The organism is Microbacterium deferens (genome assembly GCF_045517775.1).
In the GTDB taxonomy this organism is placed as follows: domain Bacteria; phylum Actinomycetota; class Actinomycetes; order Actinomycetales; family Microbacteriaceae; genus Microbacterium.
This window is the reverse complement of the sequence record NZ_JBEUWT010000001.1, coordinates 791,332-848,138: the sequence shown is the minus strand read 5'-3', so window position 1 is coordinate 848,138 and position 56,807 is coordinate 791,332. Positions and strand designations below refer to the sequence as shown.

General features: G+C 70.3%; 49 protein-coding genes and 2 riboswitches (2 of these 51 only partly in view). Of the genes, 18 read left to right on the top strand and 31 right to left on the bottom strand.

Going from position 1 to position 56,807, the window contains the following annotated elements; all coding sequences use genetic code 11:
• Positions 1–266, bottom strand: partial view of a YrdB family protein gene (locus ABTU82_RS04115; RefSeq protein ID WP_116645977.1) — the 5' portion only. The gene continues 121 nt to the left of window position 1, outside the view; 266 of the gene's 387 nt are visible here — the first part of the coding sequence; it begins with the start codon at positions 264–266; the stop codon falls past the left edge of the window.
• 129 nt (positions 267–395) lie between these two features.
• A riboswitch (ZMP/ZTP riboswitch) is annotated at positions 396–497 on the top strand.
• Between the two features lie 70 nt (positions 498–567).
• Here ABTU82_RS04115 and glyA point away from each other — a divergent pair.
• The gene (glyA, locus tag ABTU82_RS04110; protein WP_116645978.1) at positions 568–1,842 is read left to right on the top strand and encodes a serine hydroxymethyltransferase; all 1,275 of its coding nucleotides are present in this window, start codon (positions 568–570) and stop codon (positions 1,840–1,842) included.
• Between the two features lie 105 nt (positions 1,843–1,947).
• A complete protein-coding gene (locus tag ABTU82_RS04105; protein ID WP_116645979.1) occupies positions 1,948–2,829 on the top strand; it encodes a bifunctional methylenetetrahydrofolate dehydrogenase/methenyltetrahydrofolate cyclohydrolase in 882 nt (293 codons plus the stop codon).
• Positions 2,830–2,913: 84 nt separating this feature from the next.
• Here ABTU82_RS04105 and ABTU82_RS04100 read toward each other — a convergent pair whose 3' ends face one another.
• The 3 genes from ABTU82_RS04100 to ABTU82_RS04090 all read right to left on the bottom strand — a co-directional run bounded on the left by ABTU82_RS04100 (position 2,914) and on the right by ABTU82_RS04090 (position 5,875).
• Positions 2,914–3,708: a transglutaminase-like domain-containing protein gene (locus tag ABTU82_RS04100; protein ID WP_407171906.1), complete on the bottom strand. Its 795-nt coding sequence runs from the start codon at positions 3,706–3,708 to the stop codon at positions 2,914–2,916.
• Positions 3,709–3,795: 87 nt separating this feature from the next.
• Positions 3,796–4,404, bottom strand: coding sequence for a DUF1684 domain-containing protein (locus ABTU82_RS04095; RefSeq protein ID WP_407171904.1), 609 nt, complete (start codon positions 4,402–4,404; stop codon positions 3,796–3,798).
• A 34-nt stretch (positions 4,405–4,438) separates the two neighbouring features.
• Positions 4,439–5,875, bottom strand: a complete 1,437-nt coding sequence (locus tag ABTU82_RS04090; protein ID WP_116645981.1) for an XRE family transcriptional regulator — start codon at positions 5,873–5,875, stop codon at positions 4,439–4,441.
• A gap of 109 nt (positions 5,876–5,984) precedes the next feature.
• On the opposite strand from ABTU82_RS04090, the gene ABTU82_RS04085 reads away from it, so the two are divergent.
• On the top strand, positions 5,985–7,862 hold the full coding sequence (locus ABTU82_RS04085) for a phosphoenolpyruvate carboxykinase (GTP) (protein ID WP_407171902.1): 1,878 nt from the start codon (positions 5,985–5,987) through the stop codon (positions 7,860–7,862).
• A gap of 1,105 nt (positions 7,863–8,967) precedes the next feature.
• On the opposite strand, the gene ABTU82_RS04080 is transcribed toward ABTU82_RS04085, so the two are convergent.
• From ABTU82_RS04080 to ABTU82_RS04050, 7 genes are all read right to left on the bottom strand, one after another.
• A complete protein-coding gene (locus ABTU82_RS04080; RefSeq protein ID WP_407171900.1) occupies positions 8,968–10,881 on the bottom strand; it encodes an ABC transporter ATP-binding protein in 1,914 nt (637 codons plus the stop codon).
• Positions 10,882–11,029: 148 nt separating this feature from the next.
• A complete protein-coding gene (locus ABTU82_RS04075; protein WP_407171898.1) occupies positions 11,030–12,520 on the bottom strand; it encodes an MFS transporter in 1,491 nt (496 codons plus the stop codon).
• 171 nt (positions 12,521–12,691) lie between these two features.
• Positions 12,692–13,168: a 6,7-dimethyl-8-ribityllumazine synthase gene (ribH, locus tag ABTU82_RS04070; RefSeq protein ID WP_116645985.1), complete on the bottom strand. Its 477-nt coding sequence runs from the start codon at positions 13,166–13,168 to the stop codon at positions 12,692–12,694.
• Entirely contained in the window at positions 13,165–14,442 is a 1,278-nt protein-coding gene (gene ribA, locus ABTU82_RS04065; protein WP_116645986.1) for a GTP cyclohydrolase II, read from the bottom strand. Before ribA ends, ribH begins: the two co-directional genes overlap by 4 nt.
• Positions 14,439–15,122 carry a riboflavin synthase gene (locus tag ABTU82_RS04060; RefSeq protein ID WP_116645987.1) on the bottom strand — a complete coding sequence of 228 codons (684 nt, stop codon included), beginning with the start codon at positions 15,120–15,122 and terminating at the stop codon, positions 14,439–14,441. Before ABTU82_RS04060 ends, ribA begins: the two co-directional genes overlap by 4 nt.
• Positions 15,122–16,147 (bottom strand): bifunctional diaminohydroxyphosphoribosylaminopyrimidine deaminase/5-amino-6-(5-phosphoribosylamino)uracil reductase RibD, encoded by a 1,026-nt coding sequence (gene ribD / locus ABTU82_RS04055; protein WP_116645988.1) that lies wholly within the window; start codon positions 16,145–16,147, stop codon positions 15,122–15,124. Before ribD ends, ABTU82_RS04060 begins: the two co-directional genes overlap by 1 nt.
• 58 nt (positions 16,148–16,205) lie before the next feature.
• Positions 16,206–16,360, bottom strand: a riboswitch (FMN riboswitch).
• A gap of 61 nt (positions 16,361–16,421) precedes the next feature.
• A complete protein-coding gene (locus ABTU82_RS04050) occupies positions 16,422–17,285 on the bottom strand; it encodes an Fpg/Nei family DNA glycosylase (protein WP_407171895.1) in 864 nt (287 codons plus the stop codon).
• Positions 17,286–17,542: 257 nt separating this feature from the next.
• Between ABTU82_RS04050 and ABTU82_RS04045 the strand changes: the two genes are divergently transcribed.
• On the top strand, positions 17,543–18,385 hold the full coding sequence (locus tag ABTU82_RS04045; RefSeq protein ID WP_116645990.1) for an endonuclease domain-containing protein: 843 nt from the start codon (positions 17,543–17,545) through the stop codon (positions 18,383–18,385).
• Between the two features lie 202 nt (positions 18,386–18,587).
• Here the strand turns inward: ABTU82_RS04045 and trpS are convergent, their stop codons facing one another.
• The 8 genes from trpS to sdhC form a co-directional block, all read right to left on the bottom strand.
• Positions 18,588–19,592 carry a tryptophan--tRNA ligase gene (gene trpS / locus ABTU82_RS04040; RefSeq protein WP_116645991.1) on the bottom strand — a complete coding sequence of 335 codons (1,005 nt, stop codon included), beginning with the start codon at positions 19,590–19,592 and terminating at the stop codon, positions 18,588–18,590.
• A 66-nt stretch (positions 19,593–19,658) separates the two neighbouring features.
• Positions 19,659–20,507, bottom strand: a complete 849-nt coding sequence (locus ABTU82_RS04035) for an exodeoxyribonuclease III (RefSeq protein WP_407171894.1) — start codon at positions 20,505–20,507, stop codon at positions 19,659–19,661.
• A gap of 142 nt (positions 20,508–20,649) precedes the next feature.
• A complete protein-coding gene (locus ABTU82_RS04030) occupies positions 20,650–21,804 on the bottom strand; it encodes a YihY/virulence factor BrkB family protein (protein ID WP_407171892.1) in 1,155 nt (384 codons plus the stop codon).
• A gap of 9 nt (positions 21,805–21,813) precedes the next feature.
• Positions 21,814–22,953: an MFS transporter gene (locus ABTU82_RS04025; protein WP_407171891.1), complete on the bottom strand. Its 1,140-nt coding sequence runs from the start codon at positions 22,951–22,953 to the stop codon at positions 21,814–21,816.
• Between the two features lie 42 nt (positions 22,954–22,995).
• Complete coding sequence (locus ABTU82_RS04020) at positions 22,996–23,781, bottom strand: succinate dehydrogenase iron-sulfur subunit (RefSeq protein ID WP_187266873.1); 786 nt, start codon at positions 23,779–23,781, stop codon at positions 22,996–22,998.
• Between the two features lie 2 nt (positions 23,782–23,783).
• Positions 23,784–25,613, bottom strand: a complete 1,830-nt coding sequence (gene sdhA, locus ABTU82_RS04015; RefSeq protein WP_116645995.1) for a succinate dehydrogenase flavoprotein subunit — start codon at positions 25,611–25,613, stop codon at positions 23,784–23,786.
• Between the two features lie 49 nt (positions 25,614–25,662).
• On the bottom strand, positions 25,663–26,109 hold the full coding sequence (locus ABTU82_RS04010; protein WP_116645996.1) for a succinate dehydrogenase hydrophobic membrane anchor subunit: 447 nt from the start codon (positions 26,107–26,109) through the stop codon (positions 25,663–25,665).
• Positions 26,109–26,543: a succinate dehydrogenase, cytochrome b556 subunit gene (gene sdhC, locus ABTU82_RS04005; protein ID WP_116645997.1), complete on the bottom strand. Its 435-nt coding sequence runs from the start codon at positions 26,541–26,543 to the stop codon at positions 26,109–26,111. The genes ABTU82_RS04010 and sdhC overlap by 1 nt, the downstream gene beginning before the upstream one ends.
• 213 nt (positions 26,544–26,756) lie before the next feature.
• Between sdhC and ABTU82_RS04000 the strand changes: the two genes are divergently transcribed.
• The 9 genes from ABTU82_RS04000 (at position 26,757) to ABTU82_RS03960 (ending at position 37,326) form a co-directional block, all read left to right on the top strand.
• A complete protein-coding gene (locus ABTU82_RS04000; protein WP_116645998.1) occupies positions 26,757–27,875 on the top strand; it encodes a mannose-1-phosphate guanylyltransferase in 1,119 nt (372 codons plus the stop codon).
• Between the two features lie 225 nt (positions 27,876–28,100).
• Positions 28,101–29,180 (top strand): BMP family lipoprotein, encoded by a 1,080-nt coding sequence (locus tag ABTU82_RS03995; RefSeq protein ID WP_116646749.1) that lies wholly within the window; start codon positions 28,101–28,103, stop codon positions 29,178–29,180.
• 92 nt (positions 29,181–29,272) lie between these two features.
• Entirely contained in the window at positions 29,273–30,787 is a 1,515-nt protein-coding gene (locus tag ABTU82_RS03990; protein ID WP_407171889.1) for an ABC transporter ATP-binding protein, read from the top strand.
• On the top strand, positions 30,784–32,064 hold the full coding sequence (locus tag ABTU82_RS03985) for an ABC transporter permease (RefSeq protein WP_116646000.1): 1,281 nt from the start codon (positions 30,784–30,786) through the stop codon (positions 32,062–32,064). The genes ABTU82_RS03990 and ABTU82_RS03985 overlap by 4 nt, the downstream gene beginning before the upstream one ends.
• Positions 32,061–33,347: an ABC transporter permease gene (locus ABTU82_RS03980; RefSeq protein ID WP_407171886.1), complete on the top strand. Its 1,287-nt coding sequence runs from the start codon at positions 32,061–32,063 to the stop codon at positions 33,345–33,347. Before ABTU82_RS03985 ends, ABTU82_RS03980 begins: the two co-directional genes overlap by 4 nt.
• A 61-nt stretch (positions 33,348–33,408) precedes the next feature.
• Positions 33,409–33,810, top strand: a complete 402-nt coding sequence (locus tag ABTU82_RS03975) for a cytidine deaminase (protein ID WP_116646002.1) — start codon at positions 33,409–33,411, stop codon at positions 33,808–33,810.
• Positions 33,807–35,108: a thymidine phosphorylase gene (locus ABTU82_RS03970; protein WP_407171884.1), complete on the top strand. Its 1,302-nt coding sequence runs from the start codon at positions 33,807–33,809 to the stop codon at positions 35,106–35,108. The genes ABTU82_RS03975 and ABTU82_RS03970 overlap by 4 nt, the downstream gene beginning before the upstream one ends.
• Positions 35,109–35,133: 25 nt before the next feature.
• Positions 35,134–36,249: an adenosine deaminase gene (locus ABTU82_RS03965; protein WP_116646004.1), complete on the top strand. Its 1,116-nt coding sequence runs from the start codon at positions 35,134–35,136 to the stop codon at positions 36,247–36,249.
• Between the two features lie 192 nt (positions 36,250–36,441).
• Complete coding sequence (locus ABTU82_RS03960) at positions 36,442–37,326, top strand: hypothetical protein (RefSeq protein WP_407171882.1); 885 nt, start codon at positions 36,442–36,444, stop codon at positions 37,324–37,326.
• Between the two features lie 71 nt (positions 37,327–37,397).
• Here the strand turns inward: ABTU82_RS03960 and ABTU82_RS03955 are convergent, their stop codons facing one another.
• From ABTU82_RS03955 to ABTU82_RS03925, 7 genes are all read right to left on the bottom strand, one after another.
• On the bottom strand, positions 37,398–38,186 hold the full coding sequence (locus tag ABTU82_RS03955) for an alpha/beta hydrolase (protein WP_407171880.1): 789 nt from the start codon (positions 38,184–38,186) through the stop codon (positions 37,398–37,400).
• 4 nt (positions 38,187–38,190) lie between these two features.
• Positions 38,191–39,345 (bottom strand): mannitol-1-phosphate 5-dehydrogenase, encoded by a 1,155-nt coding sequence (locus tag ABTU82_RS03950; protein WP_116646006.1) that lies wholly within the window; start codon positions 39,343–39,345, stop codon positions 38,191–38,193.
• A complete protein-coding gene (locus ABTU82_RS03945; protein ID WP_116646007.1) occupies positions 39,342–39,782 on the bottom strand; it encodes a PTS mannitol transporter subunit IIA in 441 nt (146 codons plus the stop codon). Before ABTU82_RS03945 ends, ABTU82_RS03950 begins: the two co-directional genes overlap by 4 nt.
• A 103-nt stretch (positions 39,783–39,885) precedes the next feature.
• Complete coding sequence (locus ABTU82_RS03940) at positions 39,886–41,496, bottom strand: PTS mannitol transporter subunit IIBC (protein WP_116646008.1); 1,611 nt, start codon at positions 41,494–41,496, stop codon at positions 39,886–39,888.
• A complete protein-coding gene (gene ptsP / locus ABTU82_RS03935) occupies positions 41,493–43,184 on the bottom strand; it encodes a phosphoenolpyruvate--protein phosphotransferase (RefSeq protein ID WP_407171878.1) in 1,692 nt (563 codons plus the stop codon). Before ptsP ends, ABTU82_RS03940 begins: the two co-directional genes overlap by 4 nt.
• A gap of 14 nt (positions 43,185–43,198) precedes the next feature.
• Complete coding sequence (locus tag ABTU82_RS03930) at positions 43,199–43,474, bottom strand: HPr family phosphocarrier protein (RefSeq protein ID WP_116646009.1); 276 nt, start codon at positions 43,472–43,474, stop codon at positions 43,199–43,201.
• A gap of 13 nt (positions 43,475–43,487) precedes the next feature.
• On the bottom strand, positions 43,488–43,826 hold the full coding sequence (locus ABTU82_RS03925) for a PTS sugar transporter subunit IIB (protein ID WP_116646010.1): 339 nt from the start codon (positions 43,824–43,826) through the stop codon (positions 43,488–43,490).
• Between the two features lie 163 nt (positions 43,827–43,989).
• Here ABTU82_RS03925 and ABTU82_RS03920 point away from each other — a divergent pair, with 163 nt between their 5' ends.
• Positions 43,990–45,915 (top strand): BglG family transcription antiterminator, encoded by a 1,926-nt coding sequence (locus ABTU82_RS03920; protein ID WP_407173287.1) that lies wholly within the window; start codon positions 43,990–43,992, stop codon positions 45,913–45,915.
• A 131-nt stretch (positions 45,916–46,046) separates the two neighbouring features.
• Here the strand turns inward: ABTU82_RS03920 and ABTU82_RS03915 are convergent, their stop codons facing one another.
• The 3 genes from ABTU82_RS03915 to ABTU82_RS03905 all read right to left on the bottom strand — a co-directional run bounded on the left by ABTU82_RS03915 (position 46,047) and on the right by ABTU82_RS03905 (position 49,765).
• On the bottom strand, positions 46,047–47,009 hold the full coding sequence (locus tag ABTU82_RS03915) for a type IV toxin-antitoxin system AbiEi family antitoxin domain-containing protein (RefSeq protein ID WP_407171876.1): 963 nt from the start codon (positions 47,007–47,009) through the stop codon (positions 46,047–46,049).
• Between the two features lie 213 nt (positions 47,010–47,222).
• Positions 47,223–48,935, bottom strand: a complete 1,713-nt coding sequence (locus ABTU82_RS03910; RefSeq protein ID WP_407171874.1) for a phospho-sugar mutase — start codon at positions 48,933–48,935, stop codon at positions 47,223–47,225.
• Complete coding sequence (locus tag ABTU82_RS03905; protein ID WP_407171872.1) at positions 48,932–49,765, bottom strand: purine-nucleoside phosphorylase; 834 nt, start codon at positions 49,763–49,765, stop codon at positions 48,932–48,934. Before ABTU82_RS03905 ends, ABTU82_RS03910 begins: the two co-directional genes overlap by 4 nt.
• A 53-nt stretch (positions 49,766–49,818) precedes the next feature.
• Here ABTU82_RS03905 and ABTU82_RS03900 point away from each other — a divergent pair, with 53 nt between their 5' ends.
• The gene (locus ABTU82_RS03900; protein WP_116646014.1) at positions 49,819–51,279 is read left to right on the top strand and encodes an NAD(P)H-quinone dehydrogenase; all 1,461 of its coding nucleotides are present in this window, start codon (positions 49,819–49,821) and stop codon (positions 51,277–51,279) included.
• 635 nt (positions 51,280–51,914) lie between these two features.
• Here ABTU82_RS03900 and ABTU82_RS03895 read toward each other — a convergent pair.
• On the bottom strand, positions 51,915–53,675 hold the full coding sequence (locus ABTU82_RS03895) for an acetyl/propionyl/methylcrotonyl-CoA carboxylase subunit alpha (protein ID WP_407171869.1): 1,761 nt from the start codon (positions 53,673–53,675) through the stop codon (positions 51,915–51,917).
• An 80-nt stretch (positions 53,676–53,755) separates the two neighbouring features.
• The gene (locus ABTU82_RS03890; RefSeq protein WP_407171867.1) at positions 53,756–54,391 is read right to left on the bottom strand and encodes a Maf family protein; all 636 of its coding nucleotides are present in this window, start codon (positions 54,389–54,391) and stop codon (positions 53,756–53,758) included.
• Positions 54,392–54,465: 74 nt separating this feature from the next.
• Here ABTU82_RS03890 and ABTU82_RS03885 point away from each other — a divergent pair, with 74 nt between their 5' ends.
• The 3 genes in view from ABTU82_RS03885 to ABTU82_RS03875 are tightly spaced (each overlapping or abutting the next) and all read left to right on the top strand, a layout consistent with a single transcriptional unit that may run on beyond the window.
• Positions 54,466–55,740, top strand: a complete 1,275-nt coding sequence (locus ABTU82_RS03885) for a class I SAM-dependent RNA methyltransferase (RefSeq protein WP_407171865.1) — start codon at positions 54,466–54,468, stop codon at positions 55,738–55,740.
• Entirely contained in the window at positions 55,737–56,399 is a 663-nt protein-coding gene (locus ABTU82_RS03880; RefSeq protein ID WP_116646018.1) for a response regulator transcription factor, read from the top strand. Before ABTU82_RS03885 ends, ABTU82_RS03880 begins: the two co-directional genes overlap by 4 nt.
• Positions 56,392–56,807, top strand: partial view of a sensor histidine kinase gene (locus ABTU82_RS03875; RefSeq protein WP_407171862.1) — the start only. Its footprint extends 838 nt past the window's final position; the window shows 416 of its 1,254 coding nt (coding positions 1–416); its start codon is at positions 56,392–56,394; its stop codon lies beyond the right edge, outside the window. Before ABTU82_RS03880 ends, ABTU82_RS03875 begins: the two co-directional genes overlap by 8 nt.

Sequence of the window (56,807 nt, the reverse complement as noted above, 5' to 3'; positions counted from 1 at the left end):
AGCTCGACGATCGCCCGCACGAACGGGTGCACGGCCAGCACGGCGCGCGGCGAGACGAACAGCGCCCACACGAGGATCGCCACGACCGGCGCGGCGATGCCGAACACGATGTTCCAGGGGAGCGGCCATGCCAGGAAGCCCCACAGAGCAAGGGTCGCGAAGGCGAACAGGCCGCAGAGGAAGGCGCCGATCTCGGCGACCGAGGGCCGCGGTCGCATCCCCGGCTGGAGGGGCGCTTCGGCGCGGACGTTCGGGGTTTCGGGCATACCGCCAGTCTACGATCCGTCGCGCCGCGGGGCGGAGGGCGCGGTCGGCGACGGATCGGGAAGCGGGCTCGACGAGCCCGTGCGGGGCGCTCATCCGCGCGGGGCGCGGGCAGCAGCATCCGGTATGATCTGACCTGTCGCGACTGGCGTTCAAGGTGGAGGACCACCGGGGAGCGACACTGTTTTCGCCTTCTGCACGATGGCATTCGACCGCTCGCCTGGGCCGATGTGGATGTTCGTCGGCGCGCTCCGCGGGCCGACTGCAACCGCAGTATCCACCCGACGATCGAGGAGTCCGCCCGTGTCCGACCCGTCATTCAACGCCCCCCTCTCCGAGGTCGATCCCGAGATCGCCCAGGTGCTCGAGCGCGAGCTCGAGCGTCAGCGCGGCTACCTCGAGATGATCGCGTCCGAGAACTTCGTGCCCGTCTCGGTGCTGCAGTCGCAGGGATCGGTGCTCACCAACAAGTACGCCGAGGGCTACCCCGGCCGCCGCTACTACGGCGGCTGCGAGGAGGTCGACGTCGCCGAGGAGCTCGCGATCGAGCGGGCGAAGAGCCTGTTCGGCGCGCAGTTCGCCAACGTGCAACCGCACTCGGGCGCGACCGCCAACGCCGCCGTGCTGCACGCGATCGCCCGCCCCGGCGACACTCTGCTCGGTCTCTCGCTCGACCAGGGCGGCCACCTGACGCACGGCATGAAGATCAACTTCTCGGGTCGGCTCTACAACATCGTCGCGTACGGCGTGGATGCCGAGACCTCGCTCATCGACATGGACGAGGTGCGCCGACTGGCGATCGAGCACAAGCCCAAGGTCATCATCGCCGGCTGGTCGGCCTACCCCCGTCAGTTGGACTTCGCCCGGTTCCGCGAGATCGCCGACGAGGTCGGTGCCCTCCTGTGGGTCGACATGGCGCACTTCGCCGGTCTCGTGGCGGCGGGCCTGCACCCCAGCCCCGTGCCGCACGCCCACGTCGTGTCGTCGACCGTGCACAAGACGATCGGTGGACCCCGTTCGGGCTTCATCCTCACGAACGACGCCGCGCTGGCGAAGAAGATCGACACCGCGGTGTTCCCCGGCCAGCAGGGCGGCCCGCTCATGCACGTGATCGCGGCCAAGGCCACGGCGTTCAAGCTCGCCGCCTCGCCGGCGTTCCGTGAGCGCCAGGAGCGAACGGTGCGCGGCGCGGCGATCGTCGCCGAGCGCCTCACCCGCGACGACGTCTCCGCCGCCGGCATCGCCGTGCGGTCGGGCGGCACCGACGTGCACCTGGTGCTGGTCGACCTGCGCGAGGCCGCGATCGACGGCAAGCAGGCCGAAGACCTGCTGCACGAGATCCACATCACGGTCAACCGCAACGCGGTGCCGAACGACCCGCGTCCGCCGATGGTGACCTCGGGTCTGCGCATCGGCACCCCGGCGCTCGCCACGCGCGGCTTCGGCGACGCGGAGTTCACCGAGGTCGCCGACATCATCGCCCTCGCGCTGCTGCCGAACGCCGATGTCGAGACGCTGCGCACCCGCGTTGCCGCGCTCACCGCGGCCTTCCCGCTGTACCCGGGTCTGACTCAGTAAAGACCGAGAGGTTCGGAAGCCCGGTTGCCGTGGACCTATACCTACGGGCATAGTGATCTGCGGGAGCCGGGCTCTCGACCGTCGACGATGACACGAGGAGAACACATGACCGCGCAGAAGCTCGATGGCAAGGCGGCGGCAGCCGAGATCAAGGCGGAGCTGCGCGAGCGCGTCGACGCCCTCCGCGCGAAGGGCGTCACTCCGGGCATCGCCACGGTGCTGGTCGGTGCCGATCCGGCCTCGCAGCTGTACGTCGGCATGAAGCACCGCGAGTCCGAGGCGATCGGCATGAACTCGATCCAGGTCGAACTGCCCGCCGAGGCGACCCAGGCCGAGGTCGAGGCGACGATCGACGAGCTCAACGCCGACCCGACGTGCCACGGCTACATCGTGCAGCTGCCGCTTCCGAAGCACATCGACACCGATGCGATCCTCGAGCGGATCGACCCCGCGAAAGACGCCGACGGCCTGCACCCGACCAACCTCGGACGCCTCGTGCTCAACGTCAACGCGCCGATCACCACGCCCCTGCCCTGCACGCCCCGCGGCGTCATCGAGCTGCTGGTGCGCAACGGCTACGACCTCACGGGCAAGGAGGTCGTCGTCGTGGGTCGCGGTGTCACGATCGGCCGCTCGATCGGGCTGCTGCTGACCCGCCGCGAATACAACGCGACCGTGACGCTCACCCACACGGGCACGACCGACCTCGGTCACCACCTGCGACAGGCCGACGTCATCGTCGCCGCCGCGGGGGTCAAACACATCGTGCTCCCCGAGCACGTGAAGCCGGGGGCGGCCGTGCTCGACGTCGGTGTCACCCGCGAGACCGATCCCGAGACGGGCAAGAACCGCGTGTACGGCGACGTGCACCCCGGCGTCGCCGACGTGGCCGGTTACCTCTCACCCAACCCCGGCGGGGTCGGCCCCATGACCGTGGCGCTGCTCATGACCAACGTCGTCGAGGCGGCGGAGCGCGCGACGGCCTGAAGGTCGGCCGCTCGAAAATCGGCGGGCCGCTCGACAATCGGTGCGGCGCGCGGAGCCTCACGCGCCCGAACGATTCTCGCGATCTCAGGCCAGCTGCACCAGCCGGGTGATGTCGTCGAGGGGGAGCGACTCCGCCGTCGCGGTGACCTCCATCTCGACGAGGTTCGCGAAGCCCGACACGATCGTGAGGAACGCCGTGTCGGCGGCGTCTCGTCCGGTCGCGATGCGCACGAGCGTCTGGCGCGGCGCGAGCGTCGTGGCGTCCACGACCCGCCACGCGCCGTCGACCCACGCCTCGGCCACCGCGTGGAAGTCCATCGGGTGCAGCCCGGGGGCGTACACGGCCGCGAGACGAGCGGGCACGTTCAGCGCGCGCAGCAGCGCGACGCACAGGTGGGCGTAGTCGCGACAGACACCCCGGCGGTCGAGCAGGGTGCGTACCGCCCCGTCGGTCGGCAGGCTCGACCCGGGTACGTAGGCGAGCTCGGTGCCCACCCACGACGACACGGACGCGAGAAGGTCGACGGGGTCGGTGATGCCCGCGAACTCGGCCACGGCCGTCGGCAGCAGCCGGTCGGACTCGGCGTAGCGACTCGGGCGGGTATAGACGAGCAGGTCGGTCTCGGTCGCGGTGGCGACCTCCCCCTCGTCGACGGTCGCGCGATACCGCACCTCCAGGCGGCCGGGAGAGGCGCTCAGCCGGTGCAGGCGCGTTCCGTGGGCGTCGTCGACGACCGAGGGGTCGATCCGGCGTCCGTCGATCGAGGCGGTGAACTCCTCCGTCGAGGGGGCGTAGTGCGACGAGACCGCCACGGCGAACACCAGGTCGGCCTGTCCGGTCACGTCGAGCACGATCTTGCTGGTCACGTCACGTCTCATGCGCACAGCGTGCCACACCCGCGCCGGCTCGGGTCGCAGCATCCGGCCCGAGACGTGCGGGTGGCGTGCGTCAGGGGCCGAGCGAGCTCAGCGTGCGCTTCCGTAGCGCTCGCCGACGGGGATCTCGACGTCGACCGTGTTGCCGACCTGGGCCAGCGGGCAGGCCCACATCGGGTCGTAGGCGCACGACGGGTTGTAGGCGAAGTTGAAGTCGAGCACGAGCGAGTCGGGCGAACCGCCGAGGTCGGCGCCCTTGATCGTGTCGAGGAGGTACCGCCCGCCGCCGTAGGTGCCGCCGGGCACGCGGCTGAGGGCGTCCTTGACGGGAACGAACACCCCGCCCCCGTACGTGGCGAGTCGCCAGACGTCGAGCCCGCCCACGCCGGGAACGTCGACGCGGCCGATGCGCTCGAACGGCACGATGCCGTCGGTGCCGGTCTCGACCTCCATGCGATGCGGGTCGGTGGGCTCGATCCGACAGGTGAAACGCCACTCGGGGTCGTACGGCGGCACGCGCAGGCCGGTGAAGGCGTCGCGATCGTCGTCGAGGAGAGGCGAAGCCGGATGCTGCGCGAACAGCTCGTCTCGACCGCGCCGCCACAGGTCGTGCGCGGCGGAGAGGTCGGGGTGCTCGCGCACCTCGGCGTAGAGGGCGAAGACGCGGCGGCGCCAATCGACGATCTCGAGGGCTTGCATGCTTCGACCCTAGGCCGCGCGGCGGCGGGGCGGCTCAGGCGTGGCGATCGAGGAAGGCGAAGACCTCGGTGTCGTCGACGCCGGGGAAGTCGCCCCGGGGGAGCGGAGAGAACATGTGGCGGTGAACGCGGGCGCTCGGCCAGGCCTTGCCGGTCCAGCGGCTCGCCGACTCGGCCGGGGGCCTGCGGCAGCACGACTCGTCGGGGCACCGAGACACCGCGCGCGTCTGCGTCTCGCGGCCGCGGAACCACCGCGCATCGTCGAAGGGAACCCCCACCGTGATCGAGAAGTCGCCGTCGGAGGTCGTGCCCGTCTGCGTGGAGCACCAGAACGTGCCGGCGGGGGTGTCGGTGTACTGGTAGTGCTCGGTCGTGCGGTTCTTTTCGGCGAACGCCGTGCGCGCCGACCAGCGTCGGCACACGCGCTGGCCTTCGACGGCACCGGTGACGTCTGCGGGGAGGGGGAGGCCGTCGTTCTCGTAGACGCGCGAGATCGCCCCCGAGCCGTCGGCCCGCAGGAAGTGCAGTTTGATCCCGAGGTGTTGCGTCAACAGGTTCGTCATCCGCATGCCGGCGGCCTCGTGGGTGACCCCGAAGGCGTCGCGGAAGTCTTCCACCGCGAGGTCGCGATCCTTCTTCGCCTGGTGCAGGAAGGCCACCGAGTTGCCCTCGGGCATGAGGCAGCACGCCGCGTAGTAGTTGATCTCCAACCGCTGTTGCAGGAAGTCGGCGTAGTCGGTGGGCGGGCGGTGGCCGAGCAGCCGGTGCGCCATCGCCTGCAGCGCCATCGACCGCAGGCCGTGGCCGCCGGGGATCGACGCCGGCGGGAGGTAGATGCGGCCGTTCTCGAGGTCGGTGACCGAACGCGCCGAGTGGGGCAGGTCGTCGACGTAGAGCAGCTCGAACCCGAGCTGTTCGGCCATGATGCTGACGGTGCGGTGGGTGAGGGCGCCGGAGACGTGTCCGGCGCTCTTGAGCTGCTTCTCGGCGAGCTTCTCGACGTCGGGTAAGTAGTTGTCGACGTCGCGCATCCGCAGGCGCAGCTCGGTGTTCGCGCGACGAGCCTCTTCGGGGGTGGCGATGGCCTCGCGCTCGCGGCGCTGCAGTTCGTGGTGAAGTCCGAGCACGGTCTCGATCGTGTCGTCCGACATGCTCTTCGTGACCTTGACCGGCGGCAGGCCGAGCTGCCGGAACACCGGACTCGCCTGTGCGCGATCGAGTTCGATCTCCAGCGCCGCCCGCCGGTTCGGAGGCTCGGCGGAGAGCAGCTCGGAGATGGGCGTCGAGGTCGCCCGGGCGATCTCCTGGAGCAGCGACAGCTTGGGCTCGCGTTTGCCGTTCTCGATGAGGCTGAGCTGGCTGCCCGCAACCCCGACCTGGGCGCCGAGCTCGTCCAGGGTGAGCCCGCGCGCGAGGCGGTGATGACGGATGCGATGCCCGAGGGTCGTCAGCTCGAAGGCGGGAGACGTCATTGTTTGATCCTAGCGAAAGAACCCTGATTCTTATCGAGACTTTTCTCCTAAAGACACCAGCCGACCGGTCAATCTAAGGAGGAACCCCGTTCTCTTCGAAGGAGCTCGCATGGCCATCGCCGACACTCTCACCTTCCGCCCGTCGACGTCGCCCGCGGCTGTGCCCGCCGGCGGGTCGCCGCCCCCGTCGACGTCGCCGGGTCTCATCGCGCTGCGCCTCTGGGTCGACGAGGTCGTCGCGCTCACGAAGCCCGATCGCGTGCACTGGGTCGACGGCAGTGCTGCCGAGCACGACGCCCTGATGCGCGAGCTCGTCGCCGAGGGCAAGCTCATCAAACTCAATCCGGAATGGCGGCCGGGGTCGTACCTCGCTCGCACGCACCCCGGCGATGTCGCCCGCGTCGAAGCGCGCACGTTCATCGCCTCCGAGAACGAGGACGACGCCGGCCCCACCAACAACTGGGTCGCGCCCGACGAGATCCGCGGCACGCTCACATCGTTGTTCGCCGGATCGATGCGCGGGCGCACGCTCTACGTCGTGCCGTTCTCGATGGGTGCCGTCGGAGGCCCGCTCTCGCACATCGGCGTGCAGCTGACCGACAGCGCCTACGCCGTGGCGTCGATCGGCATCATGACCCGCGTCGGAACGCCCGTGCTGCGCGAGATCGAGAACGGCGCGCCCTGGGTGCGCACCGTGCACTCGGTCGGTGCGCCGCTCGCCCCCGGGCAGGCGGATGCGGCGTGGCCGTGCAACGACGAGAAGTACATCGTGCACTTCCCCGACACCCTCGAGGTCTGGTCGTTCGGCTCGGGCTACGGCGGCAACGCGATCCTGGCGAAGAAGTGCTTCGCGCTGCGGATCGCCTCCGTCATCGGGCGCGACGAGGGCTGGCTCGCCGAGCACATGCTCCTGATCCGCGTGATCGACCCGTCGGGGCGGGCCTACCACCTCGCCGCGGCTTTCCCCTCGGCGTGCGGCAAGACGAACCTGGCGATGCTCCGCCCGACGATCCCCGGCTGGCGGGTCGAGACCCTCGGCGACGACATCGCGTGGATCCGCAAGGGCGCCGACGGTCGGATGTGGGCGATCAACCCCGAGGCCGGGTTCTTCGGGGTCGCCCCGGGCACGGGCGAATCGACGAACGTGACGGCCGTCGAGACTCTCTGGGGCAACACGATCTTCACGAACGTCGCGCTGCGCCCGGACGGCGACGTCTGGTGGGAGGGGCTGACAGACGAGGCTCCGCCGCACCTCACCGACTGGCGCGGCGAGCCGTGGACGCCCGAGTCGGGGCGCCCCGCCGCGCATCCGAACTCGCGCTTCACCGTGCCCGCAGCCCAGTGCCCGCAGATCGCCGACGATTGGGAGACCCCCGAGGGCGTCCCGCTCGATGCGATCATCTTCGGCGGACGCCGTGCGACCAACGTGCCGCTCGTGCTCGAGGCGACCGACTGGGCGCACGGCGTGTTCCTCGGCTCGACGGTGTCGTCCGAGAAGACCGCCGCCGCCGAGGGCACCGTCGGCGAGCTGCGCCGCGACCCGTTCGCCATGCTGCCGTTCTGCGGGTACAACATGGCCGACTACTTCGCGCACTGGCTGCGGGTCGGGCAGAGCCTGCGGTTCGACCACGCGCCGCGGATCTTCCAAGTCAACTGGTTCCGCAAGGGTGCCGACGGCCGCTTCCTGTGGCCCGGCTTCGGCGAGAACGCGCGCGTCATCGATTGGATCATCCGGAGGATCGACGGCAAGGTCCCCGCGGTGACCACCCCCATCGGTCGCATACCGCGGCTCGCCGACCTCAACCTCGACGGCATCGACGTGCCCGAGGCCGACCTCGAGCAGCTCTTCGAGATCGACCCGCAGTCGTGGCTCGACGAGGCCGACCTGACCGAGGAGTTCTTCGACACGTTCGGCGGACGCATCCCCGCGGCGCTCACATCGGAGCTGTCGGCGCTGCGCTACCGCCTCCGCGCCGCGCAGGCCTGACTCCCGCGCAGCATCCCCGGGCCCCGTGCTCGCGCACCGTGCCCGGTGCCCGGTGCCCGGTGCCCGGTGCCCGGTGCCGGAGTGCGGGGCCCCGTGCCTGGTGCCTGGTGCCTGGTGCCGGAGTGCTGGGCACCCGGTGCCCGGTGCCTGGTGCCTGGTGCCTGGTGCCTGGTGCCCGGTGCCGGAGTGCGGGGCACCCGGTGCCTGGTACCCGGTGCCCGGTGCCCTAACTCAGGCTCGTTCGCCGCGGGCCGGGGCCGAGGCCCGGGTTTGCGGCTGCCGCGCGCAGGGCTTCCGCATCCATCCTGAGTTACGGTCCGTCGCGCGTAAATCCGGGCTCGCGGGTGCGGGGGTGCCCCGGGGCCCGGAAGCCGATCGCGGGAGTCAGAGCCCGCACCGGGGGCCGGTCCGGGGTGCTCGGGTGCCGCGAGCCGATCGCGGGAGCGGGAGTCCGCACCGGGGGCCCGGTTCTCCGGCGCCGGGCGCCCCGTGCGCCGGCCCCGGTGCGCTAACTCAGGCTCGTTCGCCCCGGGCTGGGGCTGAGGCCCGGGTTTGCGGCTGCCGCGCGCAGGGCTTCCGCATCAATCCTGAGTTACGGTCCGCCGCGCGTAAATCCGGGCTCGCGGGTGCGGGATGCCCCGGGTGCCGCGAGCCGATCGCGGGAGCGGGAGTCCGCACCGGGGGCGGGTACCGGGGGCCCGGCTCTCCGGCGCCTGGCGCGCTGTGGGCCGGCCCGGTGCGCTAACTCAGGCTCGTTCGCCGCAGGGCGGGGCCGGGCCCCGGATTTGCGCGTGCGGCGCGCAGGGCGTCCGCACCCATCCTGAGTACGGTCCGTCGCGTGTGCATCCCGCGTTGTGTGGGGAGCGCTTCCAGGGCGGGCCGGCTGCGGTGCCCGATCCGCGGGTGCCGGCACCGCGTGCCGGGACGGGTGCCGGTGCTTCGTGCGCTAACTCAGGCTCGCTCTGCGTGGCGGAGGGCCCAGGCCCGGATTCCTGGGGTGCCCGGGGGAGGGATCTCTCATCCATCCTGAGTTACGGCAGGGCGCCGCTGACGCCAGCGCCGGTGACGCTGAGGGGCGCGGCGGGGGTTCGCGCGGGTGCGGTCGTCAGACGAGCAGCTGGTGGCGGGCGAGGTCGCGGTAGAGCGGCGTCGACTCCACCAGCTCGGAGTGCGTGCCCTGACCGATGACGCGCCCGTTCTCGAGCACGACGATCAGGTCGCTGTCGACGACCGTCGACAGGCGGTGGGCGATGACGATGAGGGTGCGCCCGGCGGCCACCGCGTCGATCGCGTCGCGCATGCGCTGCTCGTTGAGCCCGTCGAGCGACGACGTCGATTCGTCGAGCAGCAGGATCGGGGGAGCCGCCAGCAGCGCACGCGCGATAGCGAGGCGCTGGCGCTCGCCGCCCGAGAGCATGACGCCGGCCTCTCCGACGGGTGCGTCGACGCCGAGCGGGTTGCGATCGAGCACGTCGCCGAGGTTGACCGCGTGCAGCACGCGTTCGATGTCGACATCGGATGCTTCGGGGGAGGCCAGTCGCAGGTTCTCGGCGATGGTGCCGGCCAGGGTCGGGGCGTCCTGCTCGACGTAGCCGAGACGGCTCCGCAGCTCGGCGCGGTCGAGGGCGCGCACGTCGGTGCCGTCGAGGAGGATCGCACCCGCCGTCGGGTCGTAGAAGCGCTCGATGAGGGAGAGGGTCGTGCTCTTGCCCGCACCGGACGGACCGACGAGGGCAACGCGGGCGCCGCGCGGCACGGTGAACGACACTCCGCGCAGCACCTCCCCGTCGAGCGCGTGAGGCGCGTCGGGGTCTCCGGCGGGCAGGTCGATGGCGGCGGTGGCGAGGTGGGCGGTCTCGAGCGCGGCGAGAGCCTCGGTCTCGGCCTTCCGGCGGGCGGCGACGACGTTCTCCGGGTAGGCGAAGTGCACGTCGCGGAACTCGATCGCGGCGCCGGAGTCGGCCGGGGCGGCCGCAGCATCCGCCGTCACGCGTGCCGCGATCGCCGCGTCATCCTGCGACTCGACAGGCAGGTCGATGACTTCCTGGATGCGCCCGAGCGCGCCGAGCGCCTGGTTCACCGAGGTGATCGCGCCGAAGAAGCTGCCGAGCGGGCCGACGAGGAAGAACAGGAACATCACGAAGGTCACGAGCGAGGCGATCGTGATGGCCCCGTCGGCGACGCGGTAGCCGCCGACACCGAGCACGACGAGGAGCGAGACCTGCAGCGCGACCCCCGCGATCGGCACGACGAGGGCCGAGACCTTCGCGATGCGCACACCGATCCCGTAGGCCTCGCCCGCGGTGGTCGTGATCGAGGACTCTTCGCGCTCGGTGGCGCCGGAGGCGCGCACGGTGCGGATCGACCCGACCGCGCGCTCCACGCTCGAGGCGAGCTCGCCCACCTTCTCCTGCTGCGTGGTCGTGGCCTTGCGGATACGGCCCGACAGCACGGTGACACCGGCGATGGACACTCCGATCACGACCACGATGAGAACGAGCAGCACGGGGTCGATGATCGCCATCGCGATGATCGCTCCGACGAAGATGAGGGCGTTGCCGACGCTGTCGGCGAGACCCTGCGTGAGCACCGCGTAGAGAAGCGTCGTATCGGTTCCGACCCGCGAGACGAGGTCGCCGGTGCGACGCGCGTCGAACTCGCTGATCGGCAGGTGGAGGATGCGGGCGATGAGCTTGCGACGGCTGGAGTAGACCACGGCGGTGCCGGTGCGCTGCAGCAGGTAGTGCTGGTAGCCGGAGATGATCGACGACACGACCACGAGCGCGACGATCGCCCACACCAGCGCACCCAGCGTCTCGCCGTTCTGCACGAGCTCGATGACCTGGCCCACGAGCAGCGGCTGGGCGAGGGTCGTGCCCGCGCCGATGACGCTCAGAATCGCGACGATCACCAGCACCCTCTTGTGCTCGAAGAGGAACGGCAGCAGCTGGCGGAAGCTCGCGCGGGGGCCGTCGTCGGGGGAGCGGCGGCCGCGGCGTGCGCGTACGGGGGTGGACATGCCGGTACCTCGTTCGATCGTCGTCGGGTGTATCCCTTCGACCGTACTTCGTCTCGGGGTCCCCGCGCCGACGTCGCGTGCCGAGGCACGCAGAAGGCGGATGCTGCGGGGCGAGGCGCCCGCGCAGCATCCGCCTTCCGTGATGCTTCTACAGCGAGCCGGTGGCGCCGAGCCCGAGATTCTCGTCGTAGTCGATGTCTTTCGTCTCCTTCGACAGCAGCAGGGCGATGAAGGTCAGCACGCCCATCGCGGAGAGGTAGACGCCGACGAGCCACGGGTTGCCGTCGCCCAGCTGCCAGAGCCACAGCGCGACGATCGGCGCGAGCGCCGCTCCGAGGATCGACGACACGTTGTACGAGATCGCCGACCCCGAGTACCGCACGTTGGTCGGGAAGAGTTCGGGCAGGAGCGCGCCCATCGGACCGAACGTCGCGCCCATGAGCATGAACCCGAGAACGAGGAACGCCTGCGTGAGTGCGCCGGTGAACTTCGGGTCGGCCTGCGGCAGCAGGAAGATCGAGAACGTCAAGCCGAAGGCGATGATCGCGCCCGTGACCCACAGCAGCAGCCGTCGGCGCCCGATGGAATCGGCGATCGGGCCGGAGAGCAGCGTGAAGATGCCGAAGAAGACCACACCGATGATCTGCATGATGACGAAGTCGGTGTAGCCGAAGCCCAGGCCGGGGTAGAACTGCGCGGCGAACGCCGTGGCGTCGTAGGGCGCACCCCCGTTCGCGGCCGCGGTCTGCGCGGCGGCGGCCGCCGTCTCGAGGCTTGCCGCCTTCGTGCCGTACGACAGCGTGAAATTGGTCATCAGGTAGAAGAGCACATAGGTCGCCAGCATGATGAACGTGCCGAGGATGAGCGCCTTCCAGTGGTGGCGCACGACGACCGCGAGCGGGAACTTGCGGATCGTGCCCTTCTGCTCGGCCTTCGTGAACGACTCCGACTCGACGAGCTTGAGGCGCACCCACAGACCGATGATCACCATCACGGCGGAGAAGAGGAACGGTACGCGCCAGCCCCAGGCGAGGAAGTCGGCTGAGCGCTGGCCGGCGCCACCCGGGTGGGGGAGAGCGAAGTTGATCAGCAGGAACACGGTGTTCGCGATGATGAAGCCGATCGGCGCACCGAGCTGGGGGAACGTGCCGTACCAGGCGCGCTTGCCCTTGGGGGCGTTCTCGGTGGCGACGAGCGCCGCGCCCGACCACTCACCGCCGAGCGCGAAGCCCTGGGCGAGGCGCATGACCAGCAGCAGGAACGCCGCCCACGGCCCGATCTCGTTGTGCGTCGGCAGGCATCCGATGAGGAACGTCGCGACGCCCATCGTCAGCAGCGACGCGACGAGGGTCGCCTTGCGGCCGAACCGATCGCCGAAGTGCCCGAAGACGATGGCGCCGATCGGCCGCGCGATCATCGCGGCGCCGAACACGCTGAACGACAGCAGCAGAGCCGTGGTGTCGTTACCGGTGGGGAAGAAGAGGATCGGGAAGACGAGTACGGCGGCCGTCGCGTAGACGTAGAAGTCGTAGAACTCGATCGTCGTGCCGACGAGGCTCGCGGTGATGACGCGCGAGCGCGGGTTCGCGGGCTTGGCGGCCGCGCGGGTGGAGGAGGGGGAGGATGCGGGGGAGGTCAAGAGAGGGCCTGTCGATCAGCGCGGGGAGACGCACGTTCTGCGATGCGTCGCGGTGGGCGGCCGTGGGCGCGGGGTCTGCGCCGGGGCTCGACGCCGGGTCACCGAGTGCGGCGGCCTGGTCGCCGACACACGGTGAACGATCCTATGCCGCTCGCAGACCCCTCGGCGCCGTCAGCCCGCGCGCAGCTGGCGCAGGACGAGCGCGGTGCGCACCGCAGCATCCGCCGCTTCGGCTCCCTTGTCTTCTTTCGAGCCCGGCAGTCCCGCCCGATCGATGCCCTGCTGCTCGTCGTCGAGGGTCAGCACGCCGAAGCCGACCGGGCGCCCGGCGTCGATCGCGACCCGGGTGAGCCCGTCGGTCGCCGCCGACGACACGTACTCGAAGTGGGGGGTGCCGCCGCGGATGATCACGCCGAGGGCCACCACCGCGTCGGCGCCGGCTTCGAAGGCCGCCTTCGCCGCGACGGGCAGCTCGAACGAGCCGGGGACCCGCACGAGGCGCCAGTCTGCTCCCGCCGCGTCGAGCGTGCGCTCGGCCCCCGCGATCAGTCCATCGGTGATCGCGTCGTGCCAGGTGCCGGCGACCACGACGATCGACAGCCCCTCTCCACGCAGGTCTCCCGTGATCGGTGCTCCCTTGCCGCTCATGAACCGGCCCCTTCCTTCATCTGCTCGAGGGCATCGCTGAGGTCTTGCTCGGCGATGATGTGTCCCATCCGGTCGCGCTTGGTCGACAGGTACTGGTGGTTGTTGGGTCCGACGCCCACGAGGAGCGGCACCTGCTCGACGATCTCGAGCCCGAGGTGACGCAGCTGCGAGACCTTGTCGGTGTTGTTGGTCAGCAGGCGCACGCGCTCGACGCCCAGGTCTGCCAGGATGCCGGCGGCCGCCGCGTAGTCGCGAGCGTCGGCGGGGAGTCCGAGCGCCAGGTTCGCATCGACGGTATCGAGCCCGCGCTCTTGGAGGCTGTACGCCCGAAGCTTGTTGATGAGACCGATGCCGCGGCCCTCGTGCCCCCGCATGTAGACGACGACGCCGCCCTCCTTGTCGATCGCGTCGAGCGCGGCATCGAGCTGCGGGCCGCACTCGCACTTGAGCGACCCGAAGGCCTCGCCGGTGAGGCACTCCGAGTGCACGCGCACCAGCGGCGCCTCGCTGGAGAGGTCGCCGGAGACGACCGCGATGTGGTCGGTGCCGGTGACGCGGTCCTTGTACGCGAGGAAGCGGAACTCGCCGTGAGAGGTGGGAACCTGGGCCTCGGCGCGCAGGCTCACCCGACGCTTGTGGCGGTCGGCGGATGCTGCCGGAGCGGGCGCGATCTGGTCGAGGTGCGCGATGAGCTGCTCGATCGTGATGACGGGGATGCCGTCGCGCTCGCCGAGTTCCAGAAGGCCGGGGAGGCGCATCATGCTGCCGTCCTCGGCGACGATCTCGGCGATGGCGCCGACGGGCGAGAGGCCGGCGAGCTGCATGAGCTCCACGGCGGCCTCGGTGTGTCCGCTGCGCTCGCGCACGCCACCGTCGACCGCGCGCAGCGGCAGGATGTGGCCCGGGCGGTGCACGCTCGTCGGAACGGACTCGGGGTCGGCCAGCACGTTGAGCGTGTGGGCGCGGTCGGCCGCACTGATGCCGGTGGTGACGTTCGTGGCGGCGTCGACGCTCACCGTGTAGGCGGTGCCCCGGGCGTCCTGGTTGACTTCCACCATCGGGGGGAGGTCGAGGCGGTCGGCCCATTCGGCGGGCATCGGCGCGCAGATGAAGCCGCTCGACCAGCGCACGGTCCAGGCGATCCATTCGGCGGTCGCCCGTTCGGCGGAGAGGACGACGTCGCCCTCGTTCTCGCGGTTCTCGTCGTCCGAGACGATGATGGGGCGGCCGGCGCGGAGCGCGTCGAGAGCCTCGGGGATGCTGGCAAGGCTCATCGCGAGCCTCCTTCGGTCGTGGATGCGGAAAGCGCCCCGTCGGCGGCGGGCGAGGAACCGGCCCCGCTCGCTGCGGAAGAGAAGCTGAACAGGCGCTGCACGTGGCGCGCGAGGATGTCGGTCTCGAGGTTGACGGGGTCACCGACGTCGGCCGACCCGAGCGTCGTCGCCTCGAGGGTCTCGGGGATGAGGGAGACCTCGAGCCACGGGGCCGATTCTTCGGGGGCGCTGACGGCGCTCACCGTCAGCGAGATGCCGTCGATGGCGATGGAGCCCTTGTCGACGACGAGCGGTGCGAGGGCCGCCGGGATGCCGACCCGCACCACGCGCCACTGCTCGCCCGGTCGCACCTCGCGCACCTCGCCGGTGCCGTCGATGTGACCCTGCACGATGTGGCCGCCGAGGCGGCCGTGCGCGGCGGTGGCTCGCTCGAGGTTCACGGGCCGGCCGGGAGCGACACCGGCGAGGGTCGACATGTCGAGCGTCTGCTTCATGACGTCGGCGGTGAACCAGTCGGCCCCCTGCTCGACGACCGTGAGGCATACGCCGCTCACGGCGATCGAGTCGCCGTGGGTGGCGTCGGAGACCGCCACGGGCGCGTGCACCGTGAGCCGCACGCCGTCGCCCGAGGGTTCGACGGAGGTGACCGTGCCGATCTCTTCGACGATTCCGGTGAACATCAGAGGTCTCCTTCGACGGCGGGGTGCGCGACGACCAGGAGGTCGTCGCCGAGAGCGGTGACGGATGCCGCGCGCAGCCGGTGCGCTTCGGCGATGGTGGAGACACCGATGTCTCCCACGGCGAGCCGGTCGCCGCCGAGCAGGACGGGGGCGACGTACACGAGCATCTCGTCGGCGAGGCCGGCGCGGACGAACGCGCTCGCGAGCGTCGGGCCGCCCTCGACGAACACGCGCTGCACCCCGCGCTCGCGCAGGTCGGCGAGCACGGTGTCGAGGTCGCGCGTGGCGAAGAACAGGGGATCGATCGGATGACGGCGCACCGCAGCATCCGTCGGCACCTCGGCCGAGCCGATGACCACGGGCCGCGGCTGCGCGTCGTACAACGAGCCGTCGGATCTGCGCGCCGTCAACGCCGGGTCGTCGGCGAGGAGCGTGCCGGTGCCGACGACGATCGCGTCGGCCTCGGCGCGACGCCGGTGCACGTCGGCCCGTGCCTCCGGCCCGGTGATCCACTGGCTCGTGCCGTCGGCGGCCGCCGCACGGCCGTCGAGGCTCTGCGCCCACTTGACGGTCACACGTGGTCGGCGCAGGCGCTGCACGTCGAGCCAGCCTCGCAGGAGGTCCATCGCCTCGTCGACGAGGACTCCGCCTTCGACCTCGACGCCGGCGGCACGCAGACGCTCGGCGCCACCGGCGGCGGCGGCGTTGGGGTCGGCGATCGCGTAGACGACACGTTCGACGCCGGCCTCGATGAGCGCGACGGCGCAGGGCCCGGTGCGCCCGGTGTGGTTGCAGGGCTCGAGGGTCACCACGGCGGTCGCGCCGCGGGCGGCTCCCGGGTCGAGCTTCGAGAGCGCGTCGACCTCGGCGTGGGCAGTTCCCGCTCCGCGGTGCCAGCCTTCGGCGATGACGTCGCCGGCGGGGGAGAGGATCACCGATCCCACCTGGGGGTTCACGCCCCGCGGACCGCGCCGGGCGAGACGCAGCGCATGCCGCATGGCCTCGAGCTCGGCGGTGGTGGCCATCGGTCCTGTTCCTTCCGGTGAATCCCCGGGGGTCAAGACGCAACGGCACGGCGTACCGTGCGTGCCTCCTCCCATCCGGACTGACGACGATCGCTCGTCGCATCACCGTCGGTTCCGGAATTCCACCGGATCAACCCGCAGCATCCTGTCGGATACCGCGAGTTCGCGGACTGTCACCGCCGGTTCGGATTCTCACCGACCCCGGAGCACGTGTGTGTTGGGTGCGATTCTAGTCAACGCCCGTCTCGACGTTTCATTCCCCCGTCGTGCGCGGTCATTTCAGCAGGCGCGACAACCGGCGATCGGCGAGGATCTTCCCTCCGGTCTGGCAGACCGGGCAGTACTCCAGCGAGTTATCGGCGAAGAACACGCTCTTGACCTCGCCGCCGCAGACCGGGCAGGTCTCGCCGCGGCGGCCGTGCACCCGCATCCCGCGTCGTTTCGCGTCTTTCAGTTCGGCCGGGGGCTTGCCGCTCGCGGTGGTGACGGCCTCGGCCAGCGTGTCGCGCAGCGCGCCGTAGAGGCGGTCGACCTCCTCGGCGCTCAGGCCCGCGGCGAGAGCGTACGGCGACATCTTGGCGGCGTGCAGGATCTCGTCGGAGTAGGCGTTGCCGACCCCGGCGATGATCGACTGGTCGCGCAGCACGCCCTTGATCTGCGTTCGCCGATCGGCCAGCAGCCCGGCGAACGTGTCTCGATCGAAGCCCGGATCGAGCGGATCGGGTCCGAGTCGGGCGATGCCCGGCACATCGGCGGGTTCGCCCACGACATACACCGCGAGCGACTTCTTCGTGCCCGCCTCGGTCAGGTCGAAGCCCGACCCGTCGGCAAGACCGACGCGCAGCGCGATCTGCGTCTTGCCGGGGCGGATCACGGTCGACGGGAGCGTTTCGTACCACCGCAGCCAGCCGGCCTTCGCGAGGTGGAAGATGAGGTGAGCACCGGCGTCGGTGGCGATGTCGACGAACTTGCCGCGCCGCTCGACCCCGGTCACCCGGGCACCGACCAGCGCCGTGATGGGCGGATCGTAGGTCTTCAGCGCCGAGATCGCGCTGACGCTCGCCCGCGTCACTTCCACCCCGACCACGCGTCCGCGGAGGAAATCGACGAGGCCCTGCACTTCCGGCATCTCCGGCATGCGCCCATCCTCCCACGCACCGCCGACCCCCGGCCGTGCGCGCACCCTTTTCGCGCTCCCGGCTTCTGCCCGAACTCAGGATGAGAAACCGCGGGGGTCGATCGAGCACCGCGGTTTCGCGGACGCGGTGGTGGGCGCCCCGATTCAGCCTGAATTCGTGCGAGAAGCGTTCCTCCACAGCATCCGTCGGGCCCCCTGTCATCCACGGATGTGCACCGCGCGTCCACGGGCTTGCTCCTGCGGGCGATCGTCGCGTGATGAACATCGACTTCCTCCACCGCTCCGACCTCGTCCGTGACGGATTCCGTCGCGCCGACATCGACGCCGCCCTCGCTCTCGGGTACCTGGTCCGGGCGCGCCGTGATCACTACCTTCCCGGCGACACGGCCGAGTCGATCATCCGCGCCGTGCGTGTGGGCGGGCGCCTCACGTGCCTGTCGCTCTTGTCGATGCTGTCGGTCTTCGTTTTGCGCCACGGCTCATTGCACGTCCACCTTCCGCGCAACGCCTCGCGCCTGCGATCCCCGCATGATCGACGGCGCGCGCTGTCGTCGCGGACGAGGCGGGGCGTTCGACTGCACTGGCTTCCCTTGATGATCCCGCCCGGGCAGTCGGCGTGCGTATCGATCCTCGACGCGCTGGCTCACTCCGTGCTCTGCCAGGCGCCGCGTGCTGCCGTCGCCACGCTCGACAGCGCTCTGCACCAGGGATTGGTGCGCATGGACGAGGTCGCCGACATGTTCCACGCTCTCCCTGCCAAGTACCGCGTGATTCTCCCGCTGCTCGATCCGCGCTCCGAGTCGGGGCCGGAGACGATCATGCGGCTGATGCTGCGGGCCCTCGGCTGCGAGGTGAGGGTCCAGGTGGCGTTCGATGGCATCGGACGTGTCGATCTGGTGGTCGACGGCTGGCTCGTCATCGAGTGCGACAGCCAGGAGTTCCACTCCGGCTGGGAGAGCCAGGAGCGAGACCGTCGCCGTGACATCCTGCTCGCGGCTCGCGGATACACGACGCTGAGACCGACCGCGAAGATGATCATGGACGAACCCGAACTCGTCCTGGCTGCGGTCAAGCGCATGCTCGCGAGCGGTCCTCGGTGACCGCGCGCGGGAGCCGCGCTCGATGACGGCGTCCGCTCGATGACGGCGTCCGCGCGATGGTCGTCGACCGCGCGACCGTAACTCAGGCGCGTTGCGCCCGAGCGGCGCGCGCACCGCGACGAATCAGGGCTCGATCAAGTGTTGGTGAGAATCATCCTGAGTTGTGGCAGTGAGGCCGGCCCCACGAGGTGCCACCCGGGGGTCACACGCGGCGCAGCAGGCCCATCCGGTCGTAGACGTCGCTGAGGGTGCGGTTGGCGACGGATGCTGCGCGCCCGGCGTTCTCTGCGAGCACCCGGTCGAGCTCGGCCGTGTCGTCGAGCAGCGCGAGAGCGCGCTCGCGCACCGGCTCGAACTCCGAGACGACGACCTCGGCGAGGCCCTTCTTGAAGTCGCCGTAGCCGCGGCCGGCGTACTCGTCTTCGATCGCGGCGATCTGTCGTCCGCTGAGGGCCGCGTAGATCACGAGCAGATTCGACACCCCGGGCTTCGCCTCGCGGTCGAACCGCACGACGCCCTCGCTGTCGGTGACGGCGCGCATGATCTTCTTCGCGCTCTTGGACGGCTCGTCGAGAAGCCACAGCACACCGGCGTCGGATTCCGCCGACTTCGACATCTTCGCCGTGGGGTTCTGCAGGTCGTAGATGCGGGCCGTGTCGCGCTGGATCACCGGCGTCGGAACGGTGAAGGTCTGCCCGTAGCGGGAGTTGAAACGCTCGGCCAGGTCGCGCGTGAGCTCGATGTGCTGCTTCTGATCGTCGCCAACGGGCACGACGTCGGTCTGGTAGAGCAGAATGTCGGCGGCCATCAGCACGGGGTAGGTGAAGAGGCCGACGTTGGTGGCGTCTGCGCCGTAGCGAGCCGACTTGTCCTTGAACTGCGTCATGCGACCGGCTTCACCGAATCCGGTGATCGTCGACAGTGCCCAGGCGAGCTCGGAGTGCGCCGAGACGTGCGACTGCACGTACAGGGTCGATCGCGACGGCTCGATGCCCGCCGCGATGTACTGGGCGGCGGTGCGGCGGGTCTTCGCCCGCAGTTCGGCCGGGTCGTTCGGCTGGGTGAGCGCGTGCAGGTCGACGACGGAGAAATACGCGTCGTACGAGTCCTGCAGTTCCCGCCACTGCATGAGCGCCCCGATGTAGTTGCCGATCTGAAGCGAATCGGCCGAGGGCTGCATGCCGGAGTACAAACGCGGTTTGATCACCGCCCAATCCTAGGGCGGGTGATCGGATGCGGCGTCAGCCGCCGTGCGACGCGGGCGCGGGGAGCGTCAGAGGCCGAGGGTGTAGTCGGCCACCACGGGAGCGTGGTCGCTCCAGCGCGTGTCCCACGAGGGGGCCCGGCCGATGCGGTAGTCGGTGACGCGCTCGGCGAGGGCGGGGGTGGCGAGGTGGTAGTCGATGCGCCAGCCGGTGTCGGTGTCGAAGGCCTTGCCGCGGCTCGACCACCACGTGTACGGGCCGTCGACCTCTCCGGCGTGGCGGCGGCCGATGTCGATCCAGCCGAGTCCGGTGCCGACGCTGCCGTCGACGCCCGTCACGGTCGCTCCGGCCTCGCCGAGGAAGCGATCGAAGTAGCCGCGCTCACGCGGGAGGAAACCGGCCTTCTTGACGTTGCCCTTCCAGTTGCGGATGTCGAGCTCGCGGTGACCGACGTTGAGGTCGCCCATGATCACCGCCAGCGGACGCTCGGCGGTGAGCTGCGGCATCCGCTTCTCCATGGCATCGAGGAAGCCCCACTTCGCCTCCTGCTTGGGGGTGCCGACCTCGCCGCTGTGCACGTAGGCGCTCACGACCGTCACGGGCTCGCCGTCGATGTCGAAGTCTCCCTCGATCCAGCGGCCGGCGGAATCGACCGGATCGGAGCTGAGCGATGTGCGCACCTCGACGGGAGCCACCCGGCTCGCGATCGCGACGCCGGCGCGGCCCTTCGCGAGGGCCTCGTCGTTGACGATCTCCCACCCGGGGAGTGCGGTGCGCAGGTCGTCGGCGGTGGCGCGCACCTCTTGGATCGCGAGGATGTCGGCATCGGCTTCGGCGAGCCAATCGTTCATTCCGTTGCGGACGGCGGCACGGATGCCGTTGACATTGATGGAGACGATACGAACGCGGCGAGACACGACCGCAAGCCTAACCGCGGCCCCCGACACGGCCGGGGCGACTGCCACACCGTGCTGCTCACGACGGTACGAATCGATGCCGTCATTCGCAGGAAGGCGCCACATTCCGGCACACGAGCGAACGAGAGACGGGCGAGCGGGCTCAGTCGAGGAAGGTGCTCGAGGCTCGAGGAGGGGCGGATGCTTCGGCCTCGGCGAGCTCGTCGCGGAGTCGGTTCACCTCGCGCGTGGCCCACCACCGGGCGTACCAGGGCGCGTCGCCGAGCTCCTGCTCGGCGTCACGCAGGCGCACCTGCGCGGCGGTGACGAGCGCGGCGCGCTCGGCGGCCACCCGCTCGTCCTCCGACAACAGCGACATGCCGCGGTCCTCGGCGCCCACGGCGATCCACGCGGCGGCGACGAGAATCACGATCCCGTTCAGGCGGAACCAGAGGAGGAACCCGATGAAGATCGCGAACGTCGCCAGAAGGGGGTTGGTGGGGGAGTAGACGAAGAGGAAGCCCGCGGCGATCTGCAGAGCGACCATCGCGCCGCCGCCCAGGAGCGAGCCCGACCAGATGCGCCGCCACGAGAGCGAGGCGCCGGTGAGAAACCGGAACATGGCCGCCAGGGCGAGGGTGTTGACCCAGAACGCCACCACGAACGCCAGGACGCGACTGAGGACCCGTACCCAGATCGATTGGCTGTCCCAGCCGAGCAGCAGAAAGATCAGCTCGATTGCGCCGGTGGCGATGAGTCCGAGTCCGGCGCCGACGATGAGCGCCACCCCGAACAGCGCGGCGGCGAGGAAGTCGCGGGCTTTCAGCAGTACGTAACTGCGCCGGTCGAACGGCAGGCCGAAGGTGTCGCGCACGGCGCGGCGCGCGTAGGTGATGAATCCGATGGCGGTCCAGATGACCACGACCGCCGCGACGATACCGGTGACGGTGAGAAGGCCGGTACTGCCGGCCGCGACCGCTTCGACCTGCTCGGGCTTCACGAGCCCGTTCTCGCTGATGATCTGCGGGATGTAGCGGTTGATCAGGTCGATGAGCGCCTGCACCGACTCCTTGCTGCCGCCGAGCCACAGGCCGGCGAGGGCGAAGGAGAGATAGATGACGCCGAAGATCGCGAAGAGCGACTGATAGCTGATCCCGGCCGCGAGCAGGAACCCGTTGTGCTGCAGGAAGTGGCGCCAGACGCGGATCGGAAACCAGGCGAGGGTCTTCCTCGTCAGTTCGGTCGCTTTCTCGATCGGCTCGTCCAGTCGCTCGCGCAGCGCCTGCAGGCGCTCCCCGGACGCGTTGGAGTCTGCCACCGGATCAGACTACCGAGCGCGCGAGGCGAAGCGCCGTCGGACGACGAGGACGGTGACGAGCGCGAGGCCGGGAAGCAGGAACGCGACCCCGACCCCGGTCGCGTCGCCGATGAGGCCGACGCCCACGGCCCCCAGTACAGCGCCGGCGTAGGTGAAGAGATTCACCCGGGCGATGACCTCGTCGGCGCGTGCGGGGTCGAGGTCGCCGGCGGCGGCGAAGGCGACGGGCACGAGCACGCCCGTCGCCACACCCGCAAGCGCGAACCCGACGACCGCCGCGGCCGGCAGGGGGATCGCGGCGATCACGACGCATCCGACGATCGCAACCACCGCCGACAGTGCTGCCAGCGCCCTCCGGCCCAGCCTCGTGACGAGGGCGTCGGTCGCCAACCGCGTCACGAGAACGGCGCCCTGGTATGCGGCATAGCCGAGAGGGGCGATCACGGCGGCGGTGGTGAGGGTGTCGGCGAGGTAGACCGTGCTCCACGTGCTGACGGCCGCGTCGAGGGCGAAGGCCGCGAGGATGACCGAGCCGAACACCCAGATGCCCCGCCGCGGAAGCCGTGACGAGCCGGATGCTGCGGCGGTCGGTCGCTCCGTCGAGAACCAGCGGGTTCCCGCCACCGCTGCGCCGGCCGCGACCGCGCAGGCGACCAGGAGCGGCATCGCCGACGCCGAGGACGCTGCCGCACCGGCGACGAGCACCGCCCCGACGATCGCCGCGGCGGTGTAGACGGCGAAGAGTCGTCCGAGCACGGGGCGCCCGCGCGAGCGCTGCAGCGCGACGCCCTGCATCGCCGATGCCGCGTCGACGCACCCGAGCCCGAGGCCGTAGACGGCGAAGGCCGCGAGGAACGGGGGAAGAGGGGTCAGGAGGGCGATCAGCGGCAGAGCCGCGGCCTGCAGGAGGAGGCCCGTCACGAGCGCCGCGCGGCTACCGGCGCGAACGGCGATGACGTCGGCGAGCACGGATCCGGCAGCGGCGGCCACGCTGACGCCGAGCACGATCACCGCGACGGCCGCGTCGTCGATGCGCACCTGATCCTTCAGCGAAGGAAGAGATGTGACGACGGCCGCATAGCCGAGGCCCTGCGCCGCATACGCCGCGCCGATCGCGGCACCCGCCGGTCGCCGCATCCGCTCGTCCACGCGCACAGGCTAGCGCGCGGACGATCCCTCAGGGAGCGAGTGTCAGCGACCGCCGCGCAGAACCGCCTGCTTGACCTCGGCGATGGCCTTCGTGACCTCGATGCCGCGGGGGCAGGCCTCGGAGCAGTTGAAGGTCGTGCGGCAACGCCAGACGCCTTCCTTGTCGTTGAGGATGTCCAGACGCACGTCGGCCGCGTCGTCGCGCGAGTCGAAGATGAAGCGGTGCGCGTTGACGATCGCGGCGGGGCCGAAGTACTGGCCGTCGGTCCAGAAGACCGGGCACGACGAGGTGCAGGCGGCGCAGAGGATGCACTTGGTGGTGTCGTCGAAGACCTCGCGGTCGACGATGGACTGCACGCGCTCCTTGCCAGGCTCGGCCTTGGTCTTGGAGATCAGGAACGGCTGCACGTCGCGGTAGGAGGCGAAGAACGGCTCCATGTCGACGATGAGGTCCTTCTCGAGGGGAAGACCCTTGATCGCCTCGACGTAGATCGGCTGCGAGATGTCGAGATCCTTGATCAGCGTCTTGCAGGCCAGGCGGTTGCGGCCGTTGATGCGCATCGCATCGGAGCCGCAGATGCCGTGGGCGCACGAGCGGCGGAAGGCGAGCGAGCCGTCGACCTCCCACTTGATCTTGTGCAGCGCGTCGAGCACGCGGTCGGTGGGGTAGAGCTCCACGTCATAGTCGACCCAGCGCGGTTCGGTGTCGGACTCCGGGTCGAAGCGACGCACGTTGAAGGTGACGATGAACGACTGGATGCCGGTGTCGGCCGTGGTCTCGGAGGCCTCCGCCGTGGCGTCCGTCGTGTCGATGACTGTCGATGCCATGGTCAGTACTTCCTCTCCAGGGGCGGGTAACGCAACTCGCCTGCCTCGTTCTTCGTGAAGACCACCGGCTTCCAGTCGAGCTCGATGTGGTCGGAGGCGAACGACGAGTGGGGGTCGCCCGTCAGGTAGGCCATGGTGTGCTTCATGTAGTTCTCGTCGTCGCGCGTCGGGTAGTCGTCGCGCATGTGGCCGCCGCGGCTCTCCTTGCGGTTGAGTGCGGAGTACACCACGACCTCGGCGAGGTCGAGCAGGAAACCGAGCTCGACGGCCTCGAGCAGGTCGGTGTTGAAGCGCTTGCCCTTGTCGTCGACGTGGATGTTGTTGAAGCGGGTGCGCAGATCCTCGATCGTCGTCAGCATCCGGGTGAGGGACTCCTCGGTGCGGAACACCTGTGCGCCCTTGTCCATCTCGTCCTGCAGAGTCTTGCGGAGGACGGCGATGCGCTCGGTGCCGGGGTTCGCGCGCAGACCCTCCATGAGCTCGCGCACCTCCTTGGCCGGGTCTTCGGGAAGGGGCACGAACTCGGCCGTCTTGACGTACTCGACCGCGTTGCGGCCGGCGCGCTTGCCGAAGACGTTGATGTCGAGCAGCGAGTTGGTGCCGAGGCGGTTCGAGCCGTGCACCGACACGCAGGCGCACTCGCCGGCGGCGTAGAGGCCGGGGACGACGGTGGTGTTGTTGCTCAGCACCTCGGCGTTGATGTTCGTAGGGATGCCGCCCATCGCGTAGTGCGCGGTCGGCATGACGGGCACCGGCTCGACGACGGGGTCGACACCCAGGTAGGTGCGGGCGAACTCGGTGATGTCGGGGAGCTTCGTCTCGAGCACCTCCGCGCCGAGGTGGGTGCAGTCCAGCAGCACGTAGTCGCGGTGGGGGCCTGCGCCGCGGCCCTCCGCGACCTCCTGCACCATGCAGCGCGCGACGATGTCGCGCGGCGCGAGGTCTTTGATCGTGGGGGCGTAGCGCTCCATGAACCGCTCGCCGGAGGCGTTGCGGAGAATCGCGCCTTCGCCGCGCGCGCCCTCGGTGAGGAGGATGCCGAGGCCCGCGAGGCCGGTCGGGTGGAACTGGAAGAACTCCATGTCTTCCAGCGGCAGGCCCTTGCGCCAGACGATGCCGACGCCGTCGCCGGTGAGGGTGTGAGCGTTGGAGGTCGTCTTGTAGATCTTGCCGAAGCCGCCGGTGGCGAAGATGACGGCCTTCGACTGGAACACGTGCAGCTCGCCGGTCGACAGCTCGTACGCGACGACACCGGCGATCTGGGTCGCGCCCGCATCGTCGACGACGGTCACGAGATCGAGCACGTAGAACTCGTTGAAGAAGTTGATGCCCAGGCGCACGCAGTTCTGGAACAGCGTCTGGAGGATCATGTGGCCGGTGCGGTCGGCGGCGTAACAGGCACGGCGCACGGGAGTCTTGCCGTGGTCGGCGGTGTGGCCGCCGAAGCGTCGCTGGTCGATCTTGCCCTCGGGCGTGCGGTTGAACGGCAGGCCCATGTTCTCGAGGTCGATGACCGCGTCGATCGCCTCTTTCGCGAGGATCTCGGCGGCGTCCTGGTCGACGAGGTAGTCGCCGCCCTTGACGGTGTCGAACGTGTGCCACTCCCACGAGTCCTCTTCGACGTTGGCGAGCGCCGCGGCCATGCCGCCCTGCGCCGCACCGGTGTGCGAGCGGGTGGGGTAGAGCTTCGAGATCACCGCGGTCTTGGCACCGGGGCCGGCCTCGATCGCCGCGCGCATGCCGGCGCCGCCGGCGCCGACGATGACGATGTCGAACTGGTGGTAGTGCACTCCGTCTTTGACGACGGAGTCCGAGCTGGTCTGGGTGCTCACGGGGAGATGCCTCTGCTGTCGGTGACGTGCGGGGGAGGGGAGATACGGGTCAGGCGCCGGTGCAGGTTTCCCAGAGGACGCTGGCCTCGTCGACCCCGATGCACGGGTCGAACGTGAAGACGACGAGCGTGCCGAGGAGGATGAGGAACGCCGCCGAGGTCCACAGCGACACCACCAGGATGCGGCGGATGAGCGGCGTCGCGACGTAGTCGTTCACGATCGTACGCATGCCGTTGGCGCCGTGGATGAGGGCGAGCCAGAGCATCGCGACGTCCCACCACTGCCAGAACGGCGAGGCCAACTTGCCCGCGACGAAGGCGAAGTCGATCTGGTGGATGCCGTCGTTGGTCAGGAGGTTCGAGAACAGGTGGCCGAAGATCAGGATGATCAGCAGCACGCCGGAGGCGCGCATGTAGAGCCAGCCCCACTTCTCGAGGTTGACGCCCTTCTTGCGGACGTACGGGGTGCGCGGTGCCGCGAGGTCTGCGGTTGTCATCAGTGTCCGACTCCCATGCTCGAGAAGACGTTGATGAGGTGGCGCGGCGTGAAGCCGAGCATCGTCACGACCCAGAGGCCGAGCACGCCCCACCACAGCTGACGCTGGTGGCGGGTGGCCCATCCCCAGAAGTCGACGAGGATGATGCGCAGGCCGTTGTAGGCGTGGTAGGCGATCGCACCGACCAGGGCCACCTCGCCCAGGCCCATGATCGGGTTCTTGTAGGTGCCGATGACGGCGTCGTACGCCTCGGGTGACACGCGGATCAGCGCGGTGTCGAGGATGTGCACCAAGAGGAAGAAGAAGATCGCGATGCCGGTGATGCGATGCAGCACCCACGACCACATTCCCTCGTTACCCCGGTAGAGGGTGCCGCGAGGGACTTTCGAGGTGGTCTCGGATATCGACGGTGTGACGCGTGCAGGTGCTGACACGGTCGTCCTCCCTGATCGAACACGGTTTCGGGGCCATTCGATGCCCCCGCACGGGGCACCCCGGACGGCGCGCGAGCGCCTCGCAATTCTATTCGGCGCCTCATAGGTCCGCCCCTAAGGCCCTCCTAACTATCTCGATATCGAGAGAATCGTTTACACGCTGGTCACCCGGCCGCGACGGGCGCGACCCCGTGACGCCACTACCCTGGCGGCATGGCTTCTCACCCCCTCGACGACTTCTACGCCGTGATCCCCGCCGGGGGTATCGGCAGCAGGCTGTGGCCCCTCTCCCGCGCCGAGGCGCCGAAGTTCCTCCACGACCTGACCGGGTCGGGTCAGACGCTGCTCCGCGACACCTGGGACCGCCTCGAGCCGTTGACGGGACGCGACCGCATCGCCGTGGTGACCGGGCGCGCACATCGTGCCGCGGTCGAGCGCGAGCTTCCGGGCGTCGCCGACAAGAACGTGATCCTCGAGTCCGAGCCGCGCGACTCCGCGGCCGCGATCGGTCTTGCCGCGGCGATCCTCGTTCGCCGCGAGCCCGACGTGGTCATCGGCTCCTTCGCCGCCGACCACGTCATCCGAGGGACGAACACCTTCGCCTTCGCCGTGCAGCAGGCCGTGGCGGTCGCCCGGGAGGGATACATCTGCACCATCGGCATCCAGCCCAGCGAGGCGTCGATCGGATTCGGCTACATCAAGAAGGCCGACGAGCTCGACGTCGAGGGTGCGCCCGAGGCCGCATTGGTCGAGCGCTTCGTCGAGAAGCCCGATCTCGCGACCGCCCAGACCTACTTCGCCGACCGCGCCTACCTCTGGAACGCGGGCATGTTCATCACGCGCGCCGATGTGCTCCTCGCCGAGATCGAGGCCAACGAGCCCGAACTGCACGCCGGTCTCATGGAGCTCGCCGAGGCATGGGACGACCGCGACCGCCGAGGGCCGGTCGTGGACCGGGTGTGGCCGACGATCAAGAAGATCGCGATCGACTACGCCGTGGCCGAGCCCGCCGCCGACAAGGGGCGTCTCGCGGTGATCCCCGGACACTTCGACTGGGACGACGTCGGAGACTTCGCGAGCCTCGCCAAGCTCAACTCGCACGGCGGCAAGGGGGAGCTCGCGATCCTCGGCAAGAACGCGCGCGTGCTCGCCGACTCCTCCAGCGGCATCGTCGTCTCGCAGACCAGTCGCGTGATCAGCCTCATCGGCGTTCACGACATCGTGGTCGTCGATACCCCCGACGCGCTGCTGGTCACCACCAGCGACAACGCTCAGCGGGTGAAGGGTGTCGTCGACGCCCTGAAACTCACCGGTCGCAGCGACGTGCTCTGACGGGCGGATGCTGCGGAATGCAGAGAGATCGGCGGCTCGGACGCCGCATCCGTGTCCCCTCTGTTGCGTCTTTGTAACCATTGCCCCTCGGCGCTCGTTCGGGCCGTGGAGCGGGGCGTCACAATATGTAATGTGACTGCATCGATCTCCGAACCCGGAGGTCATACCCCCGTTCTGGAGGACTTTGTGAAGACGACGAAGAAGGCCGTTCTCAGCGGTCTCGCGATGGTCGGTACCCTCGCGCTGCTGACCGCCTGTGGATCCGCGCCGGACGCCGCCGCACCCGCCGAGAGCGGCAGCGCCGCGACGGTGGTCGACGGGTTCAAGCCCTGCATGGTCTCGGACGAGGGCGGATTCGACGACAAGTCGTTCAACCAGCTCGGCTTCGAGGGCCTGGAGCGTGCCGCGAACGAACTGGGCGTCGAGGTCACGAAGACCGAGTCCGCCTCGGCCTCGGACTACGCCTCGAACCTCGACGGTCTCGTCGCGGCCAACTGCACGTTCATCGTCTCGGTCGGCTTCAACCTGAGCGCTCCGACGGTGGAGGCGGCCCTGGCCAATCCCGACATCGAGTTCGCGATCATCGACGACGCAGCCGACAACGACTTCGACGGCACCACCGACGCGCCGAACATCAAGCCGCTGCTCTTCGACACCGCTCAGGCTGCGTTCCTCGGCGGCTACACCGCCGCCTCGTACACGCAGACCGGCAAGGTCGGCACCTTCGGCGGCGCGAAGATCCCGCCGGTGACGATCTTCATGGACGGCTTCCAGAGCGGCGTCGAGTACTACAACTCCGAGAAGGGCACCGACGTTCAGGTCGTGGGCTGGGACTCGGCCACGCAGGAGGGCCAGTTCACCAACGCCTTCGCTGCCAACGACGTCGCCAAGCAGCTCGCGCAGGGCATCATCGACCAGGACGTCGACGTGCTGCTGCCCGTCGGCGGCCCGATCTACCAGTCGGCCGCGCAGGCCATCCGTGACTCGGGCGGCAACATCGCGCTGCTCGGCGTCGACGCGGACGTCTACGAGACCGACCCGACGGTCGCCGACCTGCTGCTCGTCTCGATCCTCAAGGGCATGGACGTCGCGGTCTACGAAGCCGCGATGGAAGCCGCCGCCGGCGGGTTCGACACCACTCCGTTCGTCGGCGTGCTGGAGAACGACGGCGTGGGCATCTCGAGCTTCCACGACTTCGAGAACGAGGTCGCGCTCGGCCTCGCCGACGAGCTGGAGACGATCCGTCAGAGCATCATCGACGGCACGATCGACGCCGAATCGGTGTCTTCGCCCGCCCAGGGCTGATCACGCGACGACCACGGCCAGCCGGTGCTCCGGCTGGCCGTGGTCGTGTTCTCCCCGGTGCCGCCCACTTCCGCCTCGATTAGATTGACGTCATGACGCTCGAACTGCGCGGGATCACGAAAAGATTCGGCGACCTTGTCGCGAACGACCACATCGACCTCGTCGTCCGTCCCGGAGAGATCCACGCCCTCCTGGGCGAGAACGGCGCCGGCAAGTCCACCCTGATGAACGTCCTCTACGGTCTGTACACGGCCGAAGAGGGCGAGATCCTGCTCGACGGAGTCGTCCAGCAGTTCCGGGGTCCGGGCGATGCCATGCAGGCCGGGATCGGCATGGTGCACCAGCACTTCATGCTCGTGCCCGTGTTCTCGGTCGCCGAGAACGTCATGCTGGGGCACGAGTCGACCCGCTTCGGCGGTGCGCTCGATCTCCCCGCCGCGCGGGCACACGTGCGGGAGGTGGCGGCCCGGTTCGGCTTCGCCATCGACCCCGACGCGATCGTGGGCGACCTTCCCGTCGGCGTCCAGCAGCGGGTCGAGATCATCAAGGCGCTCTCGCGCGAAGCGAAGGTGCTCGTCTTCGACGAGCCGACCGCTGTGCTCACCCCGCAGGAGACCGACGAGCTGATGGGCATCATGCGCCAGCTCCGAGACGAGGGCACGTCGATCGTCTTCATCACCCACAAGCTCCGCGAGGTGCGCGAGGTCGCAGACACCATCACGGTCATCAGGCTCGGCAAGGTCGTCGCCCAGGCCGAGCCGACGGCCACGAACGCCGAACTCGCTTCGCTCATGGTCGGTCGTGCCGTCGAGCTCACCGTGAGCCGGGAAGCTCCGAACCTGCGCCCCGGCGGGCTGGTCGTCGAAGGACTCAGCGTCACCGACGAGACCGGCCACCTGGTCGTCAACGACGTCAGCTTCACCGTGCAGCCGGGCGAGGTCCTGGCGATCGCGGGAGTGCAGGGCAACGGTCAGACCGAGCTCACCGAGGCCCTCATCGGCTTGCAGGCCAAGGTGTCGGGGTCGATCCTCCTCGACGGCGAGAAACTGAACGGTCGCAGCGTCAAGCAGATCATCGACGCCGGTGTCGGCTTCGTCCCCGAGGACCGCAAGGTCGAGGGGCTGGTGGGCGAGTTCAGCGTGGCCGAGAACCTCGTGCTGAACAGGTCGGGGGAGGCCCCGTTCTTCCAGGCCGCCACTCTGCGCCGGTCGGTTCTCGCCGATTTCGCCCGCGAGAAGATCGACGAGTTCGACATCCGCACCCAGAGTCCCCAGACCGCCGTGGGGCGCCTGTCGGGCGGCAACCAGCAGAAGGTCGTCCTCGCGCGGGAGCTGAGCCGTCCGCTCAAGCTGTTCGTCGCCTCCCAGCCCACCCGCGGCATCGATGTCGGGTCGATCGAGTTCGTGCACAAGCGCATCGTCGAGACCCGCGACTCCGGGGTACCCGTCATCGTCGTCTCCACCGAGCTCGACGAGGTGTCGGCGCTGGCCGACCGGATCGCGGTGATGTACCGCGGCCGCATCGTCGGCATCGTGCCCGGCGACGCGTCGCGGGAGACCCTCGGACTCATGATGGCGGGCGAATCGATCGAGGGGATCAACGCATGACCGACACCTCCTCCGAGCTTCCCGCGGCCACCGGCCCGCTGGCGGGCCAGACGCCGTCCTCGCCCCCGGCGCCGCGGCAGAACGCCTTCGTGGCCGACCTCCTGCGCGGCAACGTCGTCACCACGGTGCTGGCCATCGTGCTGTCGATGCTGATCGGCGGCCTGCTCGTCGCCCTGACCGATCAGAACGTGATCCGCACCGCCGGCTACTTCTTCGCCCGCCCCGGCGACATGCTCGCGGCGGTATGGGATGCCTTCGCGGGCACGTACTCCGCGCTCTTCCGCGGCGCGATCTACAACTACGACGCACCCGACTTCCTCCGGGCCATCAAACCGCTCACCGACACGCTGAACTTCGCGACGCCGCTGATCGCCGCCGGCCTCGGCGTCGGACTCGCGTTCCGCGTCGGTCTGTTCAACATCGGTGGCCGCGGTCAGCTGCTCATCGGTGCCGCGACGGCCGCGTTCGTTGCGTTCTCGGTGGATGCTCCGCTGTGGATCCACCTGCCGCTGACGATCCTCGCCGGCCTCGCGGGAGGGGCCGTCTGGGGCGGCATCGTCGGAGTGCTCAAAGCCCGCACCGGTGCGCACGAGGTGATCCTCACGATCATGCTCAACTTCGTCGCGTTCTACTTCGTGTCGTGGTTGCTCTCGACGCCGGGACTGCTGATGCGCCCGGGCGGATCGCAGCCGATCTCCCAGGCCACCCCCGTCACGGCGCAGTTCCCGGCGATCTTCCCGGCGCCGCTCACGGTGAACTGGGGCTTCTTCGTGGCGATCCTTGCCACGGTCTTCGTCTGGTGGCTCATCGAGCGATCCTCGCTCGGTTTCCGCATGCGCGCCGTCGGCGAGAACCCGCACGCGGCACGCGCGTCGGGCGTGAAGGTCGGCCGCATCCTCATCTACGCGATGGCTCTCGCGGGTGCTCTCGCCGGACTCGCCGGCGTCAACCAGATCTCGGGCACGATCACGAGCGGTTTCGGCAACGGCATCGACGCCGGCATCGGCTTCGACGCCATCACCGTGGCGTTGCTCGGCCGCAGCCGCGCGTGGGGCGTCTTCGCCGCGGGCATCCTGTTCGGCGCCCTCAAGGCGGGAAGCTTCACGATGCAGATCACCGAGAACATCCCGGTCGACATCGTGCTCGTCGTGCAGGCGCTGATCGTGCTGTTCATCGCCGCTCCGCCGCTCGTGCGCACCATCTTCTTCCTCCCGAAAGACCCCGCGACGCCCACCCGGCGAACGCGCCGCGCCGCACGGAAGGCGGTGTCGGCATGAGCGCCGCCACGGTCACGGACAACGCCCCCGTCGACCCGGGGCTCGAGATGTCGCGCCAGCGCAGCTGGAAGGGTTCGATCACCTTCGGTGTGGCGACGATCCTCGTCCTGCTGCTCGCGCTCCCCGCCGGACGCACCGGTGTCAGCACCTACCGCCTCGCCGACCGCGCGTCGTCGTGGACGGCGCCCGACATCCTCGTCCCCACCTGGCCGACGGTACTGGTGTGCGCGATCCTTCTCGCCCTCGCCACCGCGTACTCGGTCTGGGCGACGCTGCGCTACCGACGCCCGGGCCTGTGGCTCGCGATCCTCGTCGCGCTGGTGGGCGTCTTCGGATTCCTCACCTGGTCGGCGGCGGACGGCCTCGTGCCCGTCACCGGTCTGCTCTTCGGCGCGATCTCGCTCTCGGTACCGCTTGTCTTCGGAGCGCTCGGCGGCGTCATCGGCGAGCGGGTGGGCGTGGTCAACGTCGCGATCGAGGCCCAGTTCCTCCTCGCGGCCTTCACGAGTGCGCTGGTCGGCACGATCACCGGCAGCTACGTGCTCGGCCTTGTCGCGGCCATTTTCGCCGGTGCCCTCGTCGGAGCCGTCCTCGGCCTATTCGCCATCCGCTATCTCGTCGACCAGGTGATCGTCGGAGTCGTGCTCAACGTGCTCATCACGGGCCTCACGAGCTTCCTCCACGGCGCGATCATGGTGCCCAACGGCGCCACCCTGAACAGCCCGCCGCGCTTCCCGCGCTGGGCCATCCCCGGGCTCAGCGAGATCCCGGTGCTCGGGCCTGTGCTGTTCAACCAGACGCTCATCGTCTACCTCATGTACATCGCGGTCCCCGCCGTGGCGTGGGCGCTCTACAAGACGCGCTGGGGTCTGCGCCTGCGCGCCGTCGGCGAGCACCCCCAGGCGGCCGACACCGTCGGTATCAAGGTCAACCCGACCCGATTCTGGAACCTGCTGCTGGCCGGAGGCATCGCGGGCATCGGCGGTGCGTACTTCACCCTCGGCGCCGTCGGCAGCTTCGACAAAGAGATGACCAACGGTCTCGGCTTCATCGCCCTGGCCGCGGTGATCTTCGGCGGGTGGGACCCGGTGCGCGCGACGCTCGCGGCGCTGCTGTTCGGGTTCGCGACCAACCTCCAGACCCTGCTCGGCAACCTCGGGTCGCCCATCCCGGGCGACTTCCTGGCGATGCTGCCCTACCTGGTGACCATCTTCGCGGTGGTGGGCCTGGCGGGCCGTGTCCGGGGTCCGGCCGCCGCCGGTAAGCCGTACATCAAGGGCTGACCTCGCCGCGGCATCCGATCAACGGCGTGCCGAAGCATCCGACTCACGACAAGAAGGACAGATGACCGACATCGACTGGGACGAGCTGCGCACTGTGGCCACCGATGCCATGCACCACGCGTACGCGCCGTACTCCCGCTTCAAGGTGGGGGCCGCGGCCCTCGTCAGCGACGGGCGCATCGTGTCGGGATGCAACGTCGAGAACGCCTCGTACGGCGTGACCCTCTGCGCCGAGTGCGGACTGGTGAGCGAGCTGCACCGCTCCGGCGGCGGCCAGCTGGTCGCGTTCGTGTGCGTCGACGGCGACGGGCGCACCCTCATGCCGTGCGGCCGGTGCCGGCAGCTGCTCTTCGAGCACGCCATCCCGGGGATGCTGCTCGAGACCGTGTCGGGGATCCGTACGATCGACGAGGTACTGCCCGACGCCTTCGGCCCGCGCGACCTCGAGGAGGCGGCACGATGAGCGCGCAGTACGAGGTGCACCCGCACGACGCGGTGGACATCATCCGCGCCAAACGCGACGGCCAGGCCGTTCCCGAGCCCGCGCTGCGCTGGATGATCGAGCACTACACGAAGGGCTACGTCTCCGACGCGCAGATGTCGGCGTTCGCGATGGCCGTGCTCCTCAACGGCATGACGCGCGACGAGATCCGGGTCATGACCGACGCCATGATCGCCTCGGGCGAGCGCATGGAGTTCTCCTCCCTCGGCAAGCCCACCGTCGACAAGCACTCGACCGGGGGAGTGGGCGACAAGATCACCCTTCCGCTGGCACCGCTGGTCGCCGCGTTCGGCGTCGCCGTGCCGCAGCTGTCGGGTCGCGGCCTCGGACACACCGGAGGCACGCTCGACAAGCTCGAGTCGATCCCCGGCTGGCGCGCGGCCCTGTCCAACGACGAGATGCTCGCGCAGCTGCGCGACGTCGGCGCCGTGATCTGCGCGGCCGGTTCGGGTCTCGCCCCGGCCGACAAGAAGCTCTACGCCCTGCGCGACGTCACGGGGACGGTCGAGGCGATCCCGCTGATCGCGTCGAGCATCATGTCGAAGAAGATCGCCGAGGGCACCGATGCGCTCGTGCTCGACGTGAAGTTCGGCTCCGGCGCCTTCATGCAAGACATCGACCGCGCGCGCGAGCTCGCCCGCACCATGGTGGCGCTGGGCACCGACTCGGGCGTGTCGACCACGGCGCTCCTGACAGACATGAACACGCCCCTCGGCCTCGCGATCGGCAACGCCAACGAGGTTCGCGAATCGGTCGAGGTGCTCGCCGGCGGCGGACCGGCCGACGTCGTCGAGCTCACCCTCGCCCTCGCCCGCGAGATGCTGGCCCTCGCGGGGCACCCCGATGCCGACGTCGAGGCGGCCCTGTCCGACGGCCGCGCGATGGACGCCTGGCGCGCGATGATCATCGCTCAGGACGGCGATCCGGATGCGGCGCTCCCGACGCCCCGCGAGACGCACGTCGTCACCGCCGAGCGCGCCGGAATCGTGCAGCGCGTCGACGCACTGCCGTTCGGCGTCGCCGCCTGGCGGCTGGGCGCCGGGCGCGCCCGAGCCATCGACCCCGTCATCCACGCTGCGGGCATCGACCTGCACGTCAAGCCCGGCGATCGGGTGACGGCTGGTCAACCGCTGTTCACCCTGTCGGCCGATGATGAGAAGCGGTTCGGCCGCGCTCTCGAGGCCGTCGCGGGAGCATGGGAGATCGCCGACTCGGCGGTCGACGTGCTGCCACTGGTCCGTGAGCGCATCACGGCCTGACCGAACCCGCGCACAGGAGGAAGCCATGTCGATCGATCAGCACGGAGACGCCCGCCTCGAGGGGATGTCGCTCCGCGGCCTGCCCAAGGTGTCGTTGCACGACCATCTCGATGGAGGGGTACGCCCCGACACCATCGTCGAGCTCGCCGATGCGGCGGGGGTCGATCTCCCCGTCGACGACGGAGAAGACCTCGCCGACTGGTTCGCCGAGAAGGGGGACTCGGGGTCGCTCGTGGAGTACCTCAAGACTTTCGACCTCACGACCGGCGTCATGCAGACGCGCGAGAACCTCACGCGCGTCGCCCGCGAGTTCGTCGAAGACCTCGCCGCCGACGGCGTGATCTACGGCGAGGTGCGCTGGGCGCCCGAGCAGCACCTCGCCGGTGGTCTGTCGCTCGACGACGTGGTCGACGCCGTGCAGGAGGGGATCGAAGAGGGTGAGGATGCCGCGGAGGCAGCGGGTCGCGACATCCGCGTCGGCCAGCTGATCTCGGGCATGCGACACACCGAGCGCGTCCGTGAGCTCGCCGAGCTCGCCGTGTCGTGGCGAGGGCGCGGAGTGGTCGGGTTCGACATCGCCGGCCCCGAGGACGGATACCTCCCCGCCCTGCACCGCGACGCCTTCGACTACCTCGCGCGGGAGTTCTTCCCGACGACGGTGCACGCCGGCGAGGCGGCCGGGCTCGACAGCATCCGTTCCGCCCTTCTCGACGGTCGTGCGCTGCGTCTGGGCCACGGTGTGCGGCTCGCCTCCGACCTGAACGTCATCGAGCGCTCGGGCGAGGAGGTCATGGTGCAGTTCGGCGACCTCGCCCGCTGGGTGCGCGACCGCGAGATCACGCTGGAGCTCTCCCCGTCGTCGAACCTGCAGACCGGTGCGATCGAGGCGTGGGGCACCGCGATCGAGGATCACCCGTTCGATCTGCTCTACCAGCTCGGCTTCTCGGTCACGGTGAACGTCGACAACCGTACGATGAGCCGCACGAGCCTGACGCGGGAGCTCTCGCTGCTCGTCGACGCCTTCGGCTACGACCTCGGCGACCTCGAGGCGTTCCAGCTCAACGCCGCCGCGGGTGCCTTCCTGCCCGTCGAGGAGCGCGAGGAACTCATCGAACTCATCGCCGCCGGCTTCGGCGCCTGACCTCCGAGCCGATGTCCCCATCCGGCCGGGAATGCGCGGTCAGTTCGCGGCGGAATGGGGACATCGCTCGTCCTCCACAAGGGGACGGGCGGCGGGGGTTCTGGACAGGAGAGTGCCCACCGAGCCGCAGACGGTGATGTCGCGGCCAGGATCGGGCGATGCGCCCTCCCGCCGATCTGCCCGCTGAACTTCGTGCAAGACCGTTCTCCATCCACGACGCCCAGCGGGCCGGCGTGCGCGCCGGGCGGCTCGACGCCCGCGATCTCACCATCCCCTTTTCCGGGCGTCCGCGACCACAAGGATGCTGGCTCGTACGGACTCCTGCGGCAGTGTCAGCAGTTCGCCGCACGGATCGCGCCCTGGCAGTTCTTCAGCCACGGCACGGCCCTCGCCCTCTGGGGTGCGCCGATGCCCTCGGGCCGGTCCGGTAGTGAGGTGCATGTCAGCGCCCACCGTCCGCAGCGCGAGCCGCGGGTCAAGGGGGTGATCGGTCACCGGCTCCAGCACCGAGATGCGGCGGTGCATCTCATCGGGGGACTCCCCGTCGAGTCGCCCGCCAGGGCCTGGCGGCAGGCCGGCGCATCCTGGAGCCTCGATGACCTCGTGGCGGCGGGTGACTATCTCGTCGGGCGCGGCCGCTGTGCCACGCTCGAGGAGCTGCGCCGTGAGGTAGCGGCGATGGGCGGGGTGGGTGCGGAGCGGTTGCGCGCCGCGCTCGATGCCATCCGTGCGGGTTCGGAGTCGTCCGAGGAGTCCCGGCTGCGCCTGGTGCTGGCGCGAGCCGGTCTGCCGGAGCCCGAGCTCAACTGGGTGCTGCGGGACGCGAGCGGCCGGTTCGTGGCGCGGCTCGATCTGGCCTATCCGCGGTGGCGCGTCGGGACGGAGTACGACGGCCGGCAGCACGCCTTCGACGTCCGGCAGTTCGAACGAGACTCCGATCGCTGGCCGGCTATACGCCGCGCGGGGTGGGATGTGGTGCGAGTGCTGCGGCACCACCTGCGCGACGGCGGCAAACCGGCTGTCTTCCTCGTGCGGGAGGCGTTGGTGCGTGCAGGGTGGTCGCCATCGCGGGGTTGATGTCCCGATCCCGCCGGGAATGACGCACTCTTTCCCGGCGGGATCGGGACACGGTCGGGTGAGACCCGTGGTCAGGGGAGCGCGGCGAGGAACGGGGCGATCGCGTCGGTCAGGGCGGCGGTCATGTCGGCGTCGGAGATCGTCGGGGTGCCGTCGCCGGCCTGCGGCCCGTAGTCGCCGAACGAGGCGTGCGCGGCGCCGGCGATCTCGACGAACTCCGCGTCGGCGGGCAGCTCGCCCTTCGCGTCGGCGATCTTCTGCGGGGTCGAGAGGCCGTCGTCGGAGCCCGCGAGGCTCAGCACGGGAAGACCGGAACCGCTGAGGTCGTTCGCGCAGTACGAGGCGAACAGCACGAGCGCGTCGGCGTCGGGGGCGAGCTGGCACGCCCGGACGCCTCCGAGCGAGTGCCCGCCGACCGCCCACGCCTTCACGTCGGGGGCGAGCGAGGTGAAGGCGTCGAGCGGGCGCGGGTCGAAGAACGCGAGGTTCACCCACGGCCGCGTGATGACGACGGTCACGCCGTCGTCGACGACCAGACGCGAGAGCTTGGCCGCATACGCCCACGGGTCGACCTTCGCGCCCGGGATGAAGACGAGCCCGACGTCGCTGCCGCCGTCGGCGGGCGCGAGCGCGATGCCCGCACCGTCGTCGGCGACCGAGATCGAGGGGTCGGTCCTGACCGCGTCGAGCGGGCCGGCCTCGGCGCCCATGACGCCGACCTGGCTCCAGACGACGATGCCGATCAGCAGCGCCGCGACGAGGCCGCCGATGACGCCCAGGGTCCAGCGCAGTGCGCGGAACCGACGACGCCGGCGCGGGGGAGTGCCCCCGGCCGGCGTCGCGTCGTGCGGATCGGTCACGTCGTCAGGCTGCCAGCTCCGCCTGGCGCGCGGCGACCTGCGCCTCGATGCGGGCGAAGAGCGGATGCTGCGCGTCAAGGCCCGTCACCGACGCCGTGAACTCTGCGGCCGACTGCTCACGCAGCATCCGCTGGAGATCGACGGCCTGCGCGTCCTCCTGATCGGAGAACCGCAGCGCGGCACCGATCGCGGCGACGAGGGCGTCGACGGGGAGGCCCCGGTCGACGGCTTCGGCGGCGGGGCCGACGAAACGCTCGTGCCGGGAGAGCTTGCGCAGCGGCTGGCGTCCCACGCGCCAGACGGTGTCGGGGAGCGCGGGGTTGCGGAACCGCTGCAGGATGGTCGCACGGTACTCATGCTGCGTCGCGGCGTCGAGCTCGTGCTTCTCGATGAGCAGCTCCGAGGTCTCGCGCAGAGCGCTTTCGACCTTCTCGGCGATCGCGGGGTCGGCCAGGGCGTCGGAGATGCGCTCGATCCCCGCCTCGGCACCGAAGTAGGCGGTGGTGGCGTGCCCGGTGTTGACCGTGAAGAGCTTGCGCTCGATGTACGGCGTCAGGTCGTCGACGAAGTGCGCCCCCGGAATGCGGGGAGGGTTATCGCCGAATGGCGCGCGCTCGATGGCCCACTCGAAGAACGGCTCGACCGTGACGTCGATGCCGTCGCCCGGAGCTTGGGCGGGCACGATCCGGTCGACGGCCGTGTTGGCGAAGACGGCGCGGGCAGAGACGGCGTCCCACGCATCTCCGGCTGCGTTCGCCATTTCTTCGCGGAGGGTGTCGGTCGCGCCGATCGCGTTCTCGCACGCCATGATCTGCAGCGGGGGCGATGCGGGGTCGCGAAGGCCCAGGCCCGCCACGATGTGCGGCGCGACGAACTTCAGGATCGTCGGACCGACGGCCGTGGTGACCACGTTCGCCCCGGCGATCTCATCGACGAGCGCCGCAGCGTCGGTCGCGCTGTTGATCGCGCGGAAGCCGGTGACGACGGTGTCGACGCCGCCCTCGCCGACCTCGTGCACCGTGTACTCGGATGCGTCGTTGATCGCGTCGACGAGGGGCGCTGCGACGTCGGAGAACACGAGGTCGTAGCCGCCCTGGTGCAGGAGCACGCCGACGAAGCCGCGGCCGATGTTGCCGGCGCCGAAGTGGACGGCCTTCATGCGTCGTTGACCGCGGCGAGGGCCTGGTAGAGCGCCTCGGGGGCGTCGGCCTGCTTCAGTCGGGCGACCTCGTCCTCGTCGGAGAAGAGGATCGCGATCTGCGAGAGGATCTCGAGATGCTCGTCGCCCTTGCCGGCGATGCCGATGACGAAGGTCACCGGCTCCCCGCCCCAGTCGACCCCGCCGTCGTAGCGCACCACCGAGAGCGCGGAGTCGAGGATGGCATCCTTCGTCTCGTTGGTGCCGTGCGGGATGGCGAGCTCGTTGCCCATGTAGGTCGAGACGGTCTCCTCGCGCTGCTGCATCGCGTCGAAGTACTCCGACGTCACGGCGCCGGCCGATTCGAGGATGTCGGCGGCCTCCTTCATCGCCTCTTCACGGGTCGCACCGCCGCTGTGGATGCGCACCTGGTCGATGCTGAGAACGTCGCGTGGCATGTCGTTCGCCTTTCGTTTCGAGGGGTCGGATGCCGAAGCATCCGTGGGTGAAAGCCTACGAGGCCGGGGCTTCGCGCGCCCGGCCTCGTAGGTGTGATCTGTCTTACTTGTCGTCGTGCTGGTCGCGCACGAGTTCCACGACCTCGTCGTACTTCGGCGAGTTCATGAAGTTGTCGACCGACACGTGGATCGAACCGGGCGTCTGCTTGCGCGCGCGGTCGGTGAGCTGGGCCTGCGTGATCACCAGATCGGCCGACGGGTCGAGGTTCGCGATGGCCTTGTTGGTCACCGTGACGTCGGCGAGGCCGGCCTTCTTGAACTTGTTGCGCAGCACGCTGGCGCCCATCGCCGACGAGCCCATTCCGGCGTCGCACGCGAAGACCACGTTCTGGATCTGCTTCGTGGCGACGATGCCGCCGCTGAGAGCTCCACCGGTCTCCTCCTGCGTCTCGAGGCGGTCGACGGCTTCCTCGGCCTCGCGCACCGCTTCGCGGTCGCGGCCGTCCGACGCGCGGAGCGCGTCGAGGGCGGCGGACGACTTGCCCTTGTTCGCCGACGTCTTCGAGATGGCGGCGGCGAAGGCGTCGCCCTCGGCGAGCAGGTCCCGCTTGCGCGAGGCACGCAGGATGATCGCCGAGATGAGGAAGGTCACCGCGGCCGACAGCACCACGGAGAGGATCACCGCGAAGTACCGGTTGTCGGCCACCTGAGCCAGCACCGCGAGGATGCTGCCCGGAGCCGCGGGGGCGCGGAGCTGGCCGCCCAGCAGCAGGTTGGTCGTAACGCCCGTCATGCCGCCGCCGATGAGGGCGAGGATGAGGGTCGGCTTCATGAGCGCGTACGGGAAGTACACCTCGTGGATGCCGCCGAAGAACTGGATGATCGCCGCACCCGGAGCGGACGCGCGCGCCGCGCCGAGCCCGAAGAACGTGAAGGCGAGCAGCAGGCCGACGCCGGGGCCGGGGTTGGCCTCGAGCAGGAACAGGATCGACCCGCCGGTGTCGCTGTCGGCCGCCTGCTGGATGCCGAGCGGAGTCAGCACGCCGTGGTTGATGGCGTTGTTGAGGAAGAGCACCTTCGCCGGCTCGATCAGGATGCTCGTCAGCGGCAGCAGGCCCGTGTCGACCAGGAAGTTCACCGCGGTGCTGAGCACGTTCATGAGGCCGTTGATGAGGAACGCCAGCGGGTAGAACCCGACGATCGCCATCACGAAGCCCCAGATGCCGGCCGAGAACATGTTGACGAGCATCTCGAAGCCGGCCTTGATCTTGCCGTCCCAGAGCTTGTCGAGCTGCTTCATCGTCCACGCGGCGAGCGGGGCCATGATCATCGCGCCGATGAACATGTTGATCTCGCCGAGCTGGTTGTCGGCGGGAAGCGTCAGGTTGACCTGCCCGATGAGGTAGTCGGAGCCGGCGATGACACCGAACGTGGCGATCGCACCCACGACACCGCCGCGCACGGCGTAGACCAGGTGGCCGCCGAGGTAGGCGATGAGCACCGGCAGCAGGTAGTGGATGAAGGGGCCGACGATCGTGGCGAGCTGGTCGTTGGGCGTCCAGCCCTTCTCGATGAAGAAGGCCGTGAAGATGCCCCAGGCGATGAGCGCGGGGATGAGGGGCATGATCATGCCCGAGAGGAACGTGCCGAAGCGCTGCACCGCGACGCGTGCGCCGCCGGTGCTGCTCGTCACGTCTTTCGACGTCGTCGTCATTTGACTGCTTCTTTCTGTCGTGCGGACGCCGCTGTCGCGGCCTCGCGTGCGGTGGCCGCGCCGTCGGCGGCCAGTGCTGCCTCGGCGATGCGGCGGGCATCGTCGAGAGTGTGGGTGAGAAGGGTGGCGCGCACGTCGGCCAGGGCCGTCGGCGCCATCGAGAGCGTGGTCGCGCCGAGACCGACGAGCACCACGGCCAGCAGCGGGTCGGCCGCCGCTTCGCCGCAGATGCCGACGGGCTTGCCCGACGCCGCTCCCGCCGCTCCCACCTCGCGCACCAGGCGGAGCACGGCGGGGTGCCACGGATCCTGGAACGATGCCACCGAGCCGAGCAGGCGGTCGGCGGCGAGCGTGTACTGCGTGAGGTCGTTGGTGCCGATGGAGGCGAAGTCGGCGTGGCGGAAGATGCGGTCGGCCAGGAGCGCCGACGAGGGCACCTCCACCATGACGCCCGCGGTCTTCAGTCCGTAGTCCTTCGCCAGCGAGACGAAGTACTCGGTCTCCTCGACGGTCGAGACCATGGGCGCCATGACCCACAGATCGGCAGGTCCTTCGGGAGAGCGTCGCGTCGCCGCATCCGCCTCCGCGAGCGCGGTGAGCTGCTCGCGGAGGATGTCTTCGCTGGCGCGGAGGGCGCGCAGGCCCCGGAGGCCGAGCGCCGGGTTCTCTTCGTGCGCGTCGTTGAGGAACGGCAGGGGCTTGTCGGCACCGGCGTCGAGCACGCGCACGACGACCTTCTTGCCGGGGAATGCCGCGAGCAGCTCGGTGTAGGCCGTGCGCTGCTCCTCGACGGTGGGGGCCGAGCTCGAACTGAGGAAGAGGAACTCGGTGCGGAACAGGCCGACGCCCTCGGCGCCCAGCTCGACCGCCTCGGAGGCCCCGCCGGGCTTGCCCAGGTTCGCCAGCAGCGGCACCGGGGTGCCGTCGGCCAGAGCGCCCGGGGTGATGGGGGCGGATGCTGCGGCCGCACGGTCGGCGGCGCGGGTCAGGGCTCGGGCGAGCTCGTCGTCGGACGGCGAGGTCACGACGAGGTTCGCCGCGGCGTCGACGATCACCGTCTCGCCCTCGGTGAGGCTCGCGGCTTCTGCGGCGCCGACGACCGCGACGATCGACTTCTCGCGGGCGAGGATGGCCGTGTGCGAGGTGGGGCCGCCCTCGGTCGTGATGAGCGCGAGCACCTTGTCGAGGTCGAGCAGCGCGGTGTCTGCCGGGGCGAGGTCTTTCGCGACGAGGACGAACGGGTGCCCGGGGTCGGGGATGCCGGGGGCGGCGACACCCCGGAGGCGGGCGATGACGCGCTGCGCGACGTCGTCGAGGTCGGCGGCGCGCTCGCCGAGATAGCCGCCGAGGGCGGTGAGCTGCTCGCGGAACGACGCGAAGGCGTCGTAGACGGCCCACTCGCCGGTCTTGCCGGCCTGCAGGCGGGTGTCGACCTCGGCTTCGAGTGTCGGGTCCTCGGCCATCATCGCCTGGGCCTCGAGCACGTCGCGGGCGGCGCCGCCCGCGGTGTTACCGCGCTCCTCGAGCTCGCGCGCGACGGCGGCGACCGCCTCGCGGACGCGCGCCGACTCCTCCTCGACGCTCAGCTCGCTGGGGGCGTCCTTCGGAGCCGGGAGGGGCTCCGCCATGCGTGCGACCGGTCCCTGGGCGACGCCCAGGCCGATTCCGACTCCGCGAAGTTCCGTCATGGTCTCGGTTCCCGTCATGCTGCGTCGTGGTCGGTGGTCAGGAGTTCGGCGAGGGCGTCGACCGTCGCCTCGGCGTGGGGGCCGTCGGCGGTGAGCGTGACGTAGTCGCCCTGATCGAGCCCGAGGGCGATCACCCCGAGGATGCTGGCGGCGTTCACCGGGGCACCCGCGTCCTTGGCGATCGTGACGGGGATGCCGGAGTCCTTCGCCGCCTTCGCGAACAGCTTCGCGGGGCGGGCGTGCAGTCCGTGGGACGAGCCGATCCTCACCGTCCGGGTGATCTGGGGCATGGGGGGTCCTTTCTCAGGCGTCGAGGGGGTCGGTGGCGCGTGCCGGGGAGCTCTGCACGGCCTGCTCGACCAGGTCGAGGGTCCGCACGCCGGACAGGTCGGTGAAGACGTCGTCCGGGAGGAGGACGACCACGACGCCACGGGCCGCGGCATCCCTCTCGATCCTCTCGAGCGAGTCGGCCATGTGGGGTCCGACCAGCACGATGTCGGCGGCGTCCAGATCGATCGGGAGCGATCTGTCGGTACCGGCGAACGCGGTGTAGGGAAGGCCGCGGTCATGAGCGGCGTGCCGCACGCGTTGTGCGACGAAGGTGCTTGACGCACCCGCACCACAGACCACGAGGATCCTCATCGATCCGCCTCCTTCTCGCCCATTCTTGTGAGAACGCTGGGAGACGACAACCAGGTTCGTTTCCCACCCCCCGGAATGAACGCTGGTGCGCCGCCGCCCGAGGGGTCGGCGCGTGATTGACTGGGGAGGCTTCCGCGACACGACGGCGGACGTGGAGGAAGACGTGACACGAGCGAGACAGGATCGCCTGCTCGCCCTGCTGACCCGGAACGGCGAGTGGGAGACGGCGGCGACGCTCGCCGACTCCCTGGGCGTGACGCCCCGGAGCGTCCGGTCGTACGTCAACGCCGTCAACGCCCGGGTTCCGCACGGAACGGCGATCGAGTCGGGTCCGTCGGGCTACCGGGCAGGGGCGGATGCGGCGGCGGCCCAGCGCGCCGGCAGCGCACCCGAGGCGGGCACCCCCCGCGACCGGCTCCACACCCTCGTGCGTGCGCTCCTGGATTCACCCGACGGCATCGACGTGTTCGAGACCGCCGACGCCCTGCACGTCAGCACCGCCACCCTCGACGCCGACCTGGCTCGGGTGCGCGGGCTTCTCGGCGGCACCGAGCTGACCCTCGAGCGCTCCGCGTCGACCGCGCGGTTGCGCGGCACCGAGATGGCGCAGCGGCGGCTGTTGAGCAAGCTCGCCCACGACGAGATGGATGCGGGGCTGTTCGACCTCGCCGCGCTCCGCCGCACCCTCGGTGAGGGGTCGGTCGGTGCCCGCGCGTTCGGACCGTTCAAGTCCGAGCTCGTCGGGGAGCTGGGGGCGATGGGCTACTTCGTCAACGAGTTCGGAATCGGCGATGTCGTGATGCACATCGCGATCGCCGCCGACCGGATCACCCGCGACCGTGCGCTCGAACGCGCGTCGACCGACAGCTCCGCCGCCCATTCCGAGGTGGCGGGCCTCCTCGACCGTCTCACTCTCCGGCACCTCGGCGTGCAGCTGGGCACGGGCGACCGCGAGCACCTCGCCACTCTCGTGCTCACGCGGGTCGTCGCCCCCGGTGCGCCCTCGGCCGATGACGCGCGAGCGCGGCTCGATCCCGAGGTCGAAGCATCCGTCCGCGCCGTCGTCGAGCAGGCGGCCGCCGACTTCCTCGTCGACATCGCGCACGAGGACTTCATCCTCCGCCTCGCCCTCCACGTGCAGAACCTCCTGCACCGTGCGAGGGAGCAGGCGTGGTCGCGCAATCCCCTGACGCGCTCGCTGAAGTCGACGTACCCGATGATCTTCGACGTCGCCGTCTACATCGCCAGCGGTCTGCAGCAGAGCCTCGGCATCCCCATCCAGGACGACGAGATCGCCTACATCGCGATGCACGTCGGCGGGCGCCTCGAGCGCAGCAGGCGCGCCGACCAGCTGCTGACGGCGACGATCGTGTGCCCCGGGTACTACGAGCTGCACGAGCTGCTGCGCTCGAGCGTCGACCGCTCGCTCGGCCAGGCCATCGAGGTCGTCGGCGTCGAGACCCGCGTCGATCCCGACTGGGAGTCGATCGACACCGATCTCGTTCTCTCGACGATCGATCCGGCCCGTCCGAGCGACCGCATCGTGCGCATCCAGCCGTTCCTCACCGACAGCGACGTGGAACGGGTGCAGGCGGCGGCCGGTCGTATCCGCCGCGGGCGGCGCCTCGCGCGGCTGCGCACCGAACTCGAGCGGTACTTCGACCCGACCGCGTTCATTCGCGGCATCGACGCGGCCGAGGGGGAGCCGGGGGTGATCCGCGAGCTCGGATCGCTGCTCGTGGCGCAGTCGGTCATCGACGGCGACTACGTCGAGCGGGCGATCGATCGCGAGGCGCTCTCGTCGACTGCCTTCACCGACGCGCTCGCCGTGCCCCACGCGATGGACATGACCGCCTCGCGCACGCGGATCGCGATCGGCATCGCCGATTCCTCGATCCCGTGGGGCGAGGGCCGCGTGCAGGTGGTCGCTCTCGTGGCGTTCAGCGAAACCGACCGCGAGGCGTTCCAGACCGTGTTCGAGCAGTTCGTCGAGGTGTTCAGCGAACGCGACAGCGTGCAGCGGATCGTGCGGCGCGGCACCGACTTCACGGCCTTCCTCGACGAGCTGGTCGCCGTCATCGACGGCTGACGCCCGGTCGGGTGGCCCGTGTTCGGGGCGTCGCTCTTCGGGTTTGGGGCGCGATTCTTCGGCTGGGGCGTGGAATTCCGCGCCCCGAGGAGAAGATCGCGCCCCGAACGGGTCAGCGCGCGGTGTGCGGCCTATCGCGGCGGGTCGATGCCGAACGAGGCCAGGCGCGCGCCGAGGTCACGCGCCGAGCTGATGTGCGCCCACCCCCACCGTGCGAACCGGCGCTGGGTGCGTCCGCGGATCCAGTCCTCCCGCTGCTTCTCGGCCAGGAGCACCTGCTCGACGGTTCGCCCGCTGCGCAGGGCCTCGTCGGTGTATTTGCTCTCGCCGTCGAACTCGCCGAAGGAGTTCACGTCGTCGAGCCCGATGTCGACGAAGTAGTCCTCGCCCCGCGGCCCCTCGACCCGCACCTGCAGGGAGGGGCGCGCGAACCCCAGCTCGGCGAGCAGGATGCGGCTGACGCTCTCGCCGGGCAGCTGGGCCCGACCGTCGGCGAACGCGAGGGCGCGTTGCGCCCGCGTCCGGCCGTGGGCGGAGCGCCCGACGACCTCGCGCGCGGTCTCGCGGAACGCCTCTGCGCGATCGGTCAGGTAGTTGCCCTGCTTCGGATGGGCGACCTGCCGCAGGGCCGCGTCGACCGCGCAGACGGCGGGCGTGAAGCCGGCGGTGCGGGCGACGTCGGCCACGGTGCGCACCAGGCTCGTGCACGTCAGGTCGCCGACGCCGACGACGTCGCCCGCGGCGAGCTGACCGCGGTGCCGCACGACCCCCGCGGCCGCGCCGGGGCGTTCGGGGGAGAGGATCGCATCGAGCGTGACCGCATGCCACCCGTAGACGGGCAGCCCGAGGATCGCTGCCGCCGTGAGATGCGAGAACACCGGCGCCACGCGGCTGACGGCGCAGAGCGCACGCGCGCGCACGACGATGCGACCTTCGGGCGTCAGCATCCGCACGTCTTCGTCTCTCACGTAGACGCCGGGGCGCACCCGCCTCAGCTCGGACGAGGCCACCATGCGGTCGAGCGCGTGTGAGCCGATGCCCTCATCTGCGAGGTCGCCCCTGCGGAGCAGGGAGACGTCGAACGGCGAGACCATGCTCCCGAGCTTCGGCCAGATGCGCCGGCCTCGAGGTCGAGTCCGGCACCCCGGTGGATACTCGTCGTGCCCGGCCGCCTGGGGAGGAAAGCCGGGTCGGGGCGCAGAACTCGCGTCGGGGCGCGGGATTCCCCGCCCCGACCGGAAACCTGCGCCCCGAACCCAGAGATATGTGCCCCGAACCGGAGAGGAACGCTGGCGCGGGGCGCAGGGTCAGCGCACGGCGTCGAGCATCTCGCGGGCGCCCGCGGCGAGCTCCGCGAGGCGCTTGCGCGCCTTCTTCTCCGTCGTGGCGCGCACGTCGAGGTAGAGCTTCAGCTTCGGCTCGGTGCCGCTCGGGCGCACGATGAGGCGCGAGCCGTCTTCGAGCGCGAAACGCAACACGTCGCCCGGCGGCAGGTCGCCGAGCCCGTCGCGCAGGTCGTCGACCTGGGATGCTGCGATCCCGCCGACCGTTCGCGGCAGGTCGTCGCGCAACCTCGCCATCATGGCGGCGATCTCGGCCACGTCGTCGACGCGGATGGAGATCTGGTCGCTCGCGAATGCGCCGAAGGTCTCGCGGAACTCCGCGAGCACGTCGGCGATGGTCTGACCCTCTTTCCGCGCCTGGCCGATGAGACCGAGCATCGCGATCGCGGCGGAGATACCGTCCTTGTCGCGCACCGTGCCGGGGTTGACGAGGTACCCGAGGGCCTCCTCGTACCCGTAGACGAGACCGGGGGCGCGGGAGATCCACTTGAAGCCCGTCAGTGTCTCGCGGAAGCCCAGGCCGTAGTGCTCCGCGATGCGTCCGAGACCGGGCGACGAGACGAGCGAGCAGGCCAGCGTCGCCGACGGGTCGCGGGGCACGCCGTTCTCGTCGACGGCAGCGCGGGCCGCCCGCCAGCCGAGCAGCAGCCCGACGTCGTTGCCGCTGAGCATCCGCCAGCCGCCCTCCGCCGAAGCATCCGGGATCGCCACCGCCAGGCGATCGGCGTCGGGGTCGTTGGCGATGATCAGGTCGGCGGAGTTCTCGCGTGCAGTCTCGTACGCGAGGTCGAGGGCACCGGGCTCTTCGGGGTTGGGGAACGCCACCGTGGGGAACGCGCCGTCGGGGTGCAGCTGCGCCTCGACAGGGATCGGCGCCGGGTAGCCGGCCGATGCGACGATGCGCGAGAGGGTCTCCCATCCGACGCCGTGCATCGCGGTGTACACCCAGCGCAGTCCGTGCGCCCCGGCGGGGGCGGGGGAGACGGCCGCGGTCGCGGTGACGTAGGCCTCCACGAGCGACTCGTCGGCGTTGGAGTACCCCACGGAGCGGGGGAGATCGCCGAGCTCGGTCGTGTCGGCGATGCGCTGGATGTGCGCGGCGATCGACGAGTCGCTGGGCGAGACGATCTGCGCGCCGTCGTCGTCGCCGCCGAGGTAGACCTTGTAGCCGTTGTCGTCGGGCGGGTTGTGGCTGGCGGTGACCATGACGCCCGCCGACGCGCCGAGGTGGCGGACGGCGAAGGCGAGCACGGGAGTGGGGAGCATCCGCGGTAGGAGGATCGCGTGGAGTCCGGCACCAGCGAAGATCTCGGCCGAGTCACGGGCGAACACGTCGGAGTTTCGGCGGCCGTCGTAGCCGATGACGACCGACGGCGCATCGCCGTCGCCTGCGCGCTCGCGCAGGAACGCGGCCAGGCCCGCGGCGGCTTGCGCCACCAGCACGCGGTTCATGCGGTTGGGTCCGGCACCGAGCGCGCCGCGGAGTCCGGCGGTGCCGAACGCGAGTCGCTGCGAGAAGCGGTTCGCGAGCTCGGCGGCGGCCGCAGCATCCGCCTCCTCGGTGCCGCTGATCAGCGTGCGCAGCTCGTCGCGGGTCTGTCCGTCGGGATCCTGCGCCAACCAGGCGCGGGCCGCCTCCAGCAGGTCGTCGGTGCGCGACGCCGCGTCGGCGCTCACAGCGCCTCGATGACGCGGGCGAGCAGGGCGGAGATGACGGGCTCGGCCTCACGGCCGGCCTCGAGCACCTCTTCGTGGCTCAACGGCGTGGTCTGGATGCCGGCGGCGAGGTTCGTGATGAGCGAGAAGCCGAGGACCTCCATGCCCGCCTGGCGGGCGGCGATCGCCTCCAGGGCCGTCGACATGCCGACGATATGGCCGCCGATGGTCTTGGCCATCTGCACCTCGGCGGGCGTCTCGTAGTGGGGGCCGCGGAACTGGCAGTAGACGCCCTCGTCGAGAGTCGGGTCGATCGTGCGGGCGAGGTCGCGCAGCCTGGAGGAGTAGAGGTCGGTGAGATCGACGAAGGTCGCGCCCTCGAGGGGCGAGGCGGCGGTGAGGTTGATGTGGTCGCTGATCAGCACCGGCTGCCCGGGCGTCCACGTCTCGCGGATGCCGCCGGCGCCGTTGGTGAGGATCATGGTGGACGCGCCGGATGCTGCGGCCGTGCGCACGCTGTGGACGACCCGGCGAACACCGTGGTTCTCGTAGAAGTGCGTGCGGGCCCCGATCACGAGCACGTGCGTGCCCGCGGGGGTGCGGACGCTCCGGAGCGTGCCGACGTGCCCGGCGAGTGCCGGAGCGCTGAACCCGGTGACCTCCGTCGCGGGGAACGACGCGACGGTCTCGCCGATGAGCTCGGCGGCGCGTCCCCACCCGCTCCCGAGAGTGACGGCGATGTCGTGGCGCTCGACGCCCGTGAGGCGTGCGATATCGGCGGCGGCGGTGGCGGCGATCGCGAACGGATCGGCCGTGGGGTCATCGAGAGGGTTCTCGGCAGATGAGGACATGAGCCCACTCTAGGAATCGCCGCGTTTCGTCGCCACACGCGACGCGCGACAGAATGGAGTACATGTCCTCCCTCAGCTTCGAGCGAACCCAGCGCGTCGCCATCATCGGCGGTGGCCCCGGCGGTTACGAAGCGGCGCTCGCCGCCGCCCAGCTCGGAGCCGAGGTGACCCTCGTCGAGCGCGCGAGCGTCGGCGGCGCCGCCGTCATGACCGACGTCGTCCCGTCGAAGACCCTCATCGCCACGGCCGATGCCGCGGTCGCGATCAAGGGCGCGAGCGCGCTGGGGGTGCAACTGTTCGCGAAGGGCGGCGACGGCAAGCCGCTGCAGCCCGAGGTCGCCATCAACCTCGCGGCCGTGAACACCCGGCTGCTCTCCCTCGCCCGCCAGCAGTCCGACGACATGCGCGCCTCGCTCGTGGAGGCGGGCGTGCGCATCATCTCCGGCCACGGGCGCCTGGAGGGCGATTCCGCCGTCGTGATCGCCACCGAGCAGGGCGGCACCGACTTCGATCGCGTCGAGGCCGACACGCTGCTCGTCTCGGTCGGTTCGTCGCCGCGCGAGCTGCCCTCCGCAAAGCCGGATGGCGACCGCATCCTCACCTGGACCCAGCTCTACGGCATGCGTTCGCTGCCGAAGCACCTGATCGTCGTGGGCTCCGGCGTCACCGGCGCAGAGTTCGCCTCGGCCTACATGAACCTCGGGTCGAAGGTCACGCTCGTCTCCAGCCGCGATCAGGTGCTCCCCGGCGAGGACTCCGACGCCGCGGCCGTGCTCGAGAAGGTCTTCGAGCGCGGCGGCATGACCCTGCTGTCGAAGGCTCGCGCCGAGAGCGTGGTCAACACCGGCGACGGCGTCGTCGTGACCCTCGCCGACGGACGCACGGTCGAGGGCAGCCACTGCCTCATGGCGGTCGGCTCGATTCCCAACACCGCCGGCATCGGACTCGAGGAGGCAGGCGTGCAGCTGACCTCGTCGGGCAACATCCGGGTGAACCGCGTCGCGCGCACCTCCGTGCCGAACATCTACGCCGCCGGCGACTGCACCACGTTCGTGCCGCTGGCCTCGGTCGCCTCCATGCAGGGCCGCACCGCGATCTTCCACGCGCTCGGCGACGTGGTCATCCCACTCGAGCGCCGCCGCATCTCGGCGAACATCTTCACCGCCCCCGAGATCGCCACCGTCGGCTGGTCGGAGCAGGACATCGCCGATGGGCGCATCGACGGGGTCGTGCGCAAGCTCCCCCTCTCGGCGAACCCGCGCGCGAAGATGCAGGGCATCAAAGACGGCTTCGTCAAGATCATCGCCCGGCAGGGGAGCGGCACCGTCATCGGCGGCGTCATCGTCGGCCCCCGCGCGTCGGAGCTCATCTACCCGATCGCGATCGCCGTCGAACGGCGTCTCACGATCGACCAGGTCTCTCGCGTCTTCGCCGTCTACCCGTCGCTGTCGGCGAGCATCACCGACGCGACCCGGGCGATGCACGTCGTCGACCGCAACGACCTCGACTCCTGACGCGAGGCGGCCGCGCGCCGCATCCGCCGTCGCTGCGTTCCGCGCCGTGCGGCGCGTGGGCGTTCCGCCCTTCGCGCCGCCCGTCGCAGTAACTCAGGATGAGAGGGCTGCCTTACGCGCGACACGCCGCGTGGGCGGCCCCTCCCGGGTCCGCCCTCCCGTCGCACTAACTCAGGATGAGAGGTCTGCCCTGTGCGCGACACGCCGCGTGGGCGGTTGTGTCGCCGCGTTCATCCTGAGTTCGTGCGGGGAGAGGTCTTCTCCCGGCCGCCGGCGGGCTGGCCTCGGCCGGCTCCGCACGCCCATCCGCGGCCGCACCCAGCCCGGCGCGCACTCCAGCCCGGCGCGCACTCCAGCCCGGCGGGTCGGGCGGCCCGGCGGGTGGGGCGGCCCGGCGCGTGGGACAGCCCGGGGGTTGGGGCGGCCCGGCGCGTACCCCGGCTCCGAACGCCCGCCTGCGCAGCCGCACCCGGCTCGGCGGCCAGACCGCCTCGGTACGCAGGCCGGCACGGCACGAACTCAGGCTGATCGCACCGCGCGAGCGGAAAGACGCAGGTGCCGGCGGGGCCGCGCAGCATCCATCCTGAGTTCGGGCTCGGCGACGAGGGGGAAGCGGGTAGCGCGGGGAGGCCGGGCTACGCGATCGTGAGCAGCGCGTGGCCTGCCGAGACGGTGGCGCCGGGGGTGGCGTCGATCGAGCCGATGACGCCGTCCTTGTGGGCCTGGATCGGCTGCTCCATCTTCATCGCCTCGAGCACGACGACGAGGTCGCCCTTGACGACCTGCTGCCCCTCCTCGACGGCGATCTTCACGATCGTGGCTTGCATGGGCGATTTGACCGTGTCGCCGGTCGCGCCCGAGACACCGGATGCTGCGTGCGCGCGCCGCGAGGGAGGAGTCGCCACCGGGCGGCCGGCCGGAGCCGCGGCCACGCGGTCGGGAAGGCTCACCTCGAGGCGCTTGCCGCCGACCTCGACGACGACCGTGTGCCGCGCAGCGGCGACGGCGGGAGCGTCGAGCTCGCCGTCCCACGCCGGGATGTCGTTGACGAACTCGGTCTCGATCCAGCGGGTGTAGACGCCGAAGCGGCCGCCCTCGGCCGTGAACGCGGGTTCGCGCACGACCTTGCGGTGGAAGGGGAGTACCGTCGGCAGACCCGCGACCTCGAACTCGTCGAGCGCGCGACGTGCCCGCTCGAGGGCCTCGTCGCGGTCGCGGCCGGTGACGATGATCTTGCCGAGGAGCGAGTCGAATGCTCCGCTGACGCTGTCACCGGCGGTGACGCCGGAGTCGAGGCGGATGCCGGGGCCGCCGAAGGTCTTGAAGACGTGGATGGGACCCGGCTGGGGAAGGAAGCCTCGGCCCGGGTCTTCGCCGTTGATGCGGAACTCGATCGAGTGGCCGGTCGGCACAGGGTCGTCGTAGTCGAGCTCCCCGCCCTCGGCGAGACGGAACTGCTCGCGCACGAGGTCGATGCCCGTGATCTCCTCGGAGACCGGGTGCTCGACCTGCAGGCGCGTGTTGACCTCGAGGAACGAGATCGTGCCGTCGGCGCCGATGAGGAACTCGCACGTTCCCGCCCCGACGTATCCGACCTCCCGGAGGATCGCCTTCGACGCGGTGTAGAGGATGTCGTTCTGTTCGGGGGTGAGGAAGGGCGCGGGCGCCTCCTCGACGAGCTTCTGGTGACGGCGCTGCAGCGAGCAGTCGCGCGTGGAGACGACGACGACGTTGCCCGTGGAATCCGCCAGGCACTGCGTCTCGACGTGGCGCGGCTTGTCGAGGTACTTCTCGACGAAGCACTCGCCGCGCCCGAAGGCGCTGATCGCCTCGCGGGTGGCCGAGTCGAACATCTCGGGGATCTCTTCGGCGGTGCGCGCCACCTTCAGGCCGCGCCCGCCTCCGCCGTACGCCGCCTTGATGGCGATCGGGAGCCCGTGCACGTCGGCGAAGGCGACGACCTCGGAGGCATCGGCCACGGGACCGGGCGTGCCCGGAGCCAGGGGCGCGCCGACCTTCTCGGCGACGTGGCGCGCGGTGACCTTGTCGCCGAGGGCTTCAATGGCGTCGGGTGAGGGGCCGATCCACACGAGGCCCGCGCCGATGACGGCTCGGGCGAAGTCGGCGTTCTCGGCGAGGAAGCCGTAGCCGGGGTGGACGGCGTCGGCACCGGAGCGTCGGGCGATCGAGAGGATCTTCTCGATCGAGAGGTAGGTCTCGGCGCTGGTCGCGCCCTCGAGGGCATAGGCCTCGTCGGCGAGACGCGCGTGGAGGGCGTCGCGGTCTTGGTCGGCGTAGACGGCGACGGACGCTTTGCCCGAGTCGCGCGCCGCGCGGATGACACGAACGGCGATCTCGCCGCGGTTCGCGATGAGCACCTTGGCGATCTTCGGCATAAGAGTCAGCCTATCGACGGTCGGGGGTACGCCTTTAGCGCCACTCCACAAGAAAATGCGTGAAACGTGTCGGGTGTCTCTCACCGATTCCAGAGAGAAGTCCATTCCACGTCGAGTCGGCGCACCAGCACGCGCAGTGTCGACAGCGACATCCCGACCACGGTGGAGGGGTCGCCGTCGATCCGATCGATGAACGCACCGCCCAGGCTGTCGACGGTGAAGGCCCCGGCGACGTGCAGCGGTTCGCCGGTCGCGACGTAGGCGGCCACCTCGTCGTCGGTGATGTCGGCGGAGAAGGTCACGGATGCTTCGGCCACCGCGAAGGCCTCCCGCGGCTCTTCGCCGGGCACGACGCGGAGGACGCTGTGGCCCGAGTGCAGCACACCGGTGGCTCCCCGCATCCGATTCCACCGGGCGATCGCGTTATCGGCGGTGTAGGGCTTCCCGAGGATCTCGTCGCCGAGCGCGAACATCGAATCGCCGCCGATCACGATGCCGTCGAACGCGGGGTCGATTCTCTCGGCCACATCGGCGGCCTTGCGGCGTGCGAGCAGCAGAACGTGCTCGGATGCGGGCAGGCGTCGTCCCTCGGCCGCCTCTACCTGGGCGACGGCCACCTCCTCATCGACCTCCGGAGCCATGGTCTCGGGTTCGATCCCCGACTGACGCAGGAGCATCAGTCGGGCCGGGGAGGTGGAGGCGAGGCAGACGCGCATGCCTCGACGGTACCGGGCCGATTCTGCATCGCGTCGCGGTCGCCGCGGCGGTCGCGACGTGAAAAGCTCGGGGGATGCAATCAGGAGATCTCGTCGACCTCGACGTCACGGGGGTCGCTCACGGCGGCGTGTTCGTGGCCAGACACGAAGGCCGGGTCGTGTTCGTCCCCGACGCCATCCCCGGCGAGCGGGTGCGTGCGCGGCTCACCGATACGTCGAAGTCGTCGTTCTGGCGGGCCGAGGCCCTCGAGATCCTGGATGCGTCGCCCGACCGTCGCCCGCACATCTGGGGCGCGGCCGACATCTCCGTCGCCCCGGAGCGCCGCGCCGGTGGCGCCGACTTCGGTCACGTCGCCCTCGCCCGTCAGAGGCAGCTGAAGCTCGACGTCTTCGCCGACGCTCTGCAGCGCATCGGGCGGTTCACCGACTTCCCCGTGACGATGGAGGGGCCCTCGGCCGGCACACTCCCGGCCGAGACCGCCGACGGCACCGGGTGGCGCACCCGCGTCAGCCTCCACGTCGACGACGAGGGCCGTGTCGGCCCCTACGCTCCGCGCAGCAACACCGTCGTCGAGGTCGATGACCTCCCTCTCGCGACCGCGGCCGTCGAACGTGCCGCCCTGGGCCTGCGCTCCGGAGCCCCCGGGCGCATCGACCTGGTGCAACCCGCGGACGGACGCGTCCGCGTGCTCGCCCGACCCGACTCCGAGCGCCGAGCGCCGGGCATGCCGGAGGTCGTCGTCGAGCGCGTCGGAGACCGCGAGTTCCGTGTCGACGACCGGGGGTTCTGGCAGGTGCACCGCCTGGCCGCGCACACCCTCACCCGCATGGTGACCGAAGAGCTCGGCCGGATCCATCCCGACGCCTGGCACCTCGACCTCTACGGCGGGGTCGGACTCTTCGCCGCGACGCTCGGCGACCTGGGCGGCCCGGCGACGCGCGTGACATCGGTCGAGTCCGACGCACGCGCCACCGAGCACGCCGGTGAGAACCTCGCAGAGTGGGTCGGAGCCCGGGCCGAGACCGCGCGCGTCGACCGTTTCGTCTCGAAGCTCTCGGCCGAAGCATCCCCCCGCGAGCGTGACCGGCTCGCGCAGGGCGTGGTGCTCCTCGACCCGCCGCGCGCCGGCGCCGGTCGCGAGGTCGTGCGAGGAATCGCCGCGCTGTCGCCCGCGGTCGTCGCCTACGTCGCGTGCGACCCGGTGGCCCTCGCCCGCGACCTCCGCACGTTCGCCGACCTCGGCTACTCGGCGCGTCGCGGTGTGCGTGCCGTCGATCTGTTCCCGAACTCGCACCACGTCGAGGCGCTCGCTGTGCTGGAACGCGACACGGATACGATGTCGACATGACGCGAGTCGCGCTGATTGACGATCACGAGTCGGTGCGACTCGGACTCGAGGCCGCCTGCGCCGGCGAGGAATCGACCGCGGTCGTCTTCTCGGGAAGCAACGTGACCGAGTACTTGCAGTGGCGTCTGGCGGCCGATGAATCGCCCGCCGATGTCGTCGTGCTCGACCTCACGCTCGGCGACGGCACGACGGTCGCCGAGAACGTGCAGCGTCTCGTCGGCGACGGATCGAGTGTGCTGATCCACAGCGTCGCCGACCGCCCCGCCGCCGTGCGCGAGGCGTTGTCGTCGGGCGCCGCCGGAATCGTGAGCAAGGCGTCGCCGATCCACGAAGTGATCGGTGCCATCCTCACGGTCGCCCGTGGCGAGCTGCTCAACAACGTCGAGTGGGCGAGCGCCGTCGAGGGCGACCGCGAGTTCGCCGACGCGCAGCTGTCCGTGCGCGAGCGCGAGGTGTTGCGGCTCTACGCGGCCGGGCTTCCGCTCAAGGTCGTCGCCGATCGGCTGGGTGTGGCGTATTCGACGGCCAAGGAGAACATCACCCGGGTCAGGGTCAAGTACGTCGAGGTCGGCAGGCCCGCCCCGACGAAGATCGACCTGCGATTGCGGGCCATGGAGGACGGCATCATCGGGCCGTCCGACGGAGAGCGCCATGGCTGAAGCGGGCAGGTCGGTGCTCGACGAGGCGTGGGGGCGCGTCCCCCACACTCGTGAGACCGCGGAAGGATACGGATCCTTCACCCGCACCCGCATCGAGCGCGTCAGCGAGCTGCTGATCGGCTCGGGCAGTTTCGTCTTCGCGCTGCAGGCGTTCGTCGCGGCCCTGGGTCCGGGCGACGAGCGCGAGGGCTGGCACACGCCGCTGGTCGCGGCCGTCTTCCTTCCCCTTGCCGCGATGATCGTGGCGTGTCTGGTGGGCCGATTCGCGCGGGTCTTCGCGGGGGTCTTCGTCGTCGTCTATATCGCGGTGCTGGCGCTCTGGCCGATCGCGACGGTGGGGTCGCAGCCGTCGCCGACCGAGGAGCCCTGGACCTTCTATCTGCTGACGGTGGCCACCGCCGCCACCGT

What these genes read in the sequence shown, in the direction of transcription:
- ABTU82_RS04105 (WP_116645979.1), top strand. Translation starts at nt 1,948, where the DNA reads ATGACCGCGCAGAAGCTCGATGGCAAGGCGGCGGCAGCCGAGATCAAG.
- ABTU82_RS04100 (WP_407171906.1), bottom strand. Translation starts at nt 3,708, where the DNA reads ATGAGACGTGACGTGACCAGCAAGATCGTGCTCGACGTGACCGGACAG.
- ABTU82_RS04095 (WP_407171904.1), bottom strand. Translation starts at nt 4,404, where the DNA reads ATGCAAGCCCTCGAGATCGTCGATTGGCGCCGCCGCGTCTTCGCCCTC.
- ABTU82_RS04090 (WP_116645981.1), bottom strand. Translation starts at nt 5,875, where the DNA reads ATGACGTCTCCCGCCTTCGAGCTGACGACCCTCGGGCATCGCATCCGT.
- ABTU82_RS04085 (WP_407171902.1), top strand. Translation starts at nt 5,985, where the DNA reads ATGGCCATCGCCGACACTCTCACCTTCCGCCCGTCGACGTCGCCCGCG.
- ABTU82_RS04080 (WP_407171900.1), bottom strand. Translation starts at nt 10,881, where the DNA reads ATGTCCACCCCCGTACGCGCACGCCGCGGCCGCCGCTCCCCCGACGAC.
- ribH (WP_116645985.1), bottom strand. Translation starts at nt 13,168, where the DNA reads ATGAGCGGCAAGGGAGCACCGATCACGGGAGACCTGCGTGGAGAGGGG.
- ribA (WP_116645986.1), bottom strand. Translation starts at nt 14,442, where the DNA reads ATGAGCCTTGCCAGCATCCCCGAGGCTCTCGACGCGCTCCGCGCCGGC.
- ABTU82_RS04060 (WP_116645987.1), bottom strand. Translation starts at nt 15,122, where the DNA reads ATGTTCACCGGAATCGTCGAAGAGATCGGCACGGTCACCTCCGTCGAA.
- ribD (WP_116645988.1), bottom strand. Translation starts at nt 16,147, where the DNA reads ATGGCCACCACCGCCGAGCTCGAGGCCATGCGGCATGCGCTGCGTCTC.
- ABTU82_RS04050 (WP_407171895.1), bottom strand. Translation starts at nt 17,285, where the DNA reads ATGCCGGAGATGCCGGAAGTGCAGGGCCTCGTCGATTTCCTCCGCGGA.
- ABTU82_RS04045 (WP_116645990.1), top strand. Translation starts at nt 17,543, where the DNA reads ATGAACATCGACTTCCTCCACCGCTCCGACCTCGTCCGTGACGGATTC.
- ABTU82_RS04020 (WP_187266873.1), bottom strand. Translation starts at nt 23,781, where the DNA reads ATGGCATCGACAGTCATCGACACGACGGACGCCACGGCGGAGGCCTCC.
- ABTU82_RS04010 (WP_116645996.1), bottom strand. Translation starts at nt 26,109, where the DNA reads ATGACAACCGCAGACCTCGCGGCACCGCGCACCCCGTACGTCCGCAAG.
- ABTU82_RS04000 (WP_116645998.1), top strand. Translation starts at nt 26,757, where the DNA reads ATGGCTTCTCACCCCCTCGACGACTTCTACGCCGTGATCCCCGCCGGG.
- ABTU82_RS03995 (WP_116646749.1), top strand. Translation starts at nt 28,101, where the DNA reads ATGGTCGGTACCCTCGCGCTGCTGACCGCCTGTGGATCCGCGCCGGAC.
- ABTU82_RS03990 (WP_407171889.1), top strand. Translation starts at nt 29,273, where the DNA reads ATGACGCTCGAACTGCGCGGGATCACGAAAAGATTCGGCGACCTTGTC.
- ABTU82_RS03985 (WP_116646000.1), top strand. Translation starts at nt 30,784, where the DNA reads ATGACCGACACCTCCTCCGAGCTTCCCGCGGCCACCGGCCCGCTGGCG.
- ABTU82_RS03980 (WP_407171886.1), top strand. Translation starts at nt 32,061, where the DNA reads ATGAGCGCCGCCACGGTCACGGACAACGCCCCCGTCGACCCGGGGCTC.
- ABTU82_RS03975 (WP_116646002.1), top strand. Translation starts at nt 33,409, where the DNA reads ATGACCGACATCGACTGGGACGAGCTGCGCACTGTGGCCACCGATGCC.
- ABTU82_RS03970 (WP_407171884.1), top strand. Translation starts at nt 33,807, where the DNA reads ATGAGCGCGCAGTACGAGGTGCACCCGCACGACGCGGTGGACATCATC.
- ABTU82_RS03965 (WP_116646004.1), top strand. Translation starts at nt 35,134, where the DNA reads ATGTCGATCGATCAGCACGGAGACGCCCGCCTCGAGGGGATGTCGCTC.
- ABTU82_RS03950 (WP_116646006.1), bottom strand. Translation starts at nt 39,345, where the DNA reads ATGAAGGCCGTCCACTTCGGCGCCGGCAACATCGGCCGCGGCTTCGTC.
- ABTU82_RS03945 (WP_116646007.1), bottom strand. Translation starts at nt 39,782, where the DNA reads ATGCCACGCGACGTTCTCAGCATCGACCAGGTGCGCATCCACAGCGGC.
- ABTU82_RS03940 (WP_116646008.1), bottom strand. Translation starts at nt 41,496, where the DNA reads ATGACGACGACGTCGAAAGACGTGACGAGCAGCACCGGCGGCGCACGC.
- ptsP (WP_407171878.1), bottom strand. Translation starts at nt 43,184, where the DNA reads ATGACGGAACTTCGCGGAGTCGGAATCGGCCTGGGCGTCGCCCAGGGA.
- ABTU82_RS03930 (WP_116646009.1), bottom strand. Translation starts at nt 43,474, where the DNA reads ATGCCCCAGATCACCCGGACGGTGAGGATCGGCTCGTCCCACGGACTG.
- ABTU82_RS03925 (WP_116646010.1), bottom strand. Translation starts at nt 43,826, where the DNA reads ATGAGGATCCTCGTGGTCTGTGGTGCGGGTGCGTCAAGCACCTTCGTC.
- ABTU82_RS03915 (WP_407171876.1), bottom strand. Translation starts at nt 47,009, where the DNA reads ATGGTCTCGCCGTTCGACGTCTCCCTGCTCCGCAGGGGCGACCTCGCA.
- ABTU82_RS03905 (WP_407171872.1), bottom strand. Translation starts at nt 49,765, where the DNA reads ATGTCCTCATCTGCCGAGAACCCTCTCGATGACCCCACGGCCGATCCG.
- ABTU82_RS03900 (WP_116646014.1), top strand. Translation starts at nt 49,819, where the DNA reads ATGGAGTACATGTCCTCCCTCAGCTTCGAGCGAACCCAGCGCGTCGCC.
- ABTU82_RS03895 (WP_407171869.1), bottom strand. Translation starts at nt 53,675, where the DNA reads ATGCCGAAGATCGCCAAGGTGCTCATCGCGAACCGCGGCGAGATCGCC.
- ABTU82_RS03890 (WP_407171867.1), bottom strand. Translation starts at nt 54,391, where the DNA reads ATGCGCGTCTGCCTCGCCTCCACCTCCCCGGCCCGACTGATGCTCCTG.
- ABTU82_RS03885 (WP_407171865.1), top strand. Translation starts at nt 54,466, where the DNA reads ATGCAATCAGGAGATCTCGTCGACCTCGACGTCACGGGGGTCGCTCAC.
- ABTU82_RS03880 (WP_116646018.1), top strand. Translation starts at nt 55,737, where the DNA reads ATGACGCGAGTCGCGCTGATTGACGATCACGAGTCGGTGCGACTCGGA.